The sequence below is a fragment of the Nonomuraea sp. NPDC049709 genome (assembly GCF_040674815.1).
Classification (GTDB): domain Bacteria; phylum Actinomycetota; class Actinomycetes; order Streptosporangiales; family Streptosporangiaceae; genus Nonomuraea.
Window position 1 is genome coordinate 1 of sequence record NZ_JBFANM010000003.1, and the last position, 55,630, is coordinate 55,630.

56 protein-coding genes and 1 pseudogene (1 of these 57 cut by a window edge) are annotated in these 55,630 nt (G+C 71.0%); 27 read left to right on the forward strand and 30 right to left on the reverse strand.

The window, feature by feature from the left end:
* A pseudogene (locus AB0J69_RS03560) lies at positions 1–787 on the forward strand (cell division protein FtsK); the annotation flags it as partial.
* Between the two features lie 124 nt (positions 788–911).
* Here AB0J69_RS03560 and AB0J69_RS03565 read toward each other — a convergent pair.
* Both AB0J69_RS03565 and AB0J69_RS03570 read right to left on the reverse strand, forming a co-directional pair.
* A complete protein-coding gene (locus AB0J69_RS03565) occupies positions 912–2,252 on the reverse strand; it encodes a WXG100 family type VII secretion target (RefSeq protein WP_364112450.1) in 1,341 nt (446 codons plus the stop codon).
* A gap of 5 nt (positions 2,253–2,257) precedes the next feature.
* The gene (locus AB0J69_RS03570; RefSeq protein ID WP_364112452.1) at positions 2,258–2,644 is read right to left on the reverse strand and encodes a hypothetical protein; all 387 of its coding nucleotides are present in this window, start codon (positions 2,642–2,644) and stop codon (positions 2,258–2,260) included.
* A 93-nt stretch (positions 2,645–2,737) separates the two neighbouring features.
* Here AB0J69_RS03570 and eccB point away from each other — a divergent pair, with 93 nt between their 5' ends.
* Entirely contained in the window at positions 2,738–4,165 is a 1,428-nt protein-coding gene (eccB, locus tag AB0J69_RS03575) for a type VII secretion protein EccB (RefSeq protein WP_364112454.1), read from the forward strand.
* A gap of 6 nt (positions 4,166–4,171) precedes the next feature.
* Here the strand turns inward: eccB and AB0J69_RS03580 are convergent, their stop codons facing one another.
* The 8 genes from AB0J69_RS03580 to eccD all read right to left on the reverse strand — a co-directional run bounded on the left by AB0J69_RS03580 (position 4,172) and on the right by eccD (position 10,490).
* Positions 4,172–4,918, reverse strand: coding sequence for a WXG100 family type VII secretion target (locus AB0J69_RS03580; RefSeq protein ID WP_364112456.1), 747 nt, complete (start codon positions 4,916–4,918; stop codon positions 4,172–4,174).
* Positions 4,915–5,967: a hypothetical protein gene (locus tag AB0J69_RS03585; protein WP_364112458.1), complete on the reverse strand. Its 1,053-nt coding sequence runs from the start codon at positions 5,965–5,967 to the stop codon at positions 4,915–4,917. The genes AB0J69_RS03580 and AB0J69_RS03585 overlap by 4 nt, the downstream gene beginning before the upstream one ends.
* Entirely contained in the window at positions 5,964–7,289 is a 1,326-nt protein-coding gene (locus tag AB0J69_RS03590) for a hypothetical protein (protein WP_364112460.1), read from the reverse strand. The genes AB0J69_RS03585 and AB0J69_RS03590 overlap by 4 nt, the downstream gene beginning before the upstream one ends.
* Positions 7,289–7,678, reverse strand: coding sequence for a hypothetical protein (locus AB0J69_RS03595; protein WP_364112462.1), 390 nt, complete (start codon positions 7,676–7,678; stop codon positions 7,289–7,291). Before AB0J69_RS03595 ends, AB0J69_RS03590 begins: the two co-directional genes overlap by 1 nt.
* Before the next feature lie 73 nt (positions 7,679–7,751).
* Entirely contained in the window at positions 7,752–8,057 is a 306-nt protein-coding gene (locus AB0J69_RS03600) for a WXG100 family type VII secretion target (protein WP_364112464.1), read from the reverse strand.
* A gap of 17 nt (positions 8,058–8,074) precedes the next feature.
* Positions 8,075–8,392, reverse strand: a complete 318-nt coding sequence (locus tag AB0J69_RS03605; protein WP_364112466.1) for a WXG100 family type VII secretion target — start codon at positions 8,390–8,392, stop codon at positions 8,075–8,077.
* A gap of 262 nt (positions 8,393–8,654) precedes the next feature.
* On the reverse strand, positions 8,655–9,098 hold the full coding sequence (locus tag AB0J69_RS03610; RefSeq protein WP_364112468.1) for a YbaB/EbfC family nucleoid-associated protein: 444 nt from the start codon (positions 9,096–9,098) through the stop codon (positions 8,655–8,657).
* Positions 9,099–9,119: 21 nt separating this feature from the next.
* Positions 9,120–10,490, reverse strand: coding sequence for a type VII secretion integral membrane protein EccD (gene eccD / locus AB0J69_RS03615; RefSeq protein WP_364112470.1), 1,371 nt, complete (start codon positions 10,488–10,490; stop codon positions 9,120–9,122).
* A 212-nt stretch (positions 10,491–10,702) separates the two neighbouring features.
* Here eccD and eccCa point away from each other — a divergent pair, with 212 nt between their 5' ends.
* The 7 genes from eccCa to AB0J69_RS03650 all read left to right on the forward strand — a co-directional run bounded on the left by eccCa (position 10,703) and on the right by AB0J69_RS03650 (position 18,451).
* A complete protein-coding gene (gene eccCa / locus AB0J69_RS03620; protein ID WP_364112472.1) occupies positions 10,703–14,683 on the forward strand; it encodes a type VII secretion protein EccCa in 3,981 nt (1,326 codons plus the stop codon).
* 61 nt (positions 14,684–14,744) lie between these two features.
* The gene (locus AB0J69_RS03625) at positions 14,745–15,053 is read left to right on the forward strand and encodes a hypothetical protein (RefSeq protein WP_364112474.1); all 309 of its coding nucleotides are present in this window, start codon (positions 14,745–14,747) and stop codon (positions 15,051–15,053) included.
* A complete protein-coding gene (locus AB0J69_RS03630) occupies positions 15,050–16,177 on the forward strand; it encodes a WXG100 family type VII secretion target (protein ID WP_364112476.1) in 1,128 nt (375 codons plus the stop codon). The genes AB0J69_RS03625 and AB0J69_RS03630 overlap by 4 nt, the downstream gene beginning before the upstream one ends.
* Before the next feature lie 322 nt (positions 16,178–16,499).
* Positions 16,500–16,901, forward strand: a complete 402-nt coding sequence (locus AB0J69_RS03635; RefSeq protein WP_364112478.1) for a hypothetical protein — start codon at positions 16,500–16,502, stop codon at positions 16,899–16,901.
* Positions 16,902–16,910: 9 nt separating this feature from the next.
* Entirely contained in the window at positions 16,911–17,765 is an 855-nt protein-coding gene (locus AB0J69_RS03640) for a hypothetical protein (protein ID WP_364112480.1), read from the forward strand.
* Positions 17,762–18,151: a YbaB/EbfC family nucleoid-associated protein gene (locus AB0J69_RS03645; protein WP_364112482.1), complete on the forward strand. Its 390-nt coding sequence runs from the start codon at positions 17,762–17,764 to the stop codon at positions 18,149–18,151. The genes AB0J69_RS03640 and AB0J69_RS03645 overlap by 4 nt, the downstream gene beginning before the upstream one ends.
* A 12-nt stretch (positions 18,152–18,163) precedes the next feature.
* Positions 18,164–18,451: a YbaB/EbfC family nucleoid-associated protein gene (locus tag AB0J69_RS03650; RefSeq protein ID WP_364112965.1), complete on the forward strand. Its 288-nt coding sequence runs from the start codon at positions 18,164–18,166 to the stop codon at positions 18,449–18,451.
* 71 nt (positions 18,452–18,522) lie between these two features.
* Here the strand turns inward: AB0J69_RS03650 and AB0J69_RS03655 are convergent, their stop codons facing one another.
* The 4 genes from AB0J69_RS03655 to AB0J69_RS03670 form a co-directional block, all read right to left on the reverse strand.
* Complete coding sequence (locus tag AB0J69_RS03655) at positions 18,523–20,835, reverse strand: hypothetical protein (protein WP_364112484.1); 2,313 nt, start codon at positions 20,833–20,835, stop codon at positions 18,523–18,525.
* A 108-nt stretch (positions 20,836–20,943) separates the two neighbouring features.
* A complete protein-coding gene (locus tag AB0J69_RS03660) occupies positions 20,944–22,086 on the reverse strand; it encodes a S8 family serine peptidase (protein WP_364112486.1) in 1,143 nt (380 codons plus the stop codon).
* Between the two features lie 22 nt (positions 22,087–22,108).
* Positions 22,109–24,265 carry a protein kinase gene (locus AB0J69_RS03665; RefSeq protein ID WP_364112488.1) on the reverse strand — a complete coding sequence of 719 codons (2,157 nt, stop codon included), beginning with the start codon at positions 24,263–24,265 and terminating at the stop codon, positions 22,109–22,111.
* Positions 24,266–24,472: 207 nt separating this feature from the next.
* Entirely contained in the window at positions 24,473–24,745 is a 273-nt protein-coding gene (locus tag AB0J69_RS03670; protein WP_364112490.1) for a WXG100 family type VII secretion target, read from the reverse strand.
* A gap of 127 nt (positions 24,746–24,872) precedes the next feature.
* Between AB0J69_RS03670 and AB0J69_RS03675 the strand changes: the two genes are divergently transcribed.
* The 12 genes from AB0J69_RS03675 to AB0J69_RS03730 all read left to right on the forward strand — a co-directional run bounded on the left by AB0J69_RS03675 (position 24,873) and on the right by AB0J69_RS03730 (position 34,491).
* Complete coding sequence (locus tag AB0J69_RS03675) at positions 24,873–25,592, forward strand: SDR family oxidoreductase (RefSeq protein WP_364112492.1); 720 nt, start codon at positions 24,873–24,875, stop codon at positions 25,590–25,592.
* 36 nt (positions 25,593–25,628) lie between these two features.
* Positions 25,629–27,377: a biotin carboxylase N-terminal domain-containing protein gene (locus AB0J69_RS03680; protein WP_364112494.1), complete on the forward strand. Its 1,749-nt coding sequence runs from the start codon at positions 25,629–25,631 to the stop codon at positions 27,375–27,377.
* Between the two features lie 169 nt (positions 27,378–27,546).
* On the forward strand, positions 27,547–28,917 hold the full coding sequence (locus AB0J69_RS03685; protein WP_364112496.1) for a hypothetical protein: 1,371 nt from the start codon (positions 27,547–27,549) through the stop codon (positions 28,915–28,917).
* 190 nt (positions 28,918–29,107) lie between these two features.
* Positions 29,108–29,494 (forward strand): DUF5655 domain-containing protein, encoded by a 387-nt coding sequence (locus tag AB0J69_RS03690; RefSeq protein ID WP_364112498.1) that lies wholly within the window; start codon positions 29,108–29,110, stop codon positions 29,492–29,494.
* Positions 29,495–29,520: 26 nt separating this feature from the next.
* On the forward strand, positions 29,521–30,048 hold the full coding sequence (locus tag AB0J69_RS03695) for an AAA family ATPase (RefSeq protein WP_364112500.1): 528 nt from the start codon (positions 29,521–29,523) through the stop codon (positions 30,046–30,048).
* A 103-nt stretch (positions 30,049–30,151) separates the two neighbouring features.
* The gene (locus AB0J69_RS03700; protein WP_364112502.1) at positions 30,152–30,652 is read left to right on the forward strand and encodes a SigE family RNA polymerase sigma factor; all 501 of its coding nucleotides are present in this window, start codon (positions 30,152–30,154) and stop codon (positions 30,650–30,652) included.
* Positions 30,649–31,572: a hypothetical protein gene (locus tag AB0J69_RS03705; RefSeq protein ID WP_364112504.1), complete on the forward strand. Its 924-nt coding sequence runs from the start codon at positions 30,649–30,651 to the stop codon at positions 31,570–31,572. The genes AB0J69_RS03700 and AB0J69_RS03705 overlap by 4 nt, the downstream gene beginning before the upstream one ends.
* Positions 31,573–31,582: 10 nt before the next feature.
* Entirely contained in the window at positions 31,583–32,197 is a 615-nt protein-coding gene (locus AB0J69_RS03710) for a histidine phosphatase family protein (protein ID WP_364112506.1), read from the forward strand.
* 28 nt (positions 32,198–32,225) lie between these two features.
* Positions 32,226–32,732: a GNAT family protein gene (locus AB0J69_RS03715; RefSeq protein ID WP_364112508.1), complete on the forward strand. Its 507-nt coding sequence runs from the start codon at positions 32,226–32,228 to the stop codon at positions 32,730–32,732.
* A complete protein-coding gene (locus tag AB0J69_RS03720) occupies positions 32,729–33,280 on the forward strand; it encodes an NUDIX domain-containing protein (RefSeq protein WP_364112510.1) in 552 nt (183 codons plus the stop codon). Before AB0J69_RS03715 ends, AB0J69_RS03720 begins: the two co-directional genes overlap by 4 nt.
* Complete coding sequence (locus tag AB0J69_RS03725) at positions 33,277–33,846, forward strand: putative glycolipid-binding domain-containing protein (RefSeq protein WP_364112512.1); 570 nt, start codon at positions 33,277–33,279, stop codon at positions 33,844–33,846. Before AB0J69_RS03720 ends, AB0J69_RS03725 begins: the two co-directional genes overlap by 4 nt.
* A gap of 72 nt (positions 33,847–33,918) precedes the next feature.
* On the forward strand, positions 33,919–34,491 hold the full coding sequence (locus tag AB0J69_RS03730; protein ID WP_364112514.1) for a DUF6506 family protein: 573 nt from the start codon (positions 33,919–33,921) through the stop codon (positions 34,489–34,491).
* A 3-nt stretch (positions 34,492–34,494) separates the two neighbouring features.
* Here AB0J69_RS03730 and AB0J69_RS03735 read toward each other — a convergent pair whose 3' ends face one another.
* The 11 genes from AB0J69_RS03735 to AB0J69_RS03785 all read right to left on the reverse strand — a co-directional run bounded on the left by AB0J69_RS03735 (position 34,495) and on the right by AB0J69_RS03785 (position 43,429).
* On the reverse strand, positions 34,495–34,779 hold the full coding sequence (locus AB0J69_RS03735) for a gas vesicle protein K (RefSeq protein ID WP_364112516.1): 285 nt from the start codon (positions 34,777–34,779) through the stop codon (positions 34,495–34,497).
* Positions 34,780–34,785: 6 nt separating this feature from the next.
* Positions 34,786–34,980 (reverse strand): gas vesicle protein, encoded by a 195-nt coding sequence (locus AB0J69_RS03740; protein ID WP_364112518.1) that lies wholly within the window; start codon positions 34,978–34,980, stop codon positions 34,786–34,788.
* Entirely contained in the window at positions 34,977–35,894 is a 918-nt protein-coding gene (locus AB0J69_RS03745; RefSeq protein ID WP_364112520.1) for a GvpL/GvpF family gas vesicle protein, read from the reverse strand. The genes AB0J69_RS03740 and AB0J69_RS03745 overlap by 4 nt, the downstream gene beginning before the upstream one ends.
* Complete coding sequence (gvpJ, locus tag AB0J69_RS03750; RefSeq protein ID WP_364112522.1) at positions 35,887–36,252, reverse strand: gas vesicle protein GvpJ; 366 nt, start codon at positions 36,250–36,252, stop codon at positions 35,887–35,889. The genes AB0J69_RS03745 and gvpJ (AB0J69_RS03750) overlap by 8 nt, the downstream gene beginning before the upstream one ends.
* A gap of 28 nt (positions 36,253–36,280) precedes the next feature.
* Positions 36,281–36,682, reverse strand: coding sequence for a gas vesicle protein GvpO (gene gvpO / locus AB0J69_RS03755; RefSeq protein ID WP_364112524.1), 402 nt, complete (start codon positions 36,680–36,682; stop codon positions 36,281–36,283).
* Between the two features lie 4 nt (positions 36,683–36,686).
* Positions 36,687–36,902, reverse strand: coding sequence for a gas vesicle protein GvpG (locus AB0J69_RS03760; RefSeq protein WP_364112526.1), 216 nt, complete (start codon positions 36,900–36,902; stop codon positions 36,687–36,689).
* Between the two features lie 22 nt (positions 36,903–36,924).
* Complete coding sequence (locus tag AB0J69_RS03765; RefSeq protein ID WP_364112528.1) at positions 36,925–37,728, reverse strand: GvpL/GvpF family gas vesicle protein; 804 nt, start codon at positions 37,726–37,728, stop codon at positions 36,925–36,927.
* Between the two features lie 5 nt (positions 37,729–37,733).
* A complete protein-coding gene (gvpJ, locus tag AB0J69_RS03770) occupies positions 37,734–38,201 on the reverse strand; it encodes a gas vesicle protein GvpJ (RefSeq protein WP_364112530.1) in 468 nt (155 codons plus the stop codon).
* A 139-nt stretch (positions 38,202–38,340) separates the two neighbouring features.
* Entirely contained in the window at positions 38,341–39,345 is a 1,005-nt protein-coding gene (locus tag AB0J69_RS03775) for a LacI family DNA-binding transcriptional regulator (RefSeq protein ID WP_364112532.1), read from the reverse strand.
* On the reverse strand, positions 39,342–42,125 hold the full coding sequence (locus tag AB0J69_RS03780; protein ID WP_364112534.1) for a glycoside hydrolase family 3 C-terminal domain-containing protein: 2,784 nt from the start codon (positions 42,123–42,125) through the stop codon (positions 39,342–39,344). The genes AB0J69_RS03775 and AB0J69_RS03780 overlap by 4 nt, the downstream gene beginning before the upstream one ends.
* A 98-nt stretch (positions 42,126–42,223) precedes the next feature.
* On the reverse strand, positions 42,224–43,429 hold the full coding sequence (locus AB0J69_RS03785) for an ROK family transcriptional regulator (RefSeq protein ID WP_364112536.1): 1,206 nt from the start codon (positions 43,427–43,429) through the stop codon (positions 42,224–42,226).
* A 173-nt stretch (positions 43,430–43,602) separates the two neighbouring features.
* Between AB0J69_RS03785 and AB0J69_RS03790 the strand changes: the two genes are divergently transcribed.
* The 3 genes from AB0J69_RS03790 to AB0J69_RS03800 all read left to right on the forward strand — a co-directional run bounded on the left by AB0J69_RS03790 (position 43,603) and on the right by AB0J69_RS03800 (position 47,218).
* Positions 43,603–45,243 carry an extracellular solute-binding protein gene (locus tag AB0J69_RS03790; RefSeq protein WP_364112538.1) on the forward strand — a complete coding sequence of 547 codons (1,641 nt, stop codon included), beginning with the start codon at positions 43,603–43,605 and terminating at the stop codon, positions 45,241–45,243.
* Between the two features lie 68 nt (positions 45,244–45,311).
* Positions 45,312–46,298: an ABC transporter permease subunit gene (locus AB0J69_RS03795; RefSeq protein ID WP_364112540.1), complete on the forward strand. Its 987-nt coding sequence runs from the start codon at positions 45,312–45,314 to the stop codon at positions 46,296–46,298.
* Complete coding sequence (locus AB0J69_RS03800; RefSeq protein ID WP_364112542.1) at positions 46,295–47,218, forward strand: carbohydrate ABC transporter permease; 924 nt, start codon at positions 46,295–46,297, stop codon at positions 47,216–47,218. Before AB0J69_RS03795 ends, AB0J69_RS03800 begins: the two co-directional genes overlap by 4 nt.
* Before the next feature lie 68 nt (positions 47,219–47,286).
* Here AB0J69_RS03800 and AB0J69_RS03805 read toward each other — a convergent pair whose 3' ends face one another.
* The gene (locus tag AB0J69_RS03805) at positions 47,287–47,466 is read right to left on the reverse strand and encodes a hypothetical protein (protein ID WP_364112544.1); all 180 of its coding nucleotides are present in this window, start codon (positions 47,464–47,466) and stop codon (positions 47,287–47,289) included.
* A 115-nt stretch (positions 47,467–47,581) separates the two neighbouring features.
* Between AB0J69_RS03805 and AB0J69_RS03810 the strand changes: the two genes are divergently transcribed.
* Positions 47,582–48,028 carry a MarR family transcriptional regulator gene (locus tag AB0J69_RS03810; RefSeq protein ID WP_364112546.1) on the forward strand — a complete coding sequence of 149 codons (447 nt, stop codon included), beginning with the start codon at positions 47,582–47,584 and terminating at the stop codon, positions 48,026–48,028.
* A gap of 2 nt (positions 48,029–48,030) precedes the next feature.
* Here the strand turns inward: AB0J69_RS03810 and AB0J69_RS03815 are convergent, their stop codons facing one another.
* The 4 genes from AB0J69_RS03815 to AB0J69_RS03830 all read right to left on the reverse strand — a co-directional run bounded on the left by AB0J69_RS03815 (position 48,031) and on the right by AB0J69_RS03830 (position 54,047).
* Positions 48,031–49,140, reverse strand: coding sequence for an acetamidase/formamidase family protein (locus AB0J69_RS03815; protein WP_364112548.1), 1,110 nt, complete (start codon positions 49,138–49,140; stop codon positions 48,031–48,033).
* A gap of 58 nt (positions 49,141–49,198) precedes the next feature.
* A complete protein-coding gene (locus tag AB0J69_RS03820; protein ID WP_364112550.1) occupies positions 49,199–49,651 on the reverse strand; it encodes a hypothetical protein in 453 nt (150 codons plus the stop codon).
* Positions 49,652–49,711: 60 nt separating this feature from the next.
* Positions 49,712–51,265: a HEAT repeat domain-containing protein gene (locus tag AB0J69_RS03825; RefSeq protein WP_364112552.1), complete on the reverse strand. Its 1,554-nt coding sequence runs from the start codon at positions 51,263–51,265 to the stop codon at positions 49,712–49,714.
* An 88-nt stretch (positions 51,266–51,353) separates the two neighbouring features.
* Positions 51,354–54,047 carry a cellulose binding domain-containing protein gene (locus AB0J69_RS03830; RefSeq protein WP_364112554.1) on the reverse strand — a complete coding sequence of 898 codons (2,694 nt, stop codon included), beginning with the start codon at positions 54,045–54,047 and terminating at the stop codon, positions 51,354–51,356.
* A 195-nt stretch (positions 54,048–54,242) separates the two neighbouring features.
* On the opposite strand from AB0J69_RS03830, the gene AB0J69_RS03835 reads away from it, so the two are divergent.
* Positions 54,243–55,013, forward strand: coding sequence for a glucose 1-dehydrogenase (locus AB0J69_RS03835; protein ID WP_364112556.1), 771 nt, complete (start codon positions 54,243–54,245; stop codon positions 55,011–55,013).
* A protein-coding gene (locus AB0J69_RS03840; protein ID WP_364112558.1) for a glycoside hydrolase family 16 protein crosses the window boundary here: on the forward strand, positions 55,010–55,630 show its 5' portion. 123 nt of this gene lie beyond the right edge of the window; 621 of the gene's 744 nt are visible here — the first part of the coding sequence; the start codon lies at positions 55,010–55,012; its stop codon lies off the right edge, out of view. Before AB0J69_RS03835 ends, AB0J69_RS03840 begins: the two co-directional genes overlap by 4 nt.

Genomic DNA, 55,630 nt, shown 5'->3' on the forward strand with positions numbered 1-55,630 from the left:
CGCTCGCGGCTCCCGTGCCGGAGGCGGGGCGGGTGGGCGGTCCGGGCCCGCGCACGCCGCGGGCGCGGGAAGGGGCGGCCGGCGCCGGGCGGGAGCGGCGCCGCTGCGGGTGGACGCGCTGCCCATGCGCATCACCACCTCCCAGACGCTGGCCCTCGACCCCGACTTCAGCCCTCCGTCGCCGCTGTGGGCGCTGGTCGGCGCGGGCGGCGACGCACTCGCCCCGCTCGGGCTCGACCTGCAGGCCCACGGTCCGGGCGCGGTGATCGCCGGGCCGTCCCGCTCCGGCCGCTCGTCGGTGCTGATGACGGCCGCCCAGTCGCTGATCGCCCGGGGTACGCCGGTCATCGCCGTCACCCCCCGGCGCAGCCCACTGCGGGATCTCGACGGGGTGCTGGCCGTGCTGGACGCCGACGCCGCGAACCTGCCGGAGCTGGTGGCGGACCTGCACCACTACGTCGTGCTGGTGGACGACGCCGAGCTGGTCAACCCCGACGGGCCGCTGGGGACCGCGCTGGAGGAGGTGCTCCGGTCGGGCCGCGACGGTGACCACGGGCTGCTCGTCGCGGGCGCGACGGGAGATCTGGCCGTGGCCTACCGCGGGTTCGTGGCGGAGGCGCGCAAGGCCCGTACCGGGCTGCTGCTCGCGGTGCAGGGGCAGACGGACGGCGACCTCTTCACGATCCGGCTCCCGCGCGGGACCGTGGGCGGGCCGGCCGGGCGCGGCTTCCTCGTGACGACCGGCACCATCACGCCCGTCCAGGCCGCCCTGCCCGACAGCGGCTGAGGAGCCCGGCACACGGCCAGGAACCTCAGGACGGTTCCTGGCCGTGGTCGAGCAGCACGCGGTCGAGCAGCACGCGGTCGACCAGCACGCGGTCGACCAGCACGCGGCCGGACGACACGGCGTGTCAGCCGATCCGGTCGTTCACCACCGAGTCCGAGTCGCCGCCCCACACGTCGTCGTCCTCGTGGAGCCAGGTGCTCGACTCCCGGTCCTGGGATTCCTGGCCCGCTCCGGCGCCGCCCATCCCGCCCATCGGCAGGAAGGGCATGCCCGTGCCGCCGCCGCGCGTGGCGCCGACGCCCGGCGCGCCTCCGGCCGGCATCATGCCGCCCCCGCCGCCGTACACACCCCCGGACGTGCCGGGCCCGAACGACGAGGTGGGGCTGCCGTAGCTGTTCGTGGTGGGGACGGTCCCGGTGGGAACCGTGGATGCCGTCGTGGGCCGGTAGTCCTGCAGGTTCGTGTTCGTTCCCGAGCCGGGATTCTGGCCGTTCGGGTACTGGCCGTTCGGGTACTGACCGCCGGGATTCTGGCCGTTCGGGTCCCGCCCGTTCGGATTCTGGCCATCCGGGTTCTGGCCGTTCGGGTCCTGGCCGTTCGAGTCAGGCCCGGTCGGGGAGTCGGTCGGGGGGTAGCCGGGCGGATTCGTCCCGGGATAGCCGGGGATGTTCGGTGTCGAGGGATCGGTCGACGGATCCAGGGCGCCGAAGGAGGGTCCACCGGTGCCCGGCCCTCCGGTCGGCATTCCGGACATATCGGTGTTTCCGTACGAGGCGGGGGTCAGGCCCCCCGTGTCACCGTTGAACTGCGAGTAGTCGATCGGGTCAGGGTCTTCTTGCGGCAACTGCGGGGGGTGGATGTCCCTGAGCACCTTCTCCACCGTGTCCGGGATCATGACGTGGACGTGCGAGAGGTCGTCGCCGAACGTCTGCAGGTGAAGCCCTGCCAGCTCGTCCTGGGATCCCCAGTCTCCGGTGGCGCTGTCGCCCCCGTAGACGCCGGTGTAGACGCTGTAGAGGTCCGCGATGCTGTCGTTCCAGCTGCCGCCGGTCAGTCCGCCCTGGTTGGCCCAGGTGGGCATGATGCCCTTCCAGCCGTCATTGACGAACGACTTGTGCTTGCTCACCACCGTCGCGAGGGCCGAGATGGGTTCGGCCATCTTCTTCAGCTTGTCGGCCAGCTCGCCCAGCGTCACATAGAGGATCCCGAGCGCTTGCTGGGCCTCGACCGAGGCAGGGCCCTCCCAGACCTCGGCGAGCTTGCGGGCCTGCGCCTCCAGCCCGTTCTTGGCGGTGGTGACCGCCGTGTGGGCGTCGTTGTAGGCGGTGGCCGCCTGCTCGATGCGCGTCTCGTCGAAGCCGTTGATGAAGGTGACCACCTCCTCGACGCTCCGGCCGCTCGTCTCGACGGTCCCGGGCATGCAGGCGGGCTTCAGCAGGTGTATCTCGCGCTTGTTCTCTCCCACGCCGATCAGACCTCGCCCTCGTTGGCGGCGTTGGTCACCTGATAGGTGCCGGCCCCGGCTTCCACCAGGGTGATCGCGGTGGCGAAGTTCTCCAGGACGTCCTCGTAGACGGTGATGAACTCCTGGTAGCTCTGCACCAGCGTGGCGGCGAAGGTCGCGCCACCCTGCCAGTTGTCGATGCTCAGCAGGTGGCGGCGCACGTCGGAGAGGTCGGCGTAAACGCTGAGGTCGTTGATCGAGCCCTGGCGCTGGGTACGGCCCTCACCGCTGATGGGCTTCATCACCTCGCGCAGCTCTCCGGCGATGTTCGAGATCTTCTGGGCGTCGTACGTCACGCCGTCGCGTTCGGGTTCAAGCCCAGGCCAGTCGCCGGGCGGTTGTGTCTCTCCCACGAGCCTCCCCCTTGGCACTCGATCAAGCAGCTTACTCGGATGTTTCTTTGCCGTACAGAAAACACATAGTCAACATGCGTAACATTAGGCAATATGCAGACCCAGAAGGACCTTTATCAGGCACAGCGCTTGATGGCGCAGCGCCTGGGGATGGCTCTGGTGCAGGGAGAGCCGGATGTGCCGGAGTCTCCCATGCGACGGCAGAACGTGGCGACGTTCGCGGGCCTGCTGATCGCGATCCTGATCGTGGCCGGGTTCGGGATCTGGGGGCTGCTCAGCCCGGGGAACGCCACCAAGCTGACCGCGGCCGGTCAACTGCTCATCGAGGAGGAGACCGGGGCCTCGTACGTCTACAACCAGCAGACCGGCCAGCTCCAGCCGGTGGCGAACTACGTTTCCGCGCGCCTGATGCTCGACAGCGCCGACATCCAGGTCAGAACGGTGTCCGCGGAGTCGCTGGCCGGCTTCGCCCGCGGCCGGAAAGTGGGCATCCAGGGGGCGCCGGACTCGTTGCCCAAGCGGGATCGGCTGGTCAAGGCCCCATGGTCGGCGTGCGTGACCGAGGGGGCCGATGCCTCCGGCCTGCCCAAGCCGTTCGTGACCCTTGTGGCCGGGACCGAGGTCGGCGGGACGCCCGTGGGCGGCGAGGCGCTGCTCGTCAGCGAGGGGCAGCAGAGCTGGGTGCTCTGGGCCAACCAGCGCCTTCGGGCGGCGAACGTGAGCCGGCTCAGCGACCAGACGCCACGTCGCGTGCCCACCTCGTGGATCAACGCCATCCCCGCGGGCGTCGACTTCGCGGCTCCCAAGATCCCGCAGCACGGCAGGAAAGCCACCGGCCCCGGCGGAAAGGCGGCCAGGGTCGGACACGTGTACAAGGTGGCGTCCGTGGCGGGCTCGAACGAGCGCTGGTACGTCCTGCTGGCCGACGGCCTGGCGCCGATCAGCCACACCCAGGCGATGCTCCTGCTCCAGGACCCGGCCAGCAAGGCCGCCTACGGCAGGAGCCCGGTCCGCGAGACGCCGATCGACGCGGCGAGCGCCAACGCGACCAAGGCGTCCGCGCGCACCATGCTGAACAACGGCCTGCCGGCCACCATGCCGCGTTTCCGCGTGCCCGGCGTGTCGGCCCCGCTCTGCGCGGTGTACGCGAACACCGGGAAGGGCTCGACCAGGGCCGTGCTGACCACCGGCAGCAAGTTCCGCATCCCGGCGCCGACGGTGAGCGCCGGCGCGGACAAGGTCGACCAGGTGCTGCTCCCGCCGGGCAGCGCGGTGCTGGCCGGCACCCTGCCGGGCGACGGGCAGCTGTCGGCGGTGCAGCAGTTCTCGCTCATCACGGACCAGGGCAGGAGGTTCCGGCTGACCTCGCCGGACGCGATAGGCAAGCTGGGGTACGAGGCGACGGACGTCGCACCGGTGCCCGCCCACCTGCTGCGGCTGATCCCTGACGGCCCCGCGCTGGATCCGGCGGCCGCCCGGACACCCGTGCAGGAGGTCCAGGCGATCCAGCCGGCGCAGTGACGTCGCCTAGATCTGGAAGCCGCCGCCCTGCGTCATGGTTTCGTCGATCTGCGGGGTGAGGGTGCCCATGTCCTCGTCGTAGGTCATGCCGTCGTTGGTGAACGGGGTCGAGCCGCCGTTCTGCATGGTGGACATCTGGGTCGGCATCGCCTCGAGCGTGGGGAAGATCTTGCCGGTCATCTTGGACTGCTGCACGACGACGGCCAGGACCGCGGCCATGCCGCCGGCCACCATGAGGTGCCTCTTGGCCACCGTTCTGATCGTGGAGGTGGCGGCGTTGCCCACAGCGGCGTCCGTGGTCTCCGCGGCGACAGCGGTGGCCGGGTTGAACCTCATGGCCATCTTCGCGATCCCCCACCCCAGCATGGCGAGGGCGACGGCCGAGCAGACGATGGCGCCGACACGGTAGAAGCCGGCCGCCGAGTCGACCGCCTGGCCGGTGTCGTCCCTGGCCGCATTGAGATCGTCGATCGAGTTCTTGAAGCTCGTATGGACGCTCTCGAAGGCGTCGAACGCGCTTCCTTCCCACGTCCCCTGATCCTTGAGCTGGGTCTTCAGCGCGTCGAGCTGCGTCCCCAGCGTCGCGAGCTCTTCCGTACGCCAGCCCGAAGCGGATTCATGCATGCCCTCGGGATCGGAGATCATGGTGCCGATGGTGGCGGCGACGTAGAAACCCCACGGTCTCCAGATCATGCCGGCCGCGACCAAGGCCGTGCTCGCGGCCGCCATGTAGGTTTCCTTGTAGATGCTCACAGGTCCTCCTGTCCGATCACCTGGGGTGCGATGTCCTCATCGCCGCCCCAGACGCCCTCGTCCTCGGAGAGCCCCACGGTCTTGTCCCGGTCGCGTTCCTGGTCGCCCGCTCCGCCCGCACCGCCCATCGGCATCATCGGCATCATCGGCATGCCCGGCGTGCCCGCCCCGCGCAGCCCCGCGCCGACGCCCTGGATGCCGGCGTTCGGGCCGAGCCCCGCTCCCAGGCCGGCGCCGGTTCCCCCGATGGAGCCAGGACCCGTACGGGTGCCCAGGCCGGAGGGGTCCCCGGACGGCAGGTTGCCCGGCAGCTGCGGCGTCGTGGGCTGGTAGGACGACAGGTCGGTCTTGGCCGGGTTGAGCGCCGAGTCGATGTCGGGAACTTTCATGTCCGCTGGATCGGTGGTCGGCAGGTTCTGCTGGGGCAGGTCGGTGCCGGGCAGGTTCCCCGCCCCCGGGAGCTCGCCGCCGGGCGGCGTGCCGTCAGGCAGCGTCCCGTCCGGCAGCGTGCCGTCGGGAAGGGTGCCGTCGGGAAGGGTGCCGTCAGGCAGCGTGCCGTCGGGAGGCCCGGGCAGGTCGGTGTCCGGCATGTCGGGCAGTTCGCCCGCGCCGGTGGGCAGGTCCGGCTTCAGGCCGCCGAGATCCCCGGCACCGCCGAGGTTCCCCATACCGCCGAGGTCGCCCGTGCCACCGAGGTCGTCCAGCCCGTCACCGCTGTCGTCGTCGGCCTGCTGGTAGTTGCGATCGGCCGCCGTGAGGGCCGGCATCCAGGTCTCCAGCGCCCGGCGAGCCCTGGCCAGCGCCTCTTTCTGCTGGTTGATCGCGTCCCCGTGGACGCTCTGGATCCCCATGCCGATCACGCCGAAGTGCGGCCAGGGGACGCCCAGGCCGCCGGTCTGCCTCTCCAGAGCATCGACGCGGTCGACCTCCGGGCTGATCTTGCCGGCGCCGGCATCCAGCTCCTCCTTGGTGAAGGAGATGCCCGACGACATCTGGAATCCCTGGCTGCCGAAGTCCGGTACGTAGGGATTCGACCCGTTGTTCGTCATCCGATCACGGGGTCCGTCGTCTCGCAGCCGACCGTCCAGGCGCTCTTGTCTTCCGGCATGTACGTGCTCCGTTCCAGGTCACCGTGCTCGCCTCCGGCCCCGCCGCCCATGAACGGCAGGAAGGGCGCGCCGGTCGACGTCCCGCCGGCACCGCGGGAGCCGGCCGAGGTCAGTGCGGTTTGGCCGGTGCCGATACCCGGCGAGCCGATCACCGCGGGGGTGCCCGGCGAACCCCCCACGGGCGTGGGGCCGAACCCGTACGACGGGCTGATCGTGGTGGTGGGAGGCGTGGCCGGAGAGGCGATCGTGGCGGTGGTCGGCTGGTAGCTCGCCATGTCCGTCTGGCGGGGATCCGTACCGTTCGCACCATCGGTGGTCGTCTTGTCGTCAGTGCCGATGACCGGCGGCACGGTGTCGTCGTCACCGGGGCCCGTGACAGGGTTCTGCGCCTGTCCGGGCTCCTCGGTCGTGGGCGCGTCCGGCGCCGGATCGACCGGGGCATCCGGGTTCTCCGGGGTGTTCGAGCCGGGAGTGTCGGGGTCGGAGCCGCCCGGGTTGGTACCACCCGGGTTGGAGCCGCCGGGATCGGATCCCCCGGGGTTGGAGCCGCCGGGAAGCGAACCGGTGCTGCCGCCGCCACCGGTGTTCGTCGTGCCGAATCCTCCCGAGCCACCGCCGTCGGAGCCGCCGCTGATCTCGCTCAGGGGCGTGCCGAAGGTGGGGCCCTGCGTCCCGGAGCCCGTGGGGTACTTCGGGTCCTGCGTGTCCGCCGGGGCGGTGGGCAGGCTGACCGCGGGGAGCTCGTAGGAGACGCTGTGCGGCACCTCGATGTCGTAGATGCTGACGATCTTCTGGTTGAGCTCGTAGAGCGCGCGCTGGGCCTTGGTGTTCTCCAGGCCCTCCCTGACGAGCTCCTCCTCGGAGGAGGTCATGGACCCGGCGGCCGGGACCGTCACCTCTTCGTCGACCTTGCCCTGCGTCTCCCTGAGGTGCGCCGCGTACGTCTGCAGCGCCCCGCCCATCATGGACAGCTTGGTGGACAGCTCGTTGCCGGAGGCGTGCAGCATCTCGAGCGCGTGGCGGGCCCGGGAGGCGTCCGGACCCTGCCAGACCTCGGCGATCTTGGGCGCGTGCTCCTCCAGAGCGGTGACGGCCTGCTCGATCTTGGTCGCCGCGTTCTGGTAGGTCTGCCCGGTGCCCTCGATGTAGAAGGGGTCGGTGTTCTGGAGCAGCGCCTTGATCTCGCTCTTGGTCTTCGTGACCCAGGTGCCCTCCGGCAGGTTGCCGAAGGACAGGATGGTGACGACCTCCCGCTCACCCATCAGGCATCACCCTCGTTGGCACGGCGAGCCCGGTCGTGGTTGTCCGCGCTGGCCTCCACGGCCTCGACCACGCTCTGGTAAGCCTCGATGAACTTCTGGTAGACCTCGGCGAACTTCCTGCCCGCGTTGCTCGATCCGACGGTCGAGGCAAGGGCCTGAGCATCGTCCCACTGGCCGATCTGGGCGGCCGAGAGCTCGCCGTCCGTCGAGATCTGATTGACGTTCCCGTTGGGCCGCTCGCCGCCGCCGAGCATGGCGTCGAGGTTGATCCTCAATTCCTGTGCGATGGCCCGTATGCCGACCGGTGAGTTCTCGCGGCCGTCACCGAACAGGTTCGGATCGACAGACAGCGGATCGGTGCCCCCGTCCGTCGCATCCCTGCTTGTCATACCTCACCTCTAGCAGCAGAACTCTCGGCCACCGCGTCCGGCGATGACCGAGAGGAGATCAACGAGCCCCGTGTCAGTCCGTCCAGATGCTGATGTTGCGCCGCTCGGCGCTCTCGTAGTTGCCCTTGGCGACGTTGACCGCCGACGCGGCCTGGAACAGCTGCTGGCCCATCGCCTTCTCGTGCTCGTTCCACCGGCGGCGCTTGTCCTCGAAGAAGTTCTCGGCCTCGCCCTCCCAGCTCGCGCCGAGCTCCTTCTTGATGTCGGCATAGAGGTCGTCGGTGGCCCGGTCGAGCTCGGTGACGATCTTCTGGAGCTGCTCGTAGGCCTGCTCCATCGAGCCGAACCGGACGTAGGTGTAGTCATCGGGCATCGTCATGGCGTTCTCCGTCCTGCTCAGCGGTTGGAGTTGATGAGGGAGTCGATACGACCGGCCTCGCCGGCCCCGACGAACCCGCCGGCGATGTCCATGTTCTGGTCGGCGGCGTTGCGGTAGACGCCGGCGCCCATGTTCAACCGGTCGTAGATGTCCTCGAGGATCTGGATGACTCCCCTGAACTCGCCGTCCCACTGGGTGAGGGCCGTGGCGAACTTCTGGGACGCGCCGCCCTTCCAGCCCTGAGTGGTGAGGTCGGCCTTGATCTGCTCGACCCGCTGCCGCATGCCCTCGATGTACTGGGCGGTCTCCTGGCAGTAACCTGCCGCGTTCGTCAACTGAGTAGGGCTGGCCCCGTACAGTGCCACCTGGACCTCCAAGTCGGTATGGCGTTGCTGCTCCGGCGGGCGGTCACCCCTGAGTGGAACCGACTACCCCCGCGATCAACCTCAAATTGCATGTTAGCCACCAATAGCCCCGTAATTCCCAGTAATCACAGATTACGGATCAGTCGCGCCCTGGCGACTTTTGGATGAACGCCCTGCTGGACGGCCTACCATGCCCTGACAAGAGGCGAACCGCGGCCGTAGGCGGACCACGTCAGAGGTCCATCCGGCGGCGGATCTGATTGAGCTGGCCCATGACGTCCGTGAACGCCTGCTCGTGGAGCGACTCCGCCTCCTTGAGCTTGCTGAGCGCGGCGTCGGGGTCGTTGACGTACTTCATCGGATCGTCGTCGTCGCCGAACAGCTCCCGCATGCCGGTGCTGAACTGCTTCTGGAAGTCCGCCGAGGCGTCCGCGATGGCCGTCTTGATCAGGTCGGCCAGCTCGCCCGAGGCCAGGCGCATCGCCTTGGGATGCAGCTCCAGCTCCCGTACGCCCTGGTGGTCGTACTCCACGGTGACCATGCCGTTCTCGTCCTGGGCGTGGCCGACGTACGAGCCCACGTCTCGCTGGAACCGCTCCAAGAGCGCGAGCTGCTCGTCGGCGCCCTTCAGCAACTTGTCGATGTCGATGTTCGCGAAGTCGCCGAACTCCTGCATCCCACTACCTCTCTGAACAGATCAACCGGACAGCCCGCGCACCCACGTGTAGACCTCGAGCACGCCCAGCGCGAGCGGGAAAAGCTGCACGATCAGCACGACGTCCAGGATGTCGGCCGCGCGGCCCCAGAACGGCGAGGGTTTCCCCGTCGCCAGCCAGAGCCCGATGCCCACGCTCGTCAGCGCCAGCCACAGCACCCCGATGGCCACGGCCAGCGACCCGACGAGCCCACCGGAGCCGACCAGGGACAGCGCGAGCATGGCGAAGCCTGCCAGGCCCGAGCCGATGAGCCAGATCCGCTGGCCGAGCCCGCGGAAGACCCGGGCCCGCATGATGAGCGTGAGCGACAGCGACACCATCATGACGACCGGGACCCAGCCGTCGGCGAACACCAGCAGCAGCTGCGCGATCAGCGCGGACAGGCCGATCGCCGCGATCATGCCGGTGGCGTAGCGCTGTGCGCCCCTGGTGCGCTCCTGGATGGCCGCGGCGTCCAGACGCTGGTTGTCGCTGCGGAGCTCTTCCGCGGTCGTCGGCATGGCCGGCAGCGGCACCTTGGCGAGCTTGAACGCCAAGGTGGGAATCAGCGGGCTGAACGCCAGCAACACCGCGATGGCCACCGCCGCCACTCCGGCGGGCGGCAACGGCCACACCATCACGACCGCGCAGCAGATCCCCGCGACCGTGGCGGCGACGGCCGTGCCGAGGAAGCCGGCGACGCCGTCGGAGATCAGCGCCCCGGCGACGGCCGCCACCAGCGCCGTGCAAGCCAGCGCCGCCAGCAGGTGCGGCACGCCGAACCCGAGCGGGGTCCCGCCAGGCGCGAACAGGCCTGCGACGAACCCGTACGGCAGTGCCGCGTGCCCGATCAGGGCCCCGGCCATCGAGTCGCCGACCGCTCTGGACAGCAGCGTGCCGGTGACGACCAGCAGCAGTGCCAGCAGCCCGGCCACGATCGTGACGATCAGACCCGACATGCCGGACATGGCCAGGCCGAACCCGCCCAGGACGAGCAGGCCGACCGCACCGCCGGCGCCCACGATCCTGGTGTGCTTGGCCGACCAGACGCCGCCCTCGCGCACCCCGCCGGCGACCACGTCCGCCACGTCGTCATAGTGCGCGGGCGGCAGGATCGCCTCGCGGGGCCTGAGGTAGAGGATCTCGCCGTCGAGCACGCCCAGCGCGCCGAGGCTCTGTCCCAGATCGAGCGGCGCCCCGCCCAGCCGCTGCAACGCCCACCCGGGAGCGGCCGCCGCCTCGCCGCCCACCTCTCCCAGCGCGCGCAGCAGCCCGGGAAGCACGTTCGGCAGCGGGACGTCGGCGGGCAGCGCGAGGTCGGCCCTGCGCCGCGGGCCGACGATCGTCACGTGGCACTGGGTCGGCAGCGGCATGGGAACCTGCGCCAGGGCACCCTGCTGGAACGGCCCTTGAGGCGGCGGACCAGGGGGTCCGGGATACCCGGGCGGCGGGCCCTGCCTCATCGGCGGACCCGGCGGACCGAGTGGAGGCCCCTGAACGATTTGTCCCATCTCAACTCTCCGGTCCCACCAGTGGTCACGGACAACAGAGAACATATCTGGTCTTTTCTGATAAGAACGTCTCGATGAGCATCGTCGTCGTACGTCGCCCAGAACGCCGCCCCGGCCCCAAGCCCCCGCGTGGCGAAATTCTGATCGAGTCGCCTCCCGAAATCCCCGAGGTCCAGGGCCAGGGCTTCGCGCTGGTCCTCACCTACCTCCCCATGGGAGCGGGGGCGGCCGCGATGGCCTTGATGTTCACCTCCTTCGGCAACGCCAACCCGATCATGTACGTGGCCAGCGGCCTTTTCGCGCTGTCCATGATCGGCATGACGCTGGGCCAGATGGGCCGCCAGTCGGGCGAGCGGAAATACCGGCTCAACGGCGCCCGCCGCGACTACTTCCGGTACCTGAGCCAGATCCGCAAGCGGACCAGGCGCGCGGCCCGCCAGCAGCGCGAGGCCCTGGAGTGGAGTGGTCCCGAGCCCGACGCCCTGTGGTGGATCGCCATGAGCCCTCGGCTGTGGGAACGGCGCCCCCGCGACGAGGACTTCGCGACCGTACGCCTGGGCACCGGCGTCCAGAAGCTGGCCGTCCAGCTCATCCCGCCGGACTCCAAGCCCGTCGAGGACCTGGACGCGCTGTCGGCCGGCGCGCTGCGCAGGTTCATCCGGGCCCATTCGACGGTCGCCGAGCTGCCCGTCGCCGTGGCGCTCGGCTCGTTCGCCCGGATCCGGGTGACCGGTGACCCGGTCGCCGTGCGCGACCTGCTACGCGCGATGATCGCCCAGCTGACCGTGTTCCACTCGCCCGACGACATGCGCATCATGGTGTGCGCCGGGGCGGAGTGGATGCCCCACTGGGAATGGGTCAAGTGGCTGCCGCACGCGCTGCATCCCGAGGAGGTGGACGCGGCCGGGCAGGTGCGGCTGATGGCGGAGAATCTGGCCGAGCTGGACCGGCTGGTCGGAGGCGAGCTCAAGGAACGCGCCCGGTTCCGGCCGGGGGCGGCGGCGGACACGTTGCCGTACCACGTGCTCATCGTGGACGGCGGGCACGTGCCGCACGACTCCCAGCTCGGCGGCGACGCCATCCAGGGCGTGACGGTGATCGACCTGTCCGGCTCGACCTCCGACGTGGCGGAGCAGTACACGTTGCGCCTGGACGTCCAGCCGGACGGGTTCCACATGGTGAAGATCGACCATGCGGGCAAGGAGCACAGGACCCGGTTCGGCGACCCCGACGGCCTCGACTACATGCGGGCGGAGGGCCTGGCCAGACAGCTCGCGCCGCTGCGGGCCTCGGCGGCCTCCGGCGGCGAGGCCGAAGACGTGCTGGCGATCAACACCACGCTGACCGAGCTCCTCGGCGTCGGCGACCCGGCCCTCCTGGACCCGGCGGTCACCTGGCGCCCGCGAGCCGGCCGCAACAGACTGCGGGTACCGCTCGGGCTCGGGGCCGACGGCCGGGTGGTGGAGCTGGACATCAAGGAGTCGGCGCAGGGCGGCATGGGCCCGCACGGGCTGGTGATCGGGGCCACCGGCTCCGGCAAGAGCGAGCTGCTGCGCACGCTGGTGCTGGGGCTGGCCGTCACGCACTCCCCGGAGATCCTCAACTTCGTCCTGGTCGACTTCAAGGGCGGCGCGACCTTCCTGGGCCTGGACTCGCTCGCCCACGTCTCCGCGGTCATCACCAACCTGGAGGACGAGCTGCCGCTGGTCGACCGCATGCACGACGCGCTGCACGGCGAGATGGTGCGCAGGCAGGAGCTGCTGCGCGCGGCGGGCAACTTCGCCTCGTTGCGCGACTACGAGCGGGCCAGGGAGCAGGGAGCGGAGCTGGCGCCGCTGCCGACGCTGTTCGTGGTGCTCGACGAGTTCAGCGAGCTGCTGACGGCCAAGCCGGAGTTCATCGACCTGTTCGTGATGATCGGCCGCCTGGGCCGGTCGCTCGGCGTGCACCTGCTGCTGGCCTCGCAACGGCTGGAGGAGGGGCGGCTGCGCGGCCTGGACACGCACCTGTCGTACCGGATCGGCCTGCGCACCTTCTCCGCGATGGAGAGCCGGGTCGTGCTGGGCGTGGCCGACGCGTACGAGCTGCCCTCGGCGCCCGGCAACGCCTACCTCAAGTACGACACCTCGGGCATGACCAGGTTCAAGGCCGCCTACGTCTCGGGCCCCTACCAGGGCGACGGCCGCCGCGGCAGCGCCGACGACGGCCACACCATCCTGCGCCAGGTCGTCGAGTACGGCTCGGCCTACATGCCGCTGCCCGTCGTGCCGCAGCCGCCGAAGGAGACCCCGTCCGTGGAGATGGACGAGCGCGGTCAGCAGGACAGCCTGCTCGACATCGTCGTCCAGCGGCTGGCCGGACATGGCCCGGCGGCCCATCGCATCTGGCTGCCCCCGCTCGACCAGTCGCCCACGCTCACCCACCTGCTGCCGCCGCTCTCGGTCACGCCGGAGCTCGGCCTGTCCACGCCCGGCTGGGACGGCAGGGGCAAGCTGCACGCCGTCATCGGGATCATCGACCGGCCGTTCGAGCAGCGGCGGGATCCGTACTGGCTGGATCTGTCCGGGGCGGCCGGGCACATCGGCGTGGCCGGCGGGCCGCAGAGCGGCAAGACCAACGTGCTGCGCACGCTGATCGCCGGCATGGCGCTCACCCACACACCGCGCGAGGTGCAGTTCTACTGCCTGGACTTCGGCGGCGGCGGCCTGGCTGCGCTGGAGGGGCTGCCGCACGTGGGCGGTGTCACCAGCAGGCTGGACGCAGACCGGGTACGCAGGACCGTCGCCGAGGTCTCCGGGATCCTGCGGCAGCGGGAGCGGGGCTTCGCCGAGGCCGGCATCGAGTCCATGGCCACCTACCGGCGGATGGTCGCCGACGGCAGCATCCAGAGCGACGGCTGGGGCGACGTGTTCCTGGTCATCGACGGGTGGCTGACGATCAGGCAGGACTTCGAGAGCCTGGAGGCCGTGATCACCGATCTCGCGGCGCGCGGGCTCGGTTACGGCATCCACGTCGTCACCACGACGAACAAGTGGTCGGAGTTCCGGCCGGCCATCAGGGACCTGTTCGGCACCAGGATCGAGTTCAAGCTGGGCGACGCGTACGAGTCGGAGATCAGCAGGAAGGCGTCGCTCGCGGTGCCGGAAGGCGCGCCGGGGCGCGGCTTGACCAGGGACGGCATGCATTTCCTCACGACGCTGCCGCGGATCGACGGCCAGCGCACCTCCGAGGACGTCTCCGAGGGGCTGCGGTCGCTGGTGGAGATCGTACGAGAGTCCTGGCAGGGACCCTCGGCGCCGCCGGTGCGCCTGCTGCCCGCGCTGCTGCCCGCGGCATCCCTGCCGGGACAGGACCAGACGGGCCCACAGCGCATCGCGATCGGCATCGACGAGGACTCCCTCTCACCCGTCATGATCGACTTCGACGCCGACCCGCACTTCATCGTGTTCGGCGACAACGAGTGCGGCAAGTCCAACGTGCTCAAGCTCATCATGGAGGGGGTGGTCCGGAGGAAGACGCCGCGCGAGGCCATGATGATCGTGATCGACTACCGGCGCTCGCTGCTGGACACGGCGGTGACCGAGCACCGCATCGGCTACGCCGCCTCCAGCACCGCGGCCACCGAGCTCATCCAGGACGCCCGCTCGGCCCTGCTCAAGCGCCTGCCCCCGGCCGACCTCACGCCGGAGCAGCTGCGCAGCCGGAGCTGGTGGCAGGGCTCGGACCTGTACATCGTCGTGGACGACTACGACCTCGTCGCCACCTCGAACAACCCGCTGGCGCCGCTGACCGAGCTGCTGCCGCAGGCCCGCGACATCGGCCTGCACCTCGTGCTGGCCAGGCAGAGCGGTGGCGCCAGCCGCGCCATGTACGACCAGGCCGTCCAGCGCATGAAGGAGATGGCCGGCCCGGCGCTGATCATGTCGGGCAACAGGGACGAGGGTCAGCTCTTCGGCAACATCCGCCCGCAGCAACTGCCCGTGGGGCGCGGCTTCTACGTCGACAGGAAGTACGGCGCGCGTCTGATCCAGACCGCTTACCTGGAACAGCCGTAGCATCCGTGAAGGTGTCCATCATGATCGCGTTTCGCGTTCTCACAGACGGTCGGGGAGCCCCATGAGCTACGTGGACGTGCACGTCCAAGCACTCGAGGAATGCGGGCGGCAGGCCCACAGGGTGAAGAACATGCTCGACTTCGACGACGCGTTCGTGAACACCGACGTCACCCCGCCACGGGGCGACACCGGGACCGGCATCTTCGGGGAGCTCGAAGGCGCCACCGAACTGGCCGCCAAGATCGACGCGGTCTGGGAATCGGTCCGGGCCGAGCTCGGTGAGGGGCGCAACCGCATGGCGAACGTCGAGCGCGCGCTCGGCCAGGTCGCCGCCAACTTCCGCGGCGCCGAAACGGGATCCGGCGCATGAGCGTCGTCGAGAGCCTGGCGGCGCTGAAGAACCAGGTCGACGGCGACCCGGCGGCGATCAGGAACATCGCCGCCGGCCTGCGGGCGATCGGCGGGCACGTCTCCACCTCCACGAACCAGCTCGCCAGGAGCGTCACCGAGGTGGGCAAGGCCTGGCAGGGCGACTCGGCCCTCGCCTTCGCCGACCACATGGCGGCCTACCCCCGTGCCGGCCAGGACCTGAACGGGGCCCTCTCCTCCTGCGCCACCGCGCTCGACACCGCCGCCACCAAGCTGGAATCGGCCCACACCACGGTCAGCGGGCTGCATGACGCCGCGGTCTCTGCGCAGAACGAGTACAAGCGCGACCACCGCGACGCCGCGCAGGCCGAGATCGACGACTACGTCAAGGACAAGCTCGGCGACCCGGTCACCACCGCCGGCCAGGCCGTCACCGAAGCCGGGAACGCCCTGTCCACCGCCACGACGGCGCTCAGCGGTCAGCTCGGCGAGGAAGGGTTCGGCTTCTTCAGGGGCATCCGGCAGCCCGGCGGCGCCGACTTCCTGCCGGGGGACCACAAGGTGGACTGGCAGAAGATCATCGGCTATTCCCCCACCATGCTCGCCTCGGCGGACGGCCCCGGCGGCCTCCACCCCGACCTTGCGGGAGGCGGTGGTGGTGGCGGTGGCGGTGGCGGGGGTGCCGGCGCGCCGTCGTCGTACGGCAACGCCCCGGCGCCCAAGGCCCAGGTGGTCGACTGGATCAAGCAGGCTCTCACGATCATCAAGTCGCCCGAGATGGCCGCGATCATGAGGCAGCGGGGCCTGGACGTGAGCGACCTGGACCCGAACGACCCCAAGGACATCCAGCGCATCTGGACGGTCATCTACCACGAGTCCGGCGGCAACCCCAACGCGATCAACAACTGGGACATCAACGCCAAGAACGGCGTGCCGTCCCAGGGGCTGATGCAGACCATCCCGCCCACCTTCAACGCGCACGCCCTGCCCGGTTACGGCCAGATCCGGGAACCGGTGGACAACATCATCGCCGGCGTCCTGTACACCTACAGCCGCTACGGCGATCTCGGCGGCCATCCGGGCATCTCATCCCTGGAAAGGGGAGGCGGCTACCGGCCCTACTGAAGCCGGGAAGATCAGGTTACGCACCAATTAATTCTGATCTTATATTGCGTACTACCTGGTTAAACGCCCATTTGGCGCGCTTGTGCCGGTGTACAAAGATCGAGTGTCGACTCCATATTCACCGAGCGCCTCGACGACACCCGAGTCCAGCGCGTCTCCGTCCGGTGGGACGCCGTCACCCGAACCGACTCCGTCGGCGTCACCGTCCCCATCGGGAACCCCCACCCCGTCGGGAACCCCCACCACGAGCCCGTCCGGAACCCCCACGCCGAGCCCGTCGCTGGTCAGCCCGTGCCCCCACTCTCCGAAGTGCCCGCCGCCCGTGTGCCTGCCGCCCTCGTTACGGCCCACCACGGCGCCCACGAACGCCAACGAGCCCGCGAACACCTCCAGAGAGCGTGAGAACCCCGGCGGCTCGTCGGACCTCCCCGGCTACGAGACCCAGGCCGGCTACCTCGACGCGTTCGCCGGGGCCATGAGCGCCACGGCTCAGGGCGTCGGCCTCGTCAGGGACCGGACCCCCCGCTTCGAGGGCTGGAACCTGGCCCCCCTCGCCGGTGTCCCCATCGTCGGCCTGGGGTTCGTCGGCCGGTTCAACCGCATCTCCGACACCTGGGGGGACAGCGCGGGGATCCTGCACGGCGTCCTCGACGCCGACAGCAGCAAGATCACCAGGTCGGCACAGAACTACCGGAACGCGGAAAGCCCCGGCGGAGACAACTGAGAAGGGCGCATGTCGACTCCATCGAGCCAGCCGCCGAGGCTGATCATCCCCGGCCAGGGCACCGCCCCGCAGGCCACGCAGCAACTCCACATAGCCAACTCCAACGGCACCGTCGCGCGGACCGTCCAGGTGCCGCCCGCCGCCGCGCGTACCGACCCGGGCTTCTACAAACGCCTGGTCACCCAGCTGAACCCGCTCCGGCAGAGCACCCGGGGCGCGATGCTGATGTCCGGGCTGGGCGTGGCGGCGCTCGGCCTGGACGTCGCGGCCACGCTCAATCTCGGGAACCCGTTCCTGTTCTACGACAGGCGGGAGACCTGGAAGGAGATGTCCGGCTCGCTGGAGGGCAACAGGTCGAACCTGTGGCGCGGTTACTTCGACAACGTCTCGCCGCACTGGAAGGGCCATGCGTCCGAGATGCTCCAGCAGTACATCAGGTTCAACGTCAACGGCCTGTTCGGCCAGCTCGGCAAGGTCAGCGACGATATGAGCAGCACCATGCACAGCCAGTTCAAGGAGGTGCTCGAGTACGACCTGTCGGTCTTCGGCCTGTACGCCGCCTCGGCACCGATCCTCCGAACCCTGACCTCCATGAGCGCGCACCCCGTGGGACGGGCCGCCCTCATGACCCAGGTCGGCGTCTTCATGGGTGCGCTCGGCAACCTGGTCAAGCAGTTCGGCGACATCTACCTCGCCAACGAAGGCAGCCTCAACAGCCTGGAGCTGCGGCTCAACGACCTGAGGGGCGCCTTCTATCAGTCCGGCAACCCGGACCTGGGGCCGCGCGACCTCAACCTCGCCTCCACCATCGACGACCCGGACAGGGTGCAGGACCTCTGGGTCCCGGCCACGGAGAACGAATGAAAGAGATCAACGCCTTCGCCGAAGGCAGGGAAGGCGACGTCGCGGGCCTGCTGCGGGAGCTCAACGACTGGACCGGCACGCTCGCGAGCAGGATGGACGACCTGGCCCGAGAGCATCTGGATGGCGCCGACGCCGGCGGGGTCGTACGCGCCCGGGTCTCCGGCGCCGGCCGCCTGCTCGGGCTGAGCATCGACGGGCGCGGCCTGCGCGACCTCGACCACGTCCAGCTCGCCGAGGCCGTCAAGGAGGCGATCGGCGCGGCCCACGCCGCCATGGGCGAGCGTCTGACGGAGCTGACGGCCGAACTCTCCGGCCTGGAGGCGTCCGGGCGGGCGGCACAGGACCCGCTGGCGCCGCACGTCCAGCGAGTGATGCGGGAGGGATGAGCCGTGCGGGAGATGCTGGAGGCGATGGCGCGCCTGGAAGAGCTGGCCGCGGCCGCCAGGCGGGCCGAGGAGCTGACGTCCGAGTGGGGCACGCGCCGGTTCGTCGGCCGCGCCGACGAGGGCCGGATCGTGGCCACGACCGACGCGCTCGGCGCCCTGGTCGAGTTGGAGATCCATCCCGTGAGCAGGAAACGGCTGGACGCCCGCCGCCTCGGCGACGAGATCCTGGCTGCCGTCGTCCAGGCGGAGGCGGCCGCGGCGGCCGCCAAGGACGAGCTGATGGACGACCTGCGTCCCTGACCGTGAGGTACTGAGCGAAAACCCCCTCCGGAAGCATCCGGAGGGGGTTTTCGCGCGGTGCCGTGGTGCGGTCAGCCGCAGTTGGACCAGTTCGCGTCGGTGCCGGAGGAGCCGACGCTGCCCGAGAAGCGCACGCACTTGCCCTTGGCGGGCAGCTTGACGGGTCCGGCGTAGAAGTCGTAGTTGCCGCTCTGGGTGCTGCCGGGACCGCCCTGAACCTCGAGCGTGGCGCTCACCCTGGTCGGCTTGCCCACGTCGGTGGTCTTCATCGTGACCACGCAGTTCTCACCGGTGCCGGAGTTGTAGAGCTGGAACGTCTCGCCGCCGGGGAAGGCCTTGCTGCGCTGCACGAAGAAGCCCGCCCCGCAGACCTGCACCGGCGAGTACGGGTTGCGCATCGGCGGCGGTGGGCTGGCCATGGTGGGCCTGGGCCCGCTCGTGCTCCTCGTCGGCGCGGGCGTCGAGGTCGTCGGCCTGATCGTGGGCTTGGCGGTGGGCTTGGCGGTGGGCTTGGCGGTGGTCGTCACCGTCGGCCTGGTCGTGGGCTTCGCGGTGGTCGTCACCGTCGGCGGCGGCGTCACGGTGACCGTGACGGTCGGCGCCGGGGTCTGGGCCGAGGACGGCGTCGGGGTCGGGGTCGGGGTGGCGGTCGTCTCCGGATCGGTGATGAGCGCGTTCGACGGCGTCGGGCTCTGGGTCGGCGACGGCGTCGGGGTCTGCGTCACGGTCACCGTGGGCGCGGCCGACGGGGGCGCGGAGGTCGTGGGCGCGGCCGACGTGGGAGCGGCCGACGCCGTCGGTGGCGTGACCGGCTGGGTGTTGACCGGCACTGGTGTCGGTACGGTGCTGAGCTCGGGCGGCGTGGGCGCCTGCGACGTCCATTCCGTCGGCAGCACCAGCGGGCCCACGTCGTTCGGGTCGGTGGCCGACTTGTCCGCCCACGGCACGGTCACCTCGGCCTGCCCCGGCTGGTCCTGTCCCGTCTGGCCCTGCCCTGGCTGGTCCTGCCCCGGCTGCTGCGGCTGGCCCTGCTGCGGGACGTCCTGCGACCCGTCAGCCGCCTGGGCGTTCGCCGACGGCGTGCCCACGGCCGCGGCCACGGGCTCGAAACGCTGCGTCGACGCGTACCGGTTGGCGCTCCACAGCCCCACGGCGGACAGCAGCGCCAGCGCGGTCACCGCGGCGGCGAGTCCCAGAGGGAAGCGGCGAGGGGGACGGGAGGACACCGTCTCCCCGGCAACGGTCGCCTGCCGCTCGGGGCGCGGCGGCTCCCACATCGGGCCGGGAGGCGGCACCGGCACGCCCTCCATCGGCGGCGGACCGCCATGGGCGTGCTCCTGCGGCACGGGCGGCGGCCCCCAGGTCTGCTGCGGCAGCATGGGCGCTCCGGGCTGCGGCGGCATCCCCTCCGCCGGCATGCCGGGCACGGGCCCGCCCTGCACGGGAACGCCATGAAGAGGCGCGCCCGGCACACCCTGCGAAGGCACGCCATGGACGGGCCCGCCTGGCCCGCCCTGAACAGGGACGCCATGGACGGGCGCGCCTGGCACACCCTGCCCCGGCACGCCGTTGACGGGCACGCCTTCGATCGGGGCGCCCGGCTGAGAAGGTGGCTTCTGCGCCAGGGCGCCGGCGCCGCCCCTCTTGTCCCCGAGGAGCCGCAGCAGCGCCATGTACGTGGTCGGGCGCGGCGTGACGTCCTTGGCCAGCGCGGACAGCACCACCTGGCGCAGCGGCTCGCCGAGGTTCCCCACCTCGGGTTGCCCGTTCAGCACCGCCTCGGTGTCGTGCCCGAACGGCGGCTTCCCGGTCGCGGCGAACACCACCGTCGCGGCCCAGGCGAATATGTCGGCGTACGGCCCGTACCTCAGTCCCCTGAGCTGCTCGGGAGCGCGGTACCCCGCCTCACCGGCGGGTTCTCCGAGGTCGACGTCCGTCACCCGGGGGCCGTCGGCACCGATGATCACGTTGTGCGGGGTGAGCCCGCGGTGCGTGATGCCGGCCAGGTGCACCGCGGTCAGCGCGGTCAGCACACCCACCGCCACCCGCTCGAGCGCGTCGGCGTCGAGCGGACCGTCCTCCGCCACGATCTCGGCGAGGCTGCGCCCCTCGACGTACTCGCGCACGACGTAGGGCAGATCACCGTGCCGGCCGGCTTCCAGGGTCCTCGCGATGTACGAGCTGGAGACGCGTTGCACCCCAGTGAGCCGAGCAATGTCGTCGCCGCCCTGTTCAGGGGCGGCGGGCAATAACTTGATCACTCTCAGGGGCGCGTCCTCGGACTCCTTGCCGAGATAGGCCGTACCGTTCGGCCCATCGGGAAGGCGTCCTGAGATGACGTACGCGCCCAGCTTCTCGGGGTCGCCCGGCCGCACGGGATGCATCTCTGTCCCTTCAGTTACTGCAAGATCTCAAGGGGACATTCAACCAAATCCGTCACATTCGCATCAGTGGTTTCGTCAGCAAATCGATAATTCACCGAACCGCAACCCTCAGGACGGCCGGCCGGGCCGCCAGCCCCTGCGCCGGCCCAGGGGAACGAGCAGCGCGAGCGCGCCCGCCACCGCGATCGTCAGCACCGCGCCGAATCCCACCGCCATGGAGATGCCGATGGCGGTCTCGTCGCGGGGAGGGACCTTGGCGATGGCGTCCGCCGGCAGCGCGGTGGGCGGCGGCTCGGCCACCACGGGCGCGTTGACGGCTTCGTAAGGCAGCACAGCCGTGAGAGCGAGCACCGGGTTCACCATTCCCGCGCCGGTGCCCACACCGGCGGTGCCGTCGGCGGTGGCGATGATGCGGCGGCGTACCTGCTCCTGGGTGAGCTTCGGGAAGCGGGCCCGCACGAGCGCGGCGGTGCCCGCCACGTAGGGCGTGGCGAAGCTGGTGCCCTGCAGGCCACGCTTGTAGGCGCGACCCGGCCAGGGAGCGGTGATCTCCGTGCCGGGGCCGAGCACGCCGACCGGGGTGGTGGCGTTGGAGGAGTCGGCGCGGCGGCCGTCGGGGGTGGCCGCGCCCACGGACAGCACGCCCTCGTACGCCGCGGGATAGGCGGGCACGTCCTCGTCGTCGGGGCCTGTGACGTTCCCGGCCGCGGCGACCACCACGATGTCCTGGTCGAGCGCGCGCTGGACGGCGGCGCGCAGCCCGGGATGGTCGGAGGCGCGCACGGAGACGTTGATCACCTCCGCCTTGGCCGCGACGGCGTCGTTGATGGCGTCGACCAGCTTGTTGATCTCGCCCTCGGGCTTGTTGCTCTGCTTGAGCATCACGATCTCGGCGTCGGGCGCGACGCCGTGGAAGGGCACGCCGGCCAGATAGCGGGCGCCGATGATGCCCGAGACGGCCGTCCCATGGCCCACGCAGTCGCGGTGACCGGTGTGCGTCTCGTCAATGATCTTGGAGAGCTGGACCTGCGGGTGGTAGTCGGCGCCGCTGTCGACGACCGCGACCGTCACGCCGGCGCCCCTGGTCAGCCGCCAGGCGTTCTTGATGTCGAGCCGTTTCTGCGCCCACGGCTCGCTGGCCGGCAGCTTCAGCGTGCCTTTCTCCGGGTTGCAGTCCTCGGGTGCGGCGGCCGCCGGAGCCCCGAGGACGTGCAGGGCGATCAGGCTCGCGAAAAGGGCGCGACCAATCATGACGGGCAAGCGTAGACGCAACCTAGCCGCAGTTGGCCCACCCCGCACTCGTGCTCCCTGAACCCGTGCTGCCGGAGTAGCGGACACACTTGCCCTTGGCCGCCAGGATGACCGGGCCGGCGTAATACTCGAAATTCCCGGCGTCGGTCTTGCTGCCACCGCCCTGCACCTCCAGAGTGGCGCTCACCCGGGTGGATCTGCCGACGTCCGCGCCTGACTTGAGGGTGACCACGCAGTTCTGCCCCGTGCTGTTGTTCCACAGCTGGTACGTGGTGCCGCCGGTGAACGAGCTCGACCGCTGGACGACGAAACCGCCACCGCACACCTGGGCCGCGGTGTAGGGGTTCTTCTTGACGGGCGGCGGGGTCGTCTTGGTCGGCGTCGGCTTCTGGGTCGTCCTGGTCGGCGTCGGCTTCTGGGTCGTCTTCGTCGGAGTCGGCTTCGGCTCCTGCGTCGTCCTGGTGGGCGCCGGCCTCGATGTGGTCCTCGTCGGGGTGGGCGCGGGCTCCTCGGTGGTCCGCGTCGGGCTCGGCGTCGGCCTCCTGGAGTGCGGAACCGTCTTGGTGACCGTGGCCTTGGGCTTGGGGCTCTTGGTGGGCTTCGCCGACGGCTGTGGCTGCTGCGTCCCCGTGGGCTGGGCGGTGGGGAGTGGCACCGGCTGCGTCGAGATCGGTCCGGGGGTCGGCACCGTCGTGAGCACCGGGACCGTCGGCGAGCCGGTCGGGTCCTCGGTGGGAAGCATCATCGGGCCGACGCCGCTTTCGTCCGGGCTGGCCGTGTCCACCCACGGCGCGGTCATCTCGGCCTGCGGCTGCGTGGGCGCGCCCGTCACGGCCCCTTCCCCCTGGCTCAGGGCGGAGAAGGCACCGCCCCCGGTGGCCTCCTGGGTGGCGGCGGCGATCGGGGCGAACTTGACCTTGCCGGAGTACTGGCTCGCGCCCCACACGCCGAGGCCCGACAGGAGCACGACGGCGGTCAGGCCCGCCACGAGCCCCACGGGGAACGGCCTGCGCTCCCGCCCGTCGCCCTGCCCGGGCACTGCCGGGGGTGCCGGAGGCTGGGGCGGGCCCTGCTGAGCGGGGCCGGGCGGAGGTCCCCACATCTGAGGCTCGTACGCGGGCCCCGCCGGCCCGGCCGGCCCGTGTCCCATCGGCCCCTGGTCCATCGGGGCCTGCGCCATCGGCTCCATCGGGACCGCTCCGATCGGCCCCGGGTCCATGGGGCCGGGCGGGACCGGTGCGGGCTGGACCGGTGCGGGCTGGACGGGGTGTCGGTCCATGGGGGCTGCGGGCGGCGGCATCAGCGGCGTCTGAGCGCCGTCGACGGGCAGCTGGATGGGCAGCTGGATGGGCAGGATCGCCGGCGGCGGCACTGGGCTCTCGGCAGCGGCGGGCGGCACTGAGCTCTCGGCGGCCGGCGGTGCGGGCACGGGCGCGTTGCGGTCGCCCAGCAACCGCAGCAACGCCGTGTACGCCGTGGGCCGCCCGTCCGCCTTCTTGGTGAGCGCGGCCAGCACCACCTGCCGCAGCGGCTCGGGCAGCTCCCCGATCTCGGGTTCCCCGTTCAGCACGTTCTCCGGGTCGTGCCCGAAGGGTGCGGACCCGGTGGCGGCGAACACCACGGTCGTGGCCCAGGAGAAGACGTCGGCGTACGGCCCGTACTGCAGCCCGCCGAGCTGCTCGGGCGCCCGGTGGCCGATCTCGCCGGCCGGATCCCCGATCTCAATGTCGGTGACGCGCGGCCCCTCGACGGTGAGGATCACGTTCGACGGGGTGAGGCCGCGGTGCGCGAATCCGGCCAGGTGGACGGCGGTCAGCGCGGTCAGCGTGCCCACCGCGACCCGCTCCAGCGCGTCCCCGGTCAGCGGCCCGTCCGCCGCGACGGTCTCGGCCAGCGACCGGCCCTCGATGTGCTCCCTGATCACGTACGCCCGCCCGTGGTCGGTGCCGGCGTCGAACGTGCGGGCCACGTACGAGCTGGACACCCGCGTGACGCTCTTCAGCCTGGCCCCGAACCCGGGGTCGGCGTCAGGGGCGACGCTCAGCGTCTTGACGGCCACCCGGGGCGCCTCTTCGGACTCCCGGCCCAGGTAGACGACGCCACGCGGCCCCTCACCCAGGCGGCCGGTGAGCTCATAGCCACCTATCCGCTCCGGCTGGGAGGCGTCCTTCTCCGCCATGACCGTCCTTTCGGGATTACGTCATGATCGGAGGACATTTAATCAAATAAGCCCCATAAGCATCAGGGGTTTCGGTCGCGCTCTCTGACCGTCAACCGTCAATCGGCGTTCGAGCGGGCGGCCAGGGCTCCGCGCTCGCCGCTCATCCACGCGGGCCCGTTCAACGGAAAGAAGCCCCAGCTCCCTCGCCAGGGCCCCTCTCGTTGATCATTTCGTGGCGGACTCGATGTTCTGCCGGTAGGTCCCGATGACCCGCGAAGCTTCCGCGAGTTCCTCGGTCATGCGCTGGAACGCGGTGCGGTAGTTCTGCCACGCCTGCTGGAAGCGCTGCGCTCCCGGCCCCGTCCACGCGGTGCCGACCTTGGCGGCCTCACGGTCGAGCGCGGTCATGGTGGTGCGGACCGCCTCCGACTGCTGCGTGAACTGCGTGGACATCTGCTGCATTTCCGCGGGGTCGCCGCCGAGCATGCTCTGGCTCATGCATACCTCCTGGAACCTGTGAAAGCGCCCTCACACTAAGGAAGGGCCACCACCCGTCGCCCGCGTTATGCCGAGAGGCTATGGTCTACCCGAGGATTGTTCGGATCGCATCGGGAGCTGTCGGCTCATGCGCGAGATAGTCGTGACCGGCGGCGGGACCGGCATCGGATACGCGATCGCCGAGGCGTTCGTCTCGCTGGGCGACCACGTCACCATCACCGGCCGCCGCGAGCAGGTGCTCAAGGAGGCCGCCGAGCGTCTGGGGGCGGCGTACGCGGCGTTCGACGCCACCAGCCCCGGCGAGGTGCGGGAGGCGCTGCGCAGCCTGCCGGAGCGGGTCGACGTGCTGGTCAACAACGCCGGCGGCAACACCAACCTCGGCCGCAGGTGGTCCGACGAGCTGATGGACGTGGCCCAGGCGTGGTGGGCCAACCTCAACGCCAACCTCATGTCCGCCGTGCTCGTCACCACCGCGCTGACCGCGCGGATGGGCGACGGCGGCCGGATCGTCTCGATCGGCTCGATCGCCGCCAGGGGCACCGGCTCCGGCTCGTACGGCGCCGCCAAGGCCGCCATGGAGTCCTGGACCGCCGACCTGGCCGCCGAACTGGGCCCCAAGGGCATCACCGCGAACGTCGTCTCCCCCGGCCTCGTCCTGGACACCGAGTTCTTCCGCGGCCGGCTGACCGAGGACGGCATCAGGGCCCGCGTGGAGAACACCCGCAACGGCCGTCCTGGCAGCCCCGCCGACGTGGCCGATACCGTTCTGTTCCTGGCCTCCGCGGGAGCCAGGCACGTAACGGGGCAGGTGGTCCACGTGAACGGCGGCGCGTACCTGGGTCGCTGAGCACCCAGGAGGCCCCAGGAGGAAGGATGAAGGCCGGTGCGGAAGGTTCTGATCGCCAACCGGGGCGAGATCGCCGTGCGCGTGGCCCGCGCGTGCGGGGACGCCGGGATCGGCAGCGTCGCGGTCTACGCCGACCAGGACCTCGACGCCCTGCACGCCAGGGTCGCCGACGAGGCGTACGCGCTGGGCGGCCGGTCCCCCGCCGAGACCTACCTCGACATCGCCAAGCTACTCGACGTCGCGCGCCGCTCCGGCGCCGACGCCGTGCACCCCGGCTACGGCTTCCTGGCCGAGAACGCCTCCTTCGCCGAGGCCGTCATCGACGCCGGCCTGGTCTGGATCGGCCCGCCGCCGGCCGCGATCGCCGCGCTCGGCGACAAGGTGCGGGCCAGGCACATCGCGCAGAAGGTCGGCGCGCCGCTGGTCGCGGGCACCAAGGACCCGGTGAGCGGGGTCTCCGAGGTGGTGGCGTTCGCGGAGGAGCACGGGCTGCCGATCGCGATCAAGGCCGCGTACGGCGGGGGCGGGCGCGGCATCAAGGTGGCGCGCAGGCTGGAGGAGGTCGCCGAGCTGTACGAGTCGGCCGTACGCGAGGCGGTCGCCGCGTTCGGGCGCGGCGAGTGCTTCGTCGAGCGCTACCTCGACCGGCCCCGCCACGTCGAGACGCAGTGCCTGGCCGACCGCGACGGCAACGTGGTCGTGGTGAGCACCCGCGACTGCTCGCTCCAGCGCCGCCACCAGAAGCTGGTGGAGGAGGCGCCGGCGCCGTTCCTGACCGACGAGCAGGTCGAGATCCTCTACGCCGGCTCCAAGGCCATCCTCAAGGAGGCCGGCTACGTCGGGGCCGGGACGTGCGAGTTCCTCGTCGGGCAGGACGGGACGGTCTCCTTCCTGGAGGTCAACACCCGGCTGCAGGTCGAGCACCCGGTCAGCGAGGAGGTCTCGGGGATCGACCTCGTACGCGAGATGTTCCGGATCGCCGACGGCGAGCCGCTCGGCTACGGCGACCCGGTGCTGCGCGGGCACTCGATCGAGTTCCGGATCAACGCCGAGGACGCCGGGCGCGACTTCCTGCCCGCCCCCGGCACGCTGACCACCATGCGCCCGCCCTCGGGGCCGGGGGTGCGCCTCGACGCCGGCTACGAGGCCGGGATGACGGTGCCGGGGACGTTCGACTCGCTGGTGGCCAAGCTGATCGTGACCGGGCGCACGCGCCGGGAGGCGCTGGAGCGGTCGCGGCGGGCGCTGGCGGAGTTCGAGATCGGCGGGATGCCCACCGTGCTGCCGTTCCACCGGGCGGTGGTCGCGGATCCGGCGTTCGCGTCGGAGCCGTTCTCCGTGCACACGCGGTGGATCGAGACGGAGTGGGACAACCCGGTGCGGCCGTACGAGGGGGAGGTGGCCGCCGACGAGCCCGCCGGCGCCCGGGAGACGGTCACGGTCGAGGTCGGGGGCAAGCGGCTGGAGGTCGTCCTGCCCGCGGGGCTGGGCACGTCCGCCGCTACGCCCGTCGCGAACAAGGCTCCCCGGCGCGGGGCCGGCGGGGCCAGGAAGTCCGCGGCCGGCGGCGACTCGCTCGTCAGCCCGATGCAGGGCACGATCGTCAAGGTCGTGGCCTCCGACGGGGACGCGGTGAACGAGGGCGACACGGTGGTGGTGCTGGAGGCCATGAAGATGGAGCAGCCGCTGACCGCCCACAAGTCGGGCACGATCACCGGGCTGGCGGCGGCGATCGGGCAGACGGTGACGTCCGGCGCCACGATCTGCGAGATCAAGGACGCCTGAGCGGTTCTCGTAAAGGACTCTTGACCGGCGATCGACCGGTCCCGCGTAGAACCAGTGCCCGCACTTCGTCCACGATGTGCACCTGCGAGTCCCCGGACGGGTAGCGTGCGGAGTGAGGAACTTTGCCGACCGCCCGTTCGTCCTGAAGGGCGAAGGAGGCTTGCTGCCAATGACCCATTCGCTGCGCCGAGCAGGGGCCGCGATCGCGGCTCTGATCGCCGGTCTGATCGTCGTTCTTGCGCTGTCCCCTGCCGCCAACGCGGCGGCTCCCCCTGACGCGAAGTCAGTGGTGTCCAACTGGAAGAACGCTCCGCTCTACGCGGTGTCCGGCTCCGCTCTGTCGTCGGATCAGCAGAGTGAGATCAATGACGCGCTGAAGGGCGCGGACACCAAGATCTACGCCGTGGCGCTCCCGGATGGCACGGTGGACAACTCCAGCATTGAGCCCTACATGTCCCAGCTCAGCACGGAGCTGACGGCCGCGGGCCGCAACCGGGCGACGATCGCCGTCATCGACGGCACGACGCTCTTCGCGGGCTCGAGCGCCCTTCGCACGGCGGGCCTGGCGGGCGAGCTCGCCAACCGCGCGGTGACCGCCAACTCCGGCGACCTCGTGGCCGGCATGAAGGACTTCGCCAACCGGGTGGACATGGCCGCGCGGGGTGACCGTTCGGCCCTCGACTCCGGCAGTCAGGCCAACCCGGGTGCCGGCGGCACGGCCGCGCTGATCGCCCTGGGCGCCCTGGTCGTGGTCGGCGGTGGCGGCTACTTCCTCTACTCCAGCAACAAGAAGAAGAAGCGGGCCATCCAGGAGGCCAAGGACCTGGCCGCGGTCAAGCAGACCGTGGACGAGGACGTCACCAAGCTGGGCGAGGAGATCACCGCCCTCGACACCGACGTGTCGCTGTCCGGCGAGAGCGGCAAGCACATCGACGAGTGGCAGACGGCGCTCGACTCCTACGAGAAGGCAAAGACGCAGCTCGCCACCGTGCAGCGGCCCGACCAGGTCCGCGAGGTCACCCAGACCCTCGAGGACGGCCGCTACGCGCTCGCCGTGGTGAAGGCCAAGGTCAACAACGACCCGGTGCCCGAGCGGCGCGCGCCCTGCTTCTTCAACCCGCAGCACGGCCCGTCCCTCCGCGACGTCCGCTGGGCCCCGCCCGGTGGCGCGGTGCGCGACGTGCCCGCCTGCAAGATGGACGCCGAGGCCGTGGAGCGCGGCTTCGACCCGCAGATGCGCGAGGTCATGGTCGACGGCCAGCGCCGGCCCTACTACGACGCCGGCCCGGCGTACCAGCCGTACGCGTACGGCTACTACGGCGGCTTCGGCGACGTCATGACCGGCATGTTCATCGGCACCATGATGGGCAGCATGCTCAGCGGCGGCTTCGGCTACGGCGGCTACGGCGCCGGCTACGCGGACGGCGGCGGCGGCGACGCCGGAGGCGGTGACTTCGGCGGCGGCGACGGCGGCGGCTGGGGCGACTTCGGCGGTGGCGGCGACTTCGGCGGCGGAGACTTCGGCGGCGGAGACTGGTAACAGGCCCTCAGAAGCCCCGGATCGTGAACTGATCACGGTCCGGGGCTTCTTATTGTTCGTCCCCGGGCACCTGGCTCGGCCCGTCCCGGCCAGGGCGGGGGCGAGTTCCTCGAACTCCGCCACGCCGGCCAGGAGCGTCGCTGGTGCGGCGCCGTCGGATTGTGTCGGTGCGGCTCGTTACCATCGCGCAATGGACAGCGACGAGTGGACTGTGGAGCGCCATCTGAGCGGCAAGCCCGCCGGGGTCGTCTCCCTCTATCAGCGCTTCATCGAGCTGGCCGAGGGATGCGGGCCGTTCACCTACTCGGTGACCAAGTCGGCGATCGTCCTGAAGGGCGAGCGTCGCGGGTTCGCCGGCGCGGTCCCGAAGGACGGGGAGCTCAGGGGATACATGGACCTGCGGCGTACGTTCACGGATCGGCGGATCGTCAGTTCTTCCCCGTACACCAAGCGCCTCTACGTGCTCCACTGGCGGGTGAGCTCGCCCGACGATCTGGACGACGAGTTCGCCGGGTGGTTGCAGGAGGCTTACCAGGTGGGCCAGGGGGCGCATCTGTCCGGGCCGCCGCTCCGATGACCCACGTGGGCGGCACGACAGGAGGCATGCTCATCGTCATCGGCGGCCTGCCTGCCACGGGGAAGACGACTCTGGCTCGGCTTCTGGCCGGGCGGCTGGGCGCGGTTCACGTCCGTGTCGACACCATCGAGCAGGCGATCGTCCGCTCCGGCCTGGCCCGTCACCCGCTCGGGCCCGTCGGCTACGTCGTCGGCCATGCCCTGGCCGAGGATCATCTGCGCCAAGGGTTCACCGTCATCGCGGAATCGGTGAACCCCCTGCGGATCACGCGTGACGCGTGGCGGGACGTGGGGGCGCGGGCCGGGGTGGCGGTTGCGGAGGTGGAGGTGGTCTGCTCCGATCCGGAGGAGCATCGGGAGCGGGTGGCGGCGCGTTCGGTGGACATTCCCGATCTGCGGTTGCCTGACTGGCAGGAGGTTGTGGAGCGCGAGTACGAACCCTGGGACCGGGATCACATCACCGTCGACACGGCCGGGCGGTCACCGGAGGAGTGCCTCGATGACCTTCTCCTGGAGATCGATCGGCTTGGGCGGCGGCGACCGGCCGAGGGCTGAGGCCGCTTCCAGGTTCTCCGTCGATTTCGTCGGGTCCGGCGGTAAACCGGACGGGCTTCCCAGGCGGTAGTCATCGCTGGAAGCGACGAGACGGAGATGCTGGATGGACGACGGGTTCGCGGAGTACGTGGCGCATCGGCACTTACGGCTGTGCCGGATGGCCTACCTCCTTTCCCGGGACTGGGGAGCGGCCGAGGATCTGGTGCAGACCGCGCTGGCCAAGGCCTGGACGGTGTGGCAGCGGATCGAGGGTGATCCCGATCGCTACGTCTACCGCATCATCGTGAACACCCACGCGTCGTGGTGGCGCAGGCGGTGGCGCGGGGAGGTGCCGACCGAGAGCCTGCCCGAAACGGCCGATCCGCGCGATCCCGCCACGGAGGTGGACGACCAGGTCGCGCTCTGGGGCGCGATCGGGGCGCTGTCACCGCGCCAGCGGGCGGTGATCGTCCTGCACTACTTCGAGGGGCGGACGCTCGCCCAGATCGCCGACATCGTCGGTTGCTCGATCGGAGCGGTGAAGAGCCAGCTCAGCCGGGCGCTCACCCGTCTGCGGGTCGATCCGGACATTCAGACCATGAACTTGGAGAGGGTCCAGCGATGAGGCACACCGAGAGCGGGCTGGGACAACTTCTGGACGAGCGGAGCCGGGAACGTGCCGGCGGCGAACCGGCCGCCGACCTCGACGCGATCGTACGGCGGGGGCGCCGCATACGTCGTACGCGGCGGGCGGTGACGGCCGGGGCGGCGCTGGCCCTCACCGTCTCCGCCGCCGGGCTGGCGAACACCCTGCTGATCGGACCGCGGGCGGCGGACCAGGCGACGGTCGCCCAGCGTCCTGCGAACTCGGCCCGGGTGGAGCCCGAGCTGGAGATCCCCGAGGAGTTCAAGGTGGTGCTGGGAGCCACCAGGTTCGACCTCTCCCTCATCCACTCCGAGCGGTTCGGCACCATGGGCGCCGCCCGGACGGTGACCTACACTCCGACCAGCTACTTCACTGGATACAAGGTGGTCTGCGACGACCCTCGGGCGTGGGTGGTCACGAAGCAGCGGCTCAAGGGCGGCGAAATGGGGGGTGGGGCCGCACGCTGCGGGAGTGTGCAATCCGGGCATCACGACGAGCGCTCGGCACCCGATGGCTGGCTGGAGCGGCCGCAGTCCTTGCAGGTGTGGGTGTTTCCGGCGGATGCCCCTGTTCGGGAGATGGCGCAAGCGGCCGACATCAGGTGCCCGTCGTTCGTGAAGTCGCGGGAAGAGTGCGATGAGCGGGCCGATCTTGTCGCGCTGAGGCGTGCCGGAGTGCTCGAACGGCTGTCGGCCAGGGTGGGTGAACGGCCGGGCAGGTGGGCCGTCGGGATCTACGACCGCCCAGCCGAAGCTCCCGACGGTGGTCCCACCGGAGCCGACCCCACACCGAGCGGTGGAGGCTCGGAGGGCGCGGATCCCGTGCCGGATGGCACCCGGTCGGCCCCTGCGGATCCTGAGCGGGGCGGTGGCGGTTCCGCGGGGGTGCCTGTCTCGTAGGGTTTCGGGCATGGGTGATCATGTTCGTCTCCTGTGCCTGCGCCACGGCGAGTCCGAGAACGTCGTGCTCGGCGCCTCGGGAGCGCTGCCGGGCGCGGAGCTGACCTCGAAGGGGCGGGTGCAGGCGGCGGAGGCGGCGCTGCGGTTGCGGGGCGAAGGGGTCACCCGGGTGTACGCCAGTGACGCGGTCCGGGCCCGGCAGACCGCGGAGATCATCGCGGGCACCTTGCAGGTGGGCGTGGTGCTCGTTCCGGAGCTGGTGGAGATCGGGCTCGGGCGGTTCGAGGGCGCGATGGACGCGGCGGTGCGCAAGCGTACGGCCGAGGTCCTGCGCTCGTGGGTCGTGGACGGGGAGCTGGGCGAGGCGGTGGGCGACGGCGAGGACGGGCATGCCGTCACCGCCCGCGTCGTCGCCGCCCTGACCTCGATCGTCGCGGCCCATCCGGGTGGGACGGTCGCCGTCGTGGGGCATGTCGGGAGCCTGACCATCGGGCTCACCGAGCTGTGCGGGCGCGACGGGCCGGCTGGGCGGGTGTGGGGGGCGCCGTTGCCGTACGCGGTGCCGTTTCCTGTCGCGTGGGACGGGCGAGCGTGGCACTGCGACGCCTGGCCGCAGAATGTCTGATGTGCTCTATTTTGCCCAAGGGCCACGAGTGGCCATCCGTTACGTCTGCCTGCAGGACTTCGAGGAGCTGTCGGCCCTGCACACGGAGAGCGCGAAGATGCTCGCCCGATGGATGCCCGGCCCGCCCATCGTCACGTTCGAGGACTTCGAGAGCTATCTGACCAGGTTCGACGGACCCCTCCACGAGGGGTTCCTCATCTGCCGGAGCGACACCGGCGGGATCGTCGGGCGGGTCAACGTCAACAACATCATCCGGGGAACCCACCAGAGCGCGACGATCGGCTACTCCGCCTACGCCTCCACGACCGGCCGCGGGTACATGACCGAGGGCCTCGGGCTGCTCGTCCGGCACGCGTTCGGCGAGATGGAGCTGCATCGCCTGGAGGCCAACATCCAGCCGTCGAACACCGCCTCCCTGAGCCTGATCAAGCGCGTCGGCTTCCAGCGCGAGGGCTACTCGCCCAACTTCCAGTACATCGACGGCGCCTGGCGGGACCACGAGCGCTGGGCCATCACCGTGGAGATGACCGAATGAGCGAAGTGATCGTGCGGGCGACGGCACGCGTGCTGCTGCTCGACCACGCCGACCGGATCCTCCTCTACCGGGGCCAGCTGCTGCAGGTGGACGATCCGCCGTACGCGTGGTTCACGCCGGGAGGGGGCCTCGATCCCGGGGAGAGCGCGCGGCAGGCCGCCGCGAGGGAACTGCGGGAGGAGCTCGGGCACGTGGTGGACCCCGAGGCGCTCGGGCCGGTGGTGGCGACCAGCGAGGGCGGCTGGTCGGTGGCCGGGCAGCGGTTCTACTCCCGCGACTCCTACTTCCTGCTGCGGGTGAACGGGCTGGAGGTGGACACCTCCGGCATGGACGAGGAGGAGCGGGCGGCGACCGACCGTTTCCACTGGTGGGCCCTCGCCGAGCTGGACCGGCTGGCCGACAGCGACGAGCCCGTGGTGCCGAGCGGGCTCGGGCCGCTGGTGGCGCGGCTCGCCGCCGGGGAGCTTCCGGCCGCGCCGGTCGTCCTGCCGTGGCATCTCCCGGGCAGCCGGGCTCGCCATGAGGGGCGTGGCAGGATCGGTACGTGACGTTCGCGCCCCTGCCCGAGACCGCGGCCTGGCGGCATCTCGACGCGCGCACCGGCTTCGAGGTCGTGCGCTTCCAGGGGCGGCGGATCGAGGGCTGCACGACGGCGGTCGAGGACGGGCTGGCCTGGATCGTGGACTACGTCATCGACGTGGACGCCACCTGGGCCACGCGCCGCGCCCGGATCACCGGCCGCACGGCCTCCGGGACCCGCCGCACGCTCGTGGAGGCCGACGGCGCGGGCCGCTGGCGGGTGGACGGCGCACCGGCGCCGCACCTGGACGGCTGCCTGGACATCGACCTCGAGTCGTCGGCGATGACGAACACGTTCCCCGTGCACCGGCTGGGCCTGGCGGAAGGGGCCGGGTCAGCCGCGCCGGCGGCCTTCGTCCGGGCCCTCGACCTCGGGATCGAGCGGCTCGACCAGCACTACGCACGCGTGCCCGACGAGGGTGGGCGCCGGTGCTACGACTACGCGGCGCCGGTCTTCGGCGTCACGTGCCGGCTGGTCTTCGACGCGTCGGGGCTGGTCCTCGACTATCCCGGCCTGGCGGTGCGCGAGAGGTGAGAAACCCTTGACCTCGACTTTGGTTGAGGTAGCAACCTGGTCCCAGGACACAGGTAACCAAGGAGTGAGGTCATGGCACACGACAGAGTGATCATCTACGAGGAGGCCGGAGCGGATCCGCAGGCCGACGTGATGGTGGTCGAGAACGGCCGGGGACGCACCCGGGTACGCGCCGTCGCCGAGCCCGCCCAGATGGTGGACCTGGTGGCGGGGCTGGTGGGCGAGGGGGCCGACCAGGTCGAGCTGTGCGGCGGGTTCGGCGCGGTGTGGCACGCCGAGGCCCGCCGGGTCGCGGCCGGGAAGGCGACGGTCGGCGCGATCTACTACGGGTTCGAGTCGCTGACGAACGTGGCCTCGTACAAGGCGCGGTTCGAGGCCGGAGAGGCGCTGTCGGAGGCGTTCGTCATCGTGCACGAGGACGCCGATCCCGAGGTGGACCGGGTCGTGCACGAGAGGGAGGCGGGCGGCAGGACCACCTTCGTGGCGGTGCCCGACGAGGCGGCCGCGGCCGCCGTGGCCGCGAAGATGGCCGGCGAGCTGCAGCTCATCGAGCTGTACGGCGCGGCAGGCCCCGAGTCGGCGGCGCCCGTCATCGTGGCCGTGGACGCGAGCGTGCCCGTGGGCGTGAGCGGGTACGGGCGCTGACGGTCAGTTCGCCGGCAGGAGGGTGCCCAGCGGGCCGAGGTCGAGGTTGAGGTCCTCCGGGGTGAGGTCGAAGCGCGCGCAGAGGTCGCCCATCGCCTCCTCCAGGCGCATCAGGGTGACGCCGAGCACCTCGATCTGCTCGTCGGTCAGGTTGCCCTGGTCCATGCGGCGTACGCACTGGCGCTCCACGAGCTGGCGTACCAGCTCGACGAGGGTGAGGACGAGGCGGGTCAGGTCGCGCTCGACCGTGTCCGAGTCCGCGGCGATGCGCCAGCGGGGCGTCTCCATGGCGGCTCACGAGCTCCCTTCGAGTTCGTCCACCGACACGATCAGCGTGCGCAGTGAGATGTGCACCAGATCGATGTCGGCGATGGACAGCACCAGGTCGCCGGTCAGCACGACGCCCCCGGCCAGCAGCCGGTCCAGCAGGTCCACGAGGGCCACGCGCTCGGGCGGCAGCCGGTCGTCGGCCAGCACGTCCCGCCTCACGTCGCCTCCAGGACCGTGAACGAGTAGGGCGCCCAGGGGCCGGTCATGCGGATCTCCACGCCGTCGCCGCCCAGGGTGCCCGCCAGCTCCGCGAACTCGGCGTCGCGGGCCTCGTCCACCAGGTAGGCGCCGTTCAGCAACATCACGTCGTCGCGGCCGGACAGGCGCGGGTCCTGGGTGCGGTGGCGGCAACCGGCGGCGGCGAGGGCGCACAGGGCCTGGTGGATGTGGTCGGCGCGGCGCAGCGCCTGCCGGCGCGCCTGCTCCCGGCCGCGCAGGCTGGCGCGCCGCCGCTGCAGGTACGCCGTCCCCGGCCGCCCCGCCTGCCGGTCGCCCGGTCCCGGACGTCCGGCATGTCCCTCGCCCGTCGCCTGGCGTCCGGCATGTCCCTCGCCCATCCCCAGGCGTCCGGCATGCCTGTCGCCCGTCCCCTCACGACCGGCGGGCCCGTCGCCCGCCCCCTGGCGGCCGGCATGGCCGCCGTCGGCGGTGGGGTCCGGGGCGCGGGGGTCGGTGGCCGGGGTGGCGTAGGCCTTGACGCCCCATTCCCTGCGGCCCGTGACCTGGTCGAGCAGCTCCAGGAAGTCGTCCCCGCGCCGGTCCAGCAGGTCGCCCACCTGGCCGTCGTCCTCGTACACCGTGACGAGCCGCACCGGCGCCGTCGTCGTGGCCGCCGCGACGGCGTCGACGACCCGGTGGTGGGCGCGCGCCGTCTCCGCCAGCCAGTCCAGGTCCTCCAGGGACCGCCGCAGCGGCTCCTCCCCGAACTGGTCGAGCGGCACCGTGCTCACGTAGGCGACGAGCCCGTTGCGGCTGATCGCGCGTACGGACGCGCCCGCCACACCGGGCGGGCACTCGAAGAACGAGTCGCGGGCCACCGCGTAGAGGTACGTGCCCTGACCCTCCTCAGCCACCGGCCCTCCCCTCGACCGCATGCCCGGCGACCCCGTGTGCCTGCACCCCGTGCCCCTCGGCGTCGTGTCCCTCGACAGCCGACAGGCGGCGGCGCAGGCGGCGGTTCTCCTCCACCAGCTCGCGGTCGCGTCCCGACAGCCACGGGTCGTGCTCCCACCAGTCGATGCCGAGCTCCCTGGCGGTGTCCACGGAGGCGATCAGCAGCCGCAGCTTGATCGTCAGCAGCTCGATGTCCAGCAGGTTCACCCGGATGTCTCCGGCGATCACCACACCCCGGTCGAGCACGCGCTCCAGGATGTCGCCGAGGTTGGCCGGCTCGCGGCTCCCCGGCCCCGAGCCGTACGTCGGACGGACCACAGGACCCGACTGTGAAACTCTGTCCATCTCAGACCGCCTCACCGTAGTCGGCGTTGGACCGCCGGTATCTGCGGATCCTCCGATATGACAGCAAGCTGCCCTCCCCGTCGATCTCGGCCTGGTAGACCGCGAGCATGTCCCCCGACGACGGGATGCGGCGGTCCTCGACGACCTCGACGTTGATCAGCCAGCCGCCTTCCGTGCGTTGTACCGAGGTGATGCCCTCGGCCCGCTTCGTGGTCAGGTCCTCGATGTGGCGCATGCCGACCCCGCCGGCCGTCACCGCGGTCAGCTGCGGCTCCGGCGCCGGCGGTCGCGGCGCCTGCGTTCTCGGCTTCTCGGCGGTCGCCCGCCTGGCGGTCGTCGTCTTCTCGGCGGCCGGCCGCCTCGTGGTCGTCGTCTTCTCGGCGGTCGGCCGCCTGATGGTCATCGGTTCATCTCCCCATCGCTCCCTGCAGCACCTGCTCGACGGCCCGGCGCTCCTCCTCCTCGGTGATCTCCCCGGCCTCCCTGGCCGCCTCGATCTCCTCCAGCTTCCTGCGCACGGCGGCCGGGTTGTGCAGCTCCCGGTCGGCCTGGTCCTGGATCAGCTCAGCGAGCCGGATCAACCCGCGAACCGGCGCCAGCGGCCACGTGAAGATGGTGCTCACCAGACCCACGGTTCGCGCCCCCCTACGCCTGCGCGGTGACGAAGTCGTACGGGGCCATGGGCCCCAGCAGCCGCATGGTCACGCGGCCCTCCCAGCGCTCCCCGAAGTCCCGCACGGCCTTCTCCAGCGCCTTCTGGTCGCTGGACTTCGCGAGCAGCGCCACGTGCACGGCGTCCTGCTCGTGCGTGGGCTCCCGGATGACCCCCTGGACGTAGTGGCCGGTCAGGGCGTCGAGGAGCAGGCGGGTGTCCAGGTCGCGCTTGGCCTCGATCGAGGCCGTGATGATCTCGCCGAGCCGGATCCGCTCGTTCCTGGTCGCGTCCTCCGACCTGCCGCGGATGGCCTCGCGCAGGCCGGCCGCCTCCGGGCTCTCGGCGAGGATCTCGGTGAGCACGGCCTGCTCGACGTAGCGGCCCTTGATGACGTACTCGGCCTGTCCCTTGAGCTCGTCCAGCGCGGCGAGGAAGTCGTCCTCGTGCGGCGCGAGCAGCTCGTCCACGACGGCGTCCGCGCTGGCCAGCACCGCCCCGAACCGGAACGGGAGCACCGGGCCCTTGGCCGCCATGGCGTCCAGCAATCCTTCGTGCGCGAAGAAGTCTCCCGGCCGGCCCAGGGGCTCCTCGACGTTGACGTCGCTGACGAGGGCCGCGATGTCGCCGTGTTTGACGAGCTTGACCTTGCCCGCCGGGTCGCCCAGGCCGCGCTCGTCCGACGTCACCTTGGCGTTGGCGAGCACGATCCCGTAGACGTACGTGCCGATGTTCTGGCTGCGGCGGGTGGCCTGCTTGGGCACGGAGGCTCCGGAGACCTTCGTAGAACGTCCCATTGTGCTTACTCTTCCTCTCGCTTCGGCCGCGGTTTCCTACGGGGGGCAGCCTTGGGTTCCCGCTCCACGGTGACCTCCGCCTCCGGCTCGGCCGCCGCGGCCGCGGGGTCGCGTTTGGGCTCGGTGAGCTCCCGGAGCGTGTCGCCCGCCGCCTCCACCACGCCCTGGACCACTTCCTTGGTCTTGTCCTGGCTCGGCACGCCCTTCGCCCGCTCGATGACGTCGGGCAGTCCCTTCTCGCTCTGGGTCATGTCCAGCCTGTTCGCGGCCTCCGCGAAGCGCAGGTAGGTGTCGACACTGGCCACGACGACGCGCGCGTCGATGGTCAGGATCTCGATGCCGACGAGTGACACCCTGACGTAGGCGTCTATCACGAGGCCTCGGTCGAGGATCGTGTCGATGACGTCGGCAAGGCCGGTCGGGCCCCGCCCGCCGACCTGACCGGCTGCCGCCGGTTGCACAGACGTACTCATGTGTTCCCCCTTCGCCTTCGCCAGCCTGCCCAGCAAATACGACAGGGAACCACATACAGCTAAAAAACCGGCAGATTTGACATACGCGGCGTTTGCCGATGATTACCTTCCGCAAACTTGGGATGCGGAGGTGTTTGCCTCAGCTGCTGGCGCGGATGGCCAGGAGGGGCGTGAGGAGGGTGGAGTCGGGGACCGGACGCCCCTCCAGCTTGTCCATGACGAGGCGGACCGCCTCCCGGCCCACCTCCTCGGCCGGGATCAGCACAGAGGTGAGCGGCGGGCTCGCCCGTTCGGCCACGTCGTCGGGGCAGATCGCCACCACGGCCACGTCGTGCGGCACCCGCCGGTCGAGCTGGCGCAGCGCGGCCAGCACGTGGCTCACCGCGGCCTCGTTGTGCACGACCAGCCCGGACAGGCCCGGCCGGTCGAGGAGGAGGTCGCGGACGGTCTCGTACACCTCGTCGAACGTCTCCTCGCACGGCAGCGCGACGCCCTTGAGCCCGTGGTCGTCCAGCGCCGCCACGAAGCCCTCGCGGGTCCGGGTGGCGAAGCCGGTGCCCCGGTCGTACACCACCGACGGCGCCCCGAGCAGCGCGATCTCCTCGTGCCCGCGCTCGGCCAGGTGCTCCACGCAGCGCGCCCCCGCCGCGGCGAAGTCGAGGTCCACGCACGTCAGCCCGGCCGGCTCGGCGGGGAAGCCGATGAGGACGCTCGGCTCGGGCAGCTCCCGCAGCAGCGGCACCCGGCGGTCGTCCAGCTCCACGTCCATGAGCACGAGCGCGTCCACCAGCGCGCTCGCGGCCACCCGCCGGATGCCCGCGGTGCCCTCGTCGGCGGTCAGCAGCAGCACGTCGTGGTCGAACCGGCGGGCGGCCGTGACGACGGCGCTGGCGAAGCGCATCAGCACGGGCACGTGCATGCCCGCCCGCAGCGGCAGCACCAGCGCGATCACGTTGGAGCGCTTGCTGGCCAGCGCGCGGGCGCCGGCGTTGGGGTGGTAACCGAGCGCGCTGATGCTGTCGAGCACCCGCCGCCTGGTGTCGGCCGAGATCGTCCGCTTGCCGCTGAGCACGTACGAGACCGTGCTCACGGCCACACCCGCGTGCTTGGCGACCTGGGCGATCGTGACCGTCCGCCCGCTCAAGCCCCTGCTCCGAAGTCGATCCGGGCCAGCGTCACGCCCTCGTTCTCGAACACCACATAGAGATCGTGCACCCCTTCGGCGCCCGAGAGCGAGGCCGTGACGGAGTGATAGCCGTACCGGTCGGTCCGGGGCACGGGGAACGTGGCCAGCGCCTGGCCGTAGAGGGGGTCGCCGCGGCGGATGGTGATCATGCCGCCTTCCGTGCTGCCCGCCTCCGCCACGCAGGTCGCGGCGCCGGTCAGGTCCACCTGCCGGAACAGGATCCAGGCGCCCTCCACGTCGGACCGCACGGCGTCGCCGTCCACCCTGGTCTCGTCCACGAACGTGATCGCGTCGTACTCGTCGTGGTCCGCCGCGCGCAGCGTGCCCGACTGGGGCGGGACGGTCTCGCCCTCGACCTCGAAGCGGGCGCTCAACCGCAGGTCGGTGGCGCTGCGGCCGACCATGAGCTGGTGCGGCGCGCTCTCCACGACGAACCTGCTCCTGGTGACGTCCCAGAAGGCCAGCTCGGACACCGGCAGGCGCAGCTCGACGGCCCGGCTCTCACCGGGCTCCAGGCGTACCTTCTCGAACCCGCGCAGGCGGCGCAGCGGTTGCTTGACGCGGGAGCGCTGCTGGTGGGTGTAGAACTGGACGACCTCGACGCCGGGGCGGGATCCCGTGTTCGTCACCGTGGCCTCGGCCACCAGGACGCCGTCGGCGATCCGCACGCGCAGGTCCGCGTACTCGAACGTGGTGTAGCTCAGGCCGTGGCCGAAGGGGTGCAGGGGGACGCCGCGGAAATACTGGTAGGTGGCGTCGGAGGCGATGATGTCGTAGTCGAGCAGGTCGGGCAGCTCCTGCTCGGAGCGGTACCACGTCTGGGTGAGGCGGCCCTCGGGGTCGGCGTCGCCGAACAGCACCTCGGCCAGCGCGTGGCCGTACTCCTGGCCGCCGTGCGCCGACCACAGCACCGCGGGCAGCTCGCCCTCGGTCCAGGTGAGCGGGTAGCCGCTGGTGATGACCATGACGGTACGCGGGTTCGCCTTGCGCACGGCCCGGACCACGGCGTCCTGTCCGGGGGCGAGGGCCAGGGTCATGCGGTCCTCGGTCTCGCGGCCGTTCACCAGGGGGTGGTCGCCGACCACCACGATCGCCACGTCGGCGTCGGCGGCCACGCGGGCGGCCGCATCGGTGCCGCTGCCGACCACCTCCATGGCCAGCCACGCGGCCTGGTCGGCGTCGTCCACCAGGCGCAGCACGCCGTCCTCGCCCGCGCCGACGTAGCAGCCGGTCGAGATGTGGCGCAGGGCGAGCGTGCCGCGCGGGCGCTCCTCCGTGCGGAACGTCTGGCGCACCTCCCACCCGTTCGGCCCCGGCTGGTCGTTGACCAGCGCCCCGCCGTCCACGGCCGGGTCCACCGAGACGAACCGGCCGGTCGTCACGGAGCGCAGCGCGTACGCGCCGCCGCCCCAGTCGAACAGGTCGAACAGGCCCGGCTCGGCGGCGTCCGCGCGCAGCGGCCCGCCCGCCGGATCGGCGGTGACCGCTCCCGCCTCGGCGGTCAGCGTGACCCGGTCCACGGCCTCGCAGAACACGGTCTCGCACCGCTCGGCCAGCCCGGCCCGGGCGGTGACGGCGTAGGGCAGGGTGCCGCTGTACCAGTCCTCCATGAGAGCGTCGCCGAGCTGCCCGATCACCGCGACCTTCCGCACGTCGCGGAGCGGCAGCAGGCCGTCGTTCTCCAGCAGCACGAACGAGCGCCGCGCCGCCTCCCTGGCCAGCGCCTGGTGCTCGGGGCAGTTGACCACGTTGTCGTTGATGTCGTCGTACGGCGTCGCCGGGTCGAACTCGCCCAGCCGGAACCGGATCGACAGCGCGTGCCGCACCGCCGAGTCGACGTCCTCCTCGCTCATCAGCCCCTGGGCCAGGGCGTCACGCAGGTGCCCGAGCGTGGCCTCCGAGCGGTCGTCGTCCTGGGTGAAGCTGTCGAGCCCGGCCTTGACCGCGTGCGCGTACGCCTCGGGCAGCGTGTCGTGGTAGCCCTGGAGCGCGGTGAGGTTGCCCGGCGCGTACGCGTCGCTGACGACCAGCAGGTCGTCCGGCGCCCACGCCCGCAACACCTGCCCGATCAGCGGGCTGAGGTGCGCGGGACGCCCGTTGACCAGGTTGTACGACGGCATCACGGCCACCGCCGCGCCCGCCTCGATCGGCCCCCGGAAGGCCGGCAGCTCGTACTCGTGCAGCACCCGCGGCGGCAGGTTGCTGGAGGTCGTGCACCGCTCGGTCTCGTTGTTGTAGGCCAGGAAGTGCTTCAGCGTCGGGGCGGTCTTGAGCGTTTCGGGAGCGCTCCCACGAAGCCCACGCGCATAGGCCGTGGCCATCACCGAGGTCAGCCACGGATCCTCGGAGTACCCCTCCTCGTTCCGCCCCCACCTGGGATCGCGCAGCGGGTTGACCACCGGCGCCCACACGTTGAGCCCCGCCCCGGCGGGATCCTTGTGGTGGAAGGCCAGCACCTCGTCGCTGGTGGCCTCGCCGACCCTGCGCAGGAGGTCGCGGTCCCAGGTCGAGGCCAGGCCGATGGCCTGCGGGAAGACGGTGGCCGGGCCCAGCCAGGCCAGGCCGTGCAGCGCCTCGGTGCCCGTGCGGAAAGCGCCGAGCCCGAGCCGCTCGACCGGGGCCTGGTACTGGTGCAGCAGGCCCACCTTCTCGTCGAGGGTGAGCCGGTGCAGCAGATCGTCGATCCGGTCGCGAAGCGGGACCTCCGGGTCGCGGAAGGGGGGTACGTGCATGGTCATCCCTCTGAGAGTGTCGAAGCGCTTCGACGACCGGCCTGGGGAAGTTACGCGGACGTTTCGATGGGTTGACTGAAGGGTGCACGCCCCCGTGACCAAGGTCAAGGGATTCGCGACAATCCTCCCGGCAATCTTCCCGAATCGACGGAGTCGAGCACCCTCGCCGCACCCCCCAGCGCGGCCGCGTCGTGCCCCAGGGTCGAGGCCACGACCTGGCATCCCCCCGCTTCGGCGGCGATCACGCGGTGGCCCAGCTCCCCGTGGACGGCGGGCAGCAGCCACGGCGCCAGCGGGACGTAGTAGCCGCCGAGGATCACCACTTCGGGGTTGAGCAGGTTCGCCAGGATCGACACGCCCTGGCCCAGGCTCCTGCCCACGGATTCGAGCGTGGCCAGGGTCGCCGGGTCGGCCGCGCGGGCCAGGCGTACGACCTCCTCGATCTCGACCTGGATCTCCGCCGGGGACAGGTCTCTGCGCAACACGGCGCCGATGCCGGCCATGGCCTCCAGGCAGCCGCGCCGGCCGCAGTGGCAGGCGGGGCCTTCGGGGTCGAGCTGGACGTGGCCGATCTCGCCGCTGTAGCCGCGCCCGCCCCGGCGCAGCCGCCCGTCGAGGATGACGCCGGCGCCGATCTCGCCGGTGAGGTAGACCAGGTCGGAGGCGCCCGCGTGCGCGCCGAAGCGCTGCTCGGCCAGGGCCGCGAGGTTGGCGTCGTTGTCGACCTGGATGGGGAAGCCCGGATCGCGCAGCGCCTTGGCCAGGTCACCCCCGAGATCGGCGTCGTGCCAGCCGAGGTTGGGCGCGATGCGTACGGTGCCCTGCACGTCGACCAGCCCCGGCACGGCCACGGCCAGGCCGAGCACCTGGCGCTCCTCCTTGGCCATCCGGCTGACCACGCGCCTGATGATCGCCCCGACGCCGGCCACGCCCTGGTTGACGGACTCGCCCCCCGAGAACGAGCGCCGCCACGTCAGCAACCGCTCCCCCGCCAGGTCGGTGGCCACGGCCGAGACGGTGTCGACGTTGATCTCGACCCCGATGGCGGCATACGGCGAGCCGTCGAGGACGAGCATCGTGGCCGGCCTGCCGACGCGGTTTTCCGTCAGCCCGGTCTCGCGGACGAGCCGGCGGTCGATGAGGTCGGCGACCAGGCTGGAGACGGTCGCCTTGTTCAGCCCGGTGGAGGCGGCGATGTCGGCGCGCGAGCACGGTGCGTGCTCGCGCACGAACCGCAGGACGACCGCGAGGTTGGTGGCCCGTACGTCGGCGAAGTCGGCCGGCTGAGGGCCGGTCGTAGAAGTGATCAATATCAGCCCCGTTCCCGCCAAGAGATGACCCCAGCATGCCGCATCGCGGGCTCCCTTCACCAACCTGTGACCGTCGCGATCCCTTGTGGCTGCTGACACAGTCTACTAATTTGTTTGGTCGTAATACCAACTAATACTAAGAGGCCATCCCACTCGGAGAAAGGGAGCGAGCCATGGCAATCTCCACGACGCGCCGCGGGTTCCTCGGCCTGGTCGGCGCGAGCGTGCTCGTAGCGGGCTGCGCCGAGAAGAAGGAAGTGTCCAGGGGCACGGCCGTGGCGGCCGACAAGCTCAAGAGCCTGGTGCCCACCAGGGTCCCGTTCGAGATTCCCGGGCTCAAGCCCGACCTGCCCGGCAGCGAGTTCGTCCAGCCCGGCTTCCTGTCGCGTCCCGCCCAGATGGTGCAGGCCGTCACCACCAAGCCGCTCACCAGCGGCAAGGAAGTGACCGCGATGACGCCGCTGTGGGGGACGGTGCCGCCGGGCCTGGGCAGCAACTCCTACTACGACACGGTGAACGACCGTCTCGGCGGCACGGTCCGCTTCAACATCTCGGACGGCAACACCTACGGGCAGAAGCTGAGCACCGTCCTGGCCAGCGGCGACGTGCCGGAGATGGTCATGGTTCCCGAGTGGGAGCTCATCAAGATCGGCCACTTCACCGAGGCGGCCAACAAGCTCTTCGCCGACCTGTCCCCCTACCTGGCCGGGGACAAGGCCAAGGAGTTCCCGCTGCTGGCCAACTACGACACCGCCGCCTGGCAGTACGGCGTCTTCGGCGGCGTCCTGCAGGGCATCCCCTGGCAGAACGACCCGTTCCCGTTCGCCACGTTCGTCCGCCAGGACATCATGGAGGAGCTCGGCCTGGAGCACCCCAAGACCGCCCAGGACCTGCTCACGCTCGGCAAGGAGATCACCGACGCCAAGAAGAAGCGCTGGGCGTTCGGCGGCGGCATGGAGCAGGAGCTCCAGCGGGCCTTCGGCGCGCCGCGCGAGTGGCGCAAGAAGAGCGACGGCACCCTCGAGTACAAGTACGAGACCGCCGAGTGGGCCGCCAGCATCGAGTTCCTGGCCAAGATCTTCGAGGCCGGCTACGTGCACCCGGACATCGTGGCCAACAAGGACGCCGACAACAAGGGCATCTTCGGCAGCGGCCAGATGATCATCTACCGGGACGGCCTCGGCTCCTGGCACGAGAACATGGGCCGGTTCGGGGCGGACAACCCGAAGTTCCGCCAGATGATCGTCGACCCGTACCCGGCGCAGGCGGGCGGGAAGCTCCTCATGTGGCGCAACGAGCCCGCCAGCATGTTCGTCTTCATCAAGAAGGGCCTCGGCGACGCCCGCACCGGTGAGCTGCTCGCGCTGTCCAACTGGGCCTCCGGGCCGTTCGGCACCCAGGAGTACGAGCTCGTCACCAACGGCGTCGAGGGCAAGCACTACACCGTCGAGGGCGGCAAGGTGAAGCAGACCGCGCTCGGGCGCAAGGAGGTCGCGCCCACGTACCTGTTCCTGTCGGGCCGGCCGAACGCCAACTCGATGAGCCAGTACGAGGGCCTCGTCCAGGGCCTGTGGGACTGGTCGACCAAGGCGGCGGCGATCCTGGACAACGACCCGTTCGTGGGGATCCGCGTGGAGCGGCCGTCCAAGATGGCCGGGCTGACCGTGCCCACCGAGGACAAGGTGCAGGAGATCGTCCGGGGCAAGCGACCCGTCTCCGAGTGGCCCAAGATCGTCAAGGAGTGGCAGGACCAGGGCGGGAACGAGGCGCGCGAGTTCTACATGAAGGTCGCGCGTGAGAACGGCCGGCTCTGAGGCCGTGAGGAGCACTCCATGGACACGATGACGTCGGGGGACGTCTCCATGCCCGGGAACGGCCGATCATGGGTGCGGTGACCGCCAAGCGGCCCGTCCGGAGCGGCACGCCCTCCGGCGGCCCGCTCGCCTCGCCGCCCGGCCTGACCTGGCGGGCCAAGCTGCGCAGGGACTGGCCGCTGGTGGTGATGAACCTGCCGATGCTGCTGGTGGTGCTCGCCTTCTGGTGGGTCCCGGCGCTCGGCAACGTGATCGCCTTCCAGGACTACAACCCGTACACCGGCGGCATCGCCGGCAGCCCGATCATCGGCTTCACGAACTTCGCGCTGCTCTTCGAGGATCCGCAGTTCCTACGCGCGATCGGCAACACCCTGTCGATCACCGCCTTCCAGCTCATCTTCTACTTCCCCGTGCCGATCATGCTGGCGCTGCTGCTCAACAGCATCGCCTCGGCCAAGCTCAGGGCGTTCGTGCAGGGCGTGGTCTACATGCCGTTCTTCTTCTCCTGGGTGCTGGTCGTGGCCATCTTCCAGCAGATGTTCGGCGGGGCGGGCCTGCTGGCGCAGATCCTGCGGGAGAACGGCCGCGAGGCTGTGGACTGGATGACGAACTCCGACACGTTCATCCTGCTCATCACGTCCCAGACCATCTGGAAGGACGCCGGCTGGGGCGCGATCATCTTCCTGGCCGCGCTCAGCACCATCGACCCGAACCTCTACGAGGCCGCGGCCGTGGACGGGGCCCGCCGGTGGCGGCGCATGTGGCACATCACGCTGCCCGGCCTGCGCCCGGTGATCATCCTGCTGCTGATCCTGCGGCTCGGCGACGCGCTGAACGTCGGGTTCGAGCAGTTCATGCTGCAGCGCAGCGCCGTGGGCAGCGAGGCGTCCGAGGTGTTCGACACGTTCGTGTACTGGTCGGGCATGCGTACCGGCGATCTCGGCTACGGCGCGGCGGCCGGGCTGTTCAAGGGCCTGGTGGGGCTGCTGCTCATCGTGGCGGCCAACCGGGTGGCGCACGCGTTCGGCGAGCGAGGGGTGTATTCGAAGTCATGACGGCACTGACGACCAGGCCCCGCCCCCGCAAGCCCGCCAGGCTGGCGCCCTGGGAGGAGCGGCCCTCGCCGGTCGGCCGGCTGGGCAAGGGCACGCTGGTGACCCTGATCCTGCTGATCGTGCTCGGCCCGCTCTACACGATCGTCCTGACCAGCCTGAGCTCCACAGCCACCGTGAACCGGGCGGGCGGGCTCGTGCTGGTGCCCGACGAGATCACGTTCGAGGCGTACCGGCAGATCTTCTCCGACACCGTCGTGAGCCGGGCGGTGCTGGTCAGCACCGGCGTGACCGTCGTGGGCACGCTGATCAGCGTCGGGGTGAGCGTGCTGGGGGCCTACTCGCTGTCGCGGCCCGGCTCGTTCCTGCACCGGCCGCTGCTGTTCAGCGTGCTGCTGATGTTCGTGTTCTTCCCCGGCATCATCCCCGTCTACCTGATGGTGAGCGGGCTGGGGCTGAAGGACAGCTACTGGTCGCTGATCCTGCCGACGGCCGTGTCGGCGTTCAACGTGGTGGTGCTGCGCTCGTTCTTCATGAGCATCCCGGGCGAGGTCCTGGACAGCGCGCGCATCGACGGGGCCGGGGAGTTCCGGATCCTGTTCCGGATCGTGCTGCCCATGTCGAAGGCGGTCACGGCGGTCGTGGCGATGTTCTACGCGGTCGGCTACTGGAACGCGTGGTTCAACGCGATGCTCTACATCGACGACACCCGCAAGTGGCCGCTGGCGCTGATCCTGCGGCAGTACGTGGTGGACTCCAACCCGCTGCCCGCCGCCACCGCCGGGGTGACGGGCGACGCCCCGCCCACCCTGGCGATCAAGATGGCCATCGTGGTGATCGCGGTGATCCCCGCCCTGATCATCTACCCGCTCGTGCAGCGCCACTTCACCAAGGGCGTGATCGTCGGCGCGATCAAAGGCTGACCGGCGGGGGCGCCGGAGCCCCCGTCACGAGGCGGGCCGCAACTCCTGGCCGCCCGCCTGCCGCGCCGTCAGGAGTAGAAGTGCATAACGATGCCCAGGCCCACGAAGTGCACGAGCACGATGATCACGATCAGCGAGACGAACACGAACTTGGCCGGGCCGTGCTCGAAGTGCTTGCCCTCCTTGAGGGGAGGCAGCTTGGCCTGGCGCTCGGCGATGCGTTCCTCCAGCGGCTTGCGGTGAAACACGGGGCGACCTCCAGGTCGGGGGGCGTAAGATTTGCGTGGCATCTTTTTGTACACTATTAGTTTGTACACAAAGTAATTTACCAGAAGCATCCGGAGGTTTCGACAGATGGAGCCTGTGACAGAGGCAACAGATCTCCTGGCCCTCGACCGGCAGGTGTGCTTCGCCCTCAGCATCGCCTCGCGCAGCGTGATCGGCCTCTACCGGCCGCTGCTGCAGCCCATGGGGCTCACCCACCCGCAATACCTGGCCATGCTCGCGCTCTGGGAGCACGAGCCCCTGTCGGTCAAGGAGCTGGGCGAGCTGCTCCGGCTCGACCCGGGCACCCTGTCCCCGCTCCTCAAGCGGCTCCAGGCCCTGGGCTACATCCATCGCGAGCGCAACAGCAAGGACGAGCGCGCCCTCGCCGTGACGCTCACGCCGGAGGGCCGGCAGCTGAGGGCCGAGGCGGAGAAGATCCCGCCCGCCATCGTGGCCCGCCTCGGCATGAGCCTCGAAGAGCTCCAGGACCTGCACACGTCCCTGATGCGGGTGATCGCGGCCACCCACGCGGACGAGGACTGAAGTCAGCCGGTGAAGATGTCCTCCGGCAGGAACGCCGAGACCAGGAAGCTGGGCACGTCCACGAGCTGGCTGACCTTCAGGTCCACCGCGACGCTGCAGATCGCGTACGCCTGCTGGGCGCTCCACCCCCGATCCCCGAGGTGGTCGATCATCTCCAGCAGCGCGTTGCGGGCGGCCAGCGTCGCGTCCTCCGCCACCACCTCCCCGTCCCGGCTCACTGACATCCCGGTCGTGGCGTAGAACCTCCGGGGCGCCGCGAACGGCGCCGCCACCCAGTAGTCCGACCGCGAGAACCGCGGTCCCCTGATCCCCTTCTCCGCGGCCTCCCCCGGGTGCACGGCGAAGCGCACCCGCAGCGTGGCCCGCATCTCGATCGCCGTCCCGCACGCCTCGCAGTCGCCCTGCGCGAAGTGCGCGTCCCCGGCCGAGAACAGCGCCCCCGGCGTGTCCACCGGGACGAACAGCCGCGTCCCGGCCCCGAGCTGCTTGATGTCCACGTTCCCCGCCTGCTCCCTGGGCGGGATCGTCCTCAGCCCGGACGCCCCGGCCGTGGCGGGCACCGCGCCGTCGGGCGACGGCGGCAGCACGAACCCGCCGCGCTCCAGCGCCGCCTGCTCCCGCGCCGTGATCCTGGCCAGCGACCCGTGCCCGGGCGACAGCCCGATCGTCCCCATGAACGGCGCCGCCGGGATCCGCACGCCCGGCAGGTCGTCCGACACCGCCCAGCCGTCGGCGAGCTGCCAGCGCACGATGAACGGCTCGGGGAACACGTCACGCAGGAACCCGAAGCCGGGCACCTGCACGGTGTAGCCGTAGCCGTCCGGCACGACCTCCAGGATCTCGATCTCCAGCAGGTCCCCCGGCTGGGCGCCCTCGACGTGGACGGGGCCGGTGAGCGGGTGCACGACGTCGAGATCCGGCGCCTCGACGGTCTTCAGCGTGGCGTTCGGGCCCATCTGGCCGTCGAAGGCGTCCCTGGTCTCCATGACCACCTCGTCGCCGGGCGCGCAGCGCACGACGGGCGGGATGTCCGGATGCCAGCGGTTGTGGCCGGTGCCGGGCTCGTCGCGAAGGGGGAGGGCGGGATTGACGCGGATCTCGTGTACGGCCATGGCGGGCCCCCTCGGGTGCGGCGTGTGAGCGCCACGCTTCGCCCGCCCGTGCCGCCTGTCAAGACCTCAGCAGCTCGTACGCCGCGTACGCGGTGATCCCGTACGCCAGGTGCGGCAGGACGTCCGACACCCACGCCGAGGCCGTCCACTCGCGCGGATCCGTGGCGCCCAGCGCGGTCAGCGGGGCGTTCGAGCCGAGCATGGCGAGCGCCGTCAGCCCCAGCACCCCGACCGCGCACGGCGGCCGCCGCCCCGACGCGAGCAGGCCGTAGCAGACGGCCGCAGCCGCGCCCGTGCCGTAGCCCAGCAGCGAGCCGAGCGCCTCCTTGCGATGCTCGGCCCGCTCGCCGTCCCCGAGGTCCACCGCCGCCAGGCCGGCCAGCCTCTCCACGGCCTGCTGCGGTGTACTGCTGGCCCCGCGCGCCCGGATCAGCATGTCGAGATACGAAGCGACATTGAGCGCGCTGGTGCCCGCCGCGCCCGCGATCAAGCCTTTGACGAGTGTGTGCATGTGCCACCAGCTACCCGCCCCGCTCCGCTCGACGCCGGCCACCCAGGGCCGCGACACCCCTCACACGAACAGCCGCAGCGTCAGACGCAGCCACCGCGCGTCCTCCGGGCTCAGGACGCCCTCCGCCGCGCGGGCCAGCTCCTCCACCTCAGCGCGCCATCCGGCCGGGAGGCGCGCGGGCGGGGCCGTCGAGCTCTGCCGGCACCACTGGGCCAGGTCGTCGCGGGCCCGCCCGCTCAACTTCTCGTCCGGGTCCCGTACCAGCAGGAGGTCCGCCCTGACCCGGCTCCAGGGGTCGCGGTGGACGAGCAGGCGGTGCGCGGCCCGGCGGACGTGCAGGGGGTGGCCGGTGCCGAGCAGGGCCCACAGGCGCTCGGCCGGCACGCCGGGACCCGAGGCCTGCACGGCGGCCACGACGTTCCGGACCACCACCGGGGCCGGGTCCTCCAGCAGCGCCGTCACGTCGGCACGCGACCCCAGGCGGCGCAGCGTGCGTACCGCCTCCGCGCGCACGCGCGGCCGCGGATCCCGCAGGTACGGCAGGACGAGGGTGTCGTCGGCCCGCGTGCCGCAGTCGCCGAGCCCGGCCAGCAGCCCGCGCGTCGCCCCGCCCGCCTTGATGCGTTCGCGGTAGAGCTCGGCGGGTTCGCCACCGGGCCGCCGCACGGCCCACTGCGCGGTCAGCCGCATCATGCCGGCGTTGTCGCCCAGGAACCGCGGCCCGTGCTCCGGGTGGCCGAGCTGTACGAGAGCGGTCAGCGCCGCGATGCGGCCCTGCGCCGTGGCGCCGTCCAGGATCTCCACCGCGTGCTCGGGCCGTTCCTCCGCGACCGCCCGCGCGGCCAGGGCCTGGGCGCACCGCGTGCGGGAGACCTGGTCGGGCTCGTGCAGCGCCGCCCCGACCAGCCGCTCGTGATCCAGGCGGCCGGCCTGGATCAACACGTCGTACGCGAACCGCCGCGCGCGGGCGTCCGGGCACCCGAGCACGAGGTCCAGGGTCTCCTGGCCGGCCCGCATGAGGGCGTCGCGGACCAGCTCCAGGGCCGGACGGCCGCGGACACGTTCGCCCATGCGAACGGCCACCGGCACCGCGATCGGTAGCGCAGCCGTGTCCGCGAGCACCTCGCCCAGGACGCGCAGCGCCCTGTCACGTACCGGATCGACCCAGTCGGTGGTCCTGACCAGCAGCAGGGGCAGCAGCCCGGCCTCGTAGCGCATGGCGGGATGCGCCATCGCCCGTGCCCGCTCGCGCCCGTTCCAGGCGCAGGCCGCCAGCGCCACGGCGAGCGGGGTGGCCGGCTCCTGCGCGACGGCGGCCGGTGCCGCGTGGCACCGGCGGTCGAGCGGCGGGGGCGGCGGTGACTGCCGGCGCACCGCCAGGTCCAGATCGATCCAGGCGAGTGGATCCACCGCCGCCAGCACGTCCATGGCCCGCGCGGCCGGCTCCGCGTCCGCGGCGAGGGCGTACAGGCCGATGGCCAGCTGGTCCAGGCCACGGTGCCGCCCACGACCGGTCGCGGTGACCAGCCGATGGATGGAGTCCACGATCTGCTCCACGGGCGGATCCACGGGCGGCTCGCCGTGCCGCGGGAAGGGCTCCTTGATCCATGTCACGCCGACATCGTTGCACCCGGAAGGGTGATGTTTCCTGCCGATATCCGCGGCGGGGACCCCCGATGCCGAGGGTCCCCGCCCTCTCGTCCTACGCCGGAGTGCAGGTGAGAGTGGTGGGTGAGGTGTGGGTGCCGGTGTAGCTGCCGTTGAAGCCGAACGACGCCGTGGCGCCGGCCGCCAGGTTGCCGTTGTAGCCGGCGTTCACGGCCGTCACGTCGGCCCCCGTCTGGGTCTGGGTGGCGCTCCAGATCTGGCTGATCTTCTGGTCACCCGCCCAGCTCCACGTCACCTTCCAGCCGTTGATCGCGGACGTGCCGGTGTTCTTGACCGACACCTCCGCCTGGAAGCCGCCCGGCCACGCGTTGCCCGCCTTGTACGTCGCCGTGCAACCGGTGCCCGTGGTGGGCGTGACCGTGGGTGTGACCGTGGGCGTCACGGTCGGGGTGACGGTGGGGGTCACGGTCGGGGTGACGGTGGGGGTCACGGTCGGGGTGACCGTGACGGGCGGGCCGGTGCGGTCGCCGTAGATGATGCCGCGGCCGTTGGTGCCCAGATAGACGCGGCCGTACACGCGCGGGTCGCCCGTCAGGGCCTCGCCCATGTTGCCCCACTGGTGCTTGTCGTCGTTGATGCGTGACCAATTCGACCCGCCGTCGTCGGAGCGGTACAGGCCCGTGACGCCGTCGATCGTGGCGACCGCGAAGACCGCCATGTACGTCCCGCCGGGCGCCGCCTTGCCGAAGCCGACGTTGACCGCGTTCGTGATGGCCGGCAGCTTCGTGAAGGAGGTGCCGCTGTTCGTCGAGTGCCACATGCCGCCCTCGCCCGCGACCCAGAGGTCGCCCTCGACGCCGGGCACGGCCTTGACCTTGCCGTTCGCGGGCAGGCCGTTCGCCGCGGCGGCGGTGAACGTGGCGCCGCCGTTCGTGCTGACGTACAGGCGGCCGCCGCTGAGGCCGTAGAACTTCATCGGGTTGACCCGGTCGGACTCCACGATCGCCCCCGTCGGCAGGCCCGACGCCTGCTGCCAGGAGTTGCCGTAGCCGACCGAGTAGACCGGGGCGACGCCCTTGGGGGCCCAGACGAAGCGGGAGCCGTCGGCCGCCGCCGCGACCGTGCCGCCCTCGTTGATGCCGCCCGGCTCCGTGCCCTGGAACCAGTTGGCGCCGCCGTCCGTGGAGAAGGCCACGTGGCTGTCGTTGGGGCGGTCGGCGTCGGTGAAGTTGCCCGCCCTGACCATGATCGAGGGCGCCTTCTCCGCGTAGTCCAGGCTGGTGGTGGAGGTGAAGACGGGCGCCGTGAACATCATCGGCGGTACGGCGTCCAGGTTCGTGTGCCGGAACCCGGCGATGTCACCCAGGCCGCTGACCAGGGGTGCGCCGCTCGGCGGGCTGATCAGGTCGAGGACCGCCGTCTCCTCCAGGCCCTTGGCCATCGGCTTGATGGTGAACTGCCCGCCCGAGTCCCAGAGCGCCAGGTTCTCGGTGCCGTAGATCGTGGCGCCGGTGCCGTACATCATCCTGTTGGAGTCGAACGGGTCGATCTCCAGGGACTCGGTCATCCAGCCGAGCTTGGGCGTGACCTCGGGCGGCTGCGGGTTGGTGCCGAAGGTCAGCCAGGGGTTCTCGGCGATGTCCATCTTGTAGCGGAACGAGCGGTTGGGATATGACGTCCAGTCCCACACGCGGGTCCACGTGGCGCCGGAGTCGGTGGAGCGGAAGAAGATGACGTCCGGCCACCACGAGATCTGCGTGGCCACCATGATGGTGCCCGGGTTCTGCCGGTCGACGGTCAGGCCGCTGTAGCCGAAGTAGTCGTCGGCGCTGGAGGACGGGACGGGGCTGATCTGGGTCCAGACGCCGGTCGCGGTGGCGTAGCGCCACACGTCGCCCTTGGCCCCGTCGTACGGCCCGCCGGTGTCGCTCGTAGCGAGGTAGAGGTAGCCGTTGACGGTGTCGAGCACGCCCTTGTGGGCGATGTAGCCGGTGGGCTGGCCGGCCAGCCGCGACCAGGTGGCGCCCCCGTCCGTGGTGCGGTAGACGGTGTTCTCCTTGTCGGCGACGCCCACGTAGATGGTCCTGGTGGCGGTGCCCGCGGTGGACGAGCGCTTGTCGTAGGTCACCCAGACCACGCCCGGCCGGTGGCTCAGGTAGCCGTTGGGGTCGCTGGGGTCCTGGGCGTAGTTCCCGGCGTTGGGGAACGCCGTCACCTTCGACCAGGTCGCGCCGTAGTCGGTGCTGCGCCACAGGCCGTTGCCGTTGGGGGCGCCGAAGTACAGGACGCGGTTGTCGTTCGGGTCCACGGAGAGGGCCTCGCCCATGCCGCGGCCGGGCATGTTGCCGCCCAGCTTGAACGGCAGCGCGGTGACCTGCCAGGTGTTGCCCCTGTCCGTCGAGCGCAGGATGGCGCCGTTGTTGGGGTCCCAGCTGTTGGTGTACATGCCGACGGCGGCGTACACGCGGTTGGTCTGCACGGGGTCGGTGGCCAGGCTGATCACGCCGTTGTAGCCCCACTTGTCCCAGCCGACCCAGTCGAGCAGCGGGGTCCAGGACCTGGTGGACTGGTTCCACCGGTACGCGCCGCCGATGTCGGTGCGGGCGTAGATGAGGTTGCGTTCCGTCGGGTTGAAGATGATGCCGGGTACGAAGCCACCGCCGTCGATCCGGACGTTCTTGTACGCGTACGGATCCGAGGCGACCGCCGATACCGGCGACATCCGCACGACGGCCGCCACCAGCAGGACGGCGGCGGTCGTGAGCATGACGAATAATCTTCTTCGCATGCGCGGCTCTTCCTTTCCAGGCACGCCAAGAGGCGCCCCAAAGGCGTCAGATGACCGCCATGCACGAGCAGAATGCAGGACCCTGACCGTCGCCGCGCCTTCGCGCATGAGCTTTCCACCAGAAGGCTCACACACGCGCGCGGCGGAGGTCAATAGTTTGGATATGCAACGAATTAACCAGGCCCAGGAGGCACGATGACGACATTCCCTGATTACCGCGTCGACGGGAAGATCGCGCTGGTCACGGGCGCGGCGCGGGGTCTCGGGCGGGCGATCTCGCTGGCGCTGGCCAACGCCGGGGCGGACGTCGCGCTGGGCCTCCGGGACGCCGGGGCGGACGGCGGGATGGCGGACGAGATCCGGGCGCTGGGCCGCGTGGCGCTGCCCCTGCAGATGGACATGGCCGCCCCTGGGCAGATCGCCGAGGCGGTGCGGCAGGTCGTGGACCGGTTCGGCCGGATCGACCTCCTGGTCAACAACGCGGGCATCGCCCCCGGCAACCCGGCCGAGGACGTGACCGAGGACGACTTCGACCGGACCCTGCAGGTGAACCTGAAGGGCACCTTCCTGGCCAGCCAGGCGGCGGGCCGGGTCATGATCGGCCAGGGGTACGGCCGGATCGTGAACGTCGGCTCCCAGGCCGGCGAGGTGGCCCTGCCCGGCGAGTCCATCTATTGCATGACAAAGGCCGCCATCGCACACCTCACCCGCTGCCTCGCCGTCGAATGGGGCCCCCACGGCATCACCGTGAACAACGTGGCCCCCACCTTCATCCGCACCCCGGGCACCGCGCCGGCCCTGTCCGACCCGGCGTTCGAGGCGGACGTGATCGAGCGGATCGCGGCGCTGCACCGCATCGGCGAGCCCATGGACGTCGCGGGCGCCGTGCTCTTCCTGGCCTCGCCGGCCGCCTCGCTGATCACGGGGCACACGCTCGTCATCGACGGCGGCTGGACGGTCCGGTGACGAGGGTGCTGGTGTTCGAGGACACCTTCGACGGCGACCGGATCGACGAGTCGAAGTGGATCGCCCGCTACCTGCCGCAGTGGACCACCCGCGACCGCTCGGCCGCCCGCCACCGGCTCGGCGACGGCCTGCTCCGGCTGCGCATCGAGGAGGACCAGCCGCCGTGGTGCCCGGACCTGGAGGGCAAGCTGCGGGTCTCCTCCCTGCAGACGGGCGTGTACGCCGGTCCGGTCGGCAGCCGCGTCGGCCAGCACGGTCGCGGCCCGGACGCCGTCGTCCGCGAGGCCCAGACGCCCGTCAGGCTCTACACCCCCCGGTACGGCCTGATCGAGATGCGGGCCAGGGCGACCGACGACCCGCACAGCATGGTCGCGCTCTGGATGATCGGCTACGAGGACGCGCCCGAGCGGTCGGCGGAGATCTGCATCGCGGAGATCTTCGGCCGTGACGTCCGGCCCGGCTCCGCGCGGATCGGCATGGGTGTCCACCCCTTCGCCGACCCGCGCATCACCGACGACTTCACGGTGGAGACGCTGCCCATCGACGCCCGGGAGTTCCACGTGTACGCCGCCGACTGGACCCCGGACCACGTCTCCTTCTTCGTGGACGGCGACCTC

Coding starts and splice junctions, on each gene's coding strand:
- AB0J69_RS03690 (WP_364112498.1), top strand. CDS start 29,108: ATGGACAGCGACGAGTGGACTGTGGAGCGCCATCTGAGCGGCAAGCCC.
- gvpO (WP_364112524.1), bottom strand. CDS start 36,682: ATGACCATCAGGCGGCCGACCGCCGAGAAGACGACGACCACGAGGCGG.
- AB0J69_RS03735 (WP_364112516.1), bottom strand. CDS start 34,779: ATGGAGACGCCCCGCTGGCGCATCGCCGCGGACTCGGACACGGTCGAG.
- AB0J69_RS03830 (WP_364112554.1), bottom strand. CDS start 54,047: ATGCGAAGAAGATTATTCGTCATGCTCACGACCGCCGCCGTCCTGCTG.
- AB0J69_RS03730 (WP_364112514.1), top strand. CDS start 33,919: ATGGCACACGACAGAGTGATCATCTACGAGGAGGCCGGAGCGGATCCG.
- AB0J69_RS03720 (WP_364112510.1), top strand. CDS start 32,729: ATGAGCGAAGTGATCGTGCGGGCGACGGCACGCGTGCTGCTGCTCGAC.
- AB0J69_RS03665 (WP_364112488.1), bottom strand. CDS start 24,265: ATGGCGGAGAAGGACGCCTCCCAGCCGGAGCGGATAGGTGGCTATGAG.
- AB0J69_RS03695 (WP_364112500.1), top strand. CDS start 29,521: ATGCTCATCGTCATCGGCGGCCTGCCTGCCACGGGGAAGACGACTCTG.
- AB0J69_RS03675 (WP_364112492.1), top strand. CDS start 24,873: ATGCGCGAGATAGTCGTGACCGGCGGCGGGACCGGCATCGGATACGCG.
- AB0J69_RS03595 (WP_364112462.1), bottom strand. CDS start 7,678: ATGACAAGCAGGGATGCGACGGACGGGGGCACCGATCCGCTGTCTGTC.
- AB0J69_RS03600 (WP_364112464.1), bottom strand. CDS start 8,057: ATGACGATGCCCGATGACTACACCTACGTCCGGTTCGGCTCGATGGAG.
- eccCa (WP_364112472.1), top strand. CDS start 10,703: ATGAGCATCGTCGTCGTACGTCGCCCAGAACGCCGCCCCGGCCCCAAG.
- AB0J69_RS03590 (WP_364112460.1), bottom strand. CDS start 7,289: ATGGGTGAGCGGGAGGTCGTCACCATCCTGTCCTTCGGCAACCTGCCG.
- AB0J69_RS03815 (WP_364112548.1), bottom strand. CDS start 49,140: ATGGCCGTACACGAGATCCGCGTCAATCCCGCCCTCCCCCTTCGCGAC.
- AB0J69_RS03710 (WP_364112506.1), top strand. CDS start 31,583: ATGGGTGATCATGTTCGTCTCCTGTGCCTGCGCCACGGCGAGTCCGAG.
- eccD (WP_364112470.1), bottom strand. CDS start 10,490: ATGCCGCTGCCGACCCAGTGCCACGTGACGATCGTCGGCCCGCGGCGC.
- AB0J69_RS03795 (WP_364112540.1), top strand. CDS start 45,312: ATGGGTGCGGTGACCGCCAAGCGGCCCGTCCGGAGCGGCACGCCCTCC.
- gvpJ (WP_364112530.1), bottom strand. CDS start 38,201: ATGAGTACGTCTGTGCAACCGGCGGCAGCCGGTCAGGTCGGCGGGCGG.
- AB0J69_RS03630 (WP_364112476.1), top strand. CDS start 15,050: ATGAGCGTCGTCGAGAGCCTGGCGGCGCTGAAGAACCAGGTCGACGGC.
- AB0J69_RS03650 (WP_364112965.1), top strand. CDS start 18,164: ATGCTGGAGGCGATGGCGCGCCTGGAAGAGCTGGCCGCGGCCGCCAGG.
- AB0J69_RS03640 (WP_364112480.1), top strand. CDS start 16,911: ATGTCGACTCCATCGAGCCAGCCGCCGAGGCTGATCATCCCCGGCCAG.
- AB0J69_RS03610 (WP_364112468.1), bottom strand. CDS start 9,098: ATGCAGGAGTTCGGCGACTTCGCGAACATCGACATCGACAAGTTGCTG.
- AB0J69_RS03585 (WP_364112458.1), bottom strand. CDS start 5,967: ATGACGAACAACGGGTCGAATCCCTACGTACCGGACTTCGGCAGCCAG.
- AB0J69_RS03670 (WP_364112490.1), bottom strand. CDS start 24,745: ATGAGCCAGAGCATGCTCGGCGGCGACCCCGCGGAAATGCAGCAGATG.
- AB0J69_RS03790 (WP_364112538.1), top strand. CDS start 43,603: ATGGCAATCTCCACGACGCGCCGCGGGTTCCTCGGCCTGGTCGGCGCG.
- AB0J69_RS03625 (WP_364112474.1), top strand. CDS start 14,745: ATGAGCTACGTGGACGTGCACGTCCAAGCACTCGAGGAATGCGGGCGG.
- AB0J69_RS03835 (WP_364112556.1), top strand. CDS start 54,243: ATGACGACATTCCCTGATTACCGCGTCGACGGGAAGATCGCGCTGGTC.
- AB0J69_RS03705 (WP_364112504.1), top strand. CDS start 30,649: ATGAGGCACACCGAGAGCGGGCTGGGACAACTTCTGGACGAGCGGAGC.
- AB0J69_RS03780 (WP_364112534.1), bottom strand. CDS start 42,125: ATGACCATGCACGTACCCCCCTTCCGCGACCCGGAGGTCCCGCTTCGC.
- AB0J69_RS03800 (WP_364112542.1), top strand. CDS start 46,295: ATGACGGCACTGACGACCAGGCCCCGCCCCCGCAAGCCCGCCAGGCTG.
- AB0J69_RS03685 (WP_364112496.1), top strand. CDS start 27,547: ATGACCCATTCGCTGCGCCGAGCAGGGGCCGCGATCGCGGCTCTGATC.
- AB0J69_RS03645 (WP_364112482.1), top strand. CDS start 17,762: ATGAAAGAGATCAACGCCTTCGCCGAAGGCAGGGAAGGCGACGTCGCG.
- AB0J69_RS03700 (WP_364112502.1), top strand. CDS start 30,152: ATGGACGACGGGTTCGCGGAGTACGTGGCGCATCGGCACTTACGGCTG.
- AB0J69_RS03820 (WP_364112550.1), bottom strand. CDS start 49,651: ATGCACACACTCGTCAAAGGCTTGATCGCGGGCGCGGCGGGCACCAGC.
- AB0J69_RS03660 (WP_364112486.1), bottom strand. CDS start 22,086: ATGATTGGTCGCGCCCTTTTCGCGAGCCTGATCGCCCTGCACGTCCTC.
- eccB (WP_364112454.1), top strand. CDS start 2,738: ATGCAGACCCAGAAGGACCTTTATCAGGCACAGCGCTTGATGGCGCAG.
- AB0J69_RS03765 (WP_364112528.1), bottom strand. CDS start 37,728: ATGGGACGTTCTACGAAGGTCTCCGGAGCCTCCGTGCCCAAGCAGGCC.
- AB0J69_RS03655 (WP_364112484.1), bottom strand. CDS start 20,835: ATGCATCCCGTGCGGCCGGGCGACCCCGAGAAGCTGGGCGCGTACGTC.